The organism is Thermodesulfobacteriota bacterium (assembly GCA_026415035.1).
Taxonomy (GTDB): Bacteria; Desulfobacterota; BSN033; order BSN033; family UBA1163; genus RBG-16-49-23.
The window spans coordinates 114,176-156,234 of sequence record JAOAHX010000005.1; the positions used below are offsets into that span (position 1 = coordinate 114,176).

Consider the following 42,059-nt stretch of genomic DNA (forward strand, 5'->3'; position numbering starts at 1 on the left):
ATTCTGATCCAGGTCCGGTTCTCCCAGGCCGTCGAGATCGCCGAAGTTCGACAGGCCATGGAGGCCATGGGATCGAAGGATGCCATGGTCCAGAAGTTCGGAGGGGAGAACGAATTTTTGATCCGGGTGGAGAAGTCGGAGGAGGAGCTTGAACCCCTCTCCAAGAAGATCCAGGCCTCCCTCCAGGAGCGGTTCGAAGGGAGGGCGCCGGAGATCCGGCGAGTGGAGGTCGTCGGACCCAAAGTTGGGAAGGATTTAAAGAGAAAGGCGATCTGGGCCGTGGCCCTCTCCTTTGCCGCCATCCTCGTTTTCGTGGCCTGGAGGTTCAGGCAGGTCTCCTTTGGATTGGGAGGGATCGCTGCCCTCATCCACGACATCCTCATTACCTACGGTGCGATCTCCCTGGCGGGCCTGGAATACTCCCTTCCCCTGATGGCCGTCATCCTGACGATCATCGGGTTTTCCATCAACGATACCATCGTCATCTTCGACAGGGTTCGGGAGAACATGAAGAAGATGAGGAAGGAGACGCTCGAAACGATCTTCAACGTGAGCATCAACGAGACCCTTGGCCGGACGATCCTCACCTCCGGAACCGTGATGATGGTGGTCCTCATCCTCTTCATCTTCGGCGGACCGGTGATTCACGATTTCGCCCTGACCCTGATCGTGGGCCTCGTCTCCGGGACGTATTCGACCATCTATGTGGCCAGCCCGGTCGTCCTCTTCTGGAACCGTTACTTCGCCAGGAAGAAGAAAGATTGACCCCGGCCTTTTCTTGACAGAACGGCAAGGAATATATTAATAGATGTTTTTGAGGTAACTTTATGAAGACCTTTCATGCCAAAAAAGAGGAAGTCAAACCCCAGTGGTATCTGGTGGATGCCGAGGGGAAGGTCCTGGGAAGATTGGCCGCCCAGGTGGCCAAGATCTTGAGGGGCAAACATAAACCCATCTTTACCCCCCACGTGGATACCGGCGATTTCGTCGTCGTGGTCAACGCCGAGAAGGTGACCCTGACCGGAAAGAAGTTGAAGGGGAAGGTGTACTATCGCCACACCGGCTATCCCGGCGGGATCCGGGAGATGACCGCGGAGAAGATGTTGGCCAAAAAGCCCGCCGAGATGTTCCGGATGGCCGTCAAGGGAATGCTGCCCAAGACGAGCCTCGGGAGGCAGATGATCCAGAAATTGAAAGTCTATGCCGGGCCCACACACCCTCACGAAGCCCAGAAGCCCATCCCCCTAACGCTATGAGATAGGCCGACGGACGAAAACCCCTTTTAAAGAAGGAGAGACGAGTGCCAGAACCCATTTACGCCACCGGAAAGAGAAAGACCGCCATCGCCAGGGTATGGTTGGAGCCAGGCCAGGGAAGGTTCGTCGTCAACGAGCGGACCTTGAAGGAGTATTTCGGAAGGGAGACCTGCGAGATGGTGATCATGCAGCCCTTCGACCTGACCGGAACTCGAAATCAGTTCGATGTGAAGGCCAAGGTTCATGGGGGCGGGATCGTGGGACAGTCCGAGGCGATCCGCCACGGGATCGCCAAGGCCCTCCTCCTTTACAACTCGGAATTTAAAGAGGTCCTGAGAAAGGCCGGCCTCCTCACCAGGGATTCGAGGATTAAGGAGCGGAAGAAATACGGATTGCGAGGCGCCAGGAGGAGACCGCAGTATTCGAAGCGGTAAAGGCGAAACCCGACGGGGCGGAGCAAGGGAGGTGAGAGACCTCCCTTTTTTGTTCACCCCGGCCGGGTTTGAAAGGCCGAGGTGCTTTCCTCATCCAATCGGGAAGGAAGAAGGAGGGTATTGATGAAAACGAGGGTCGGGATCGTCGGGGCGACCGGATATACAGGGCTCGAGCTTCTCCGACTTCTCTTGCGACATCCCGAGGTCGAACTCACCGCGCTCACCTCCCAAAAGTATGCGGGCCTTCCGATCGACCAGGTCTTCCCCTCCCTTTCGGGCCTGATCCAGGTGGAGTGCGAGGCCCTTTCGGTAGAGGCCCTTTCGAAGAAGGCCGATTTCCTCTTCTGCGCCCTCCCCCACAAGACGGCGATGGAGACGGTCCCCTCCCTCTACCGAGCCGGAAAGAGGGTGGTGGACCTGAGCGCCGATTTCAGGTTGAAGGACGCCTCGGTGTATGAACGGTGGTATCAAAAGCACACCGCGCCAGAACTTTTAGGCGAATCGGTCTACGGGCTTCCGGAGCTACACCGTTCGAGAATCCGGACCGCCAAGATCGTCGGAAACCCCGGGTGTTATCCCACGGCCGCCCTCATCGGGTTGATCCCTTTGATTCAGAGGGAGCTGATCTCCCTTGAGGGGATTGTGATCGATTCGAAGTCAGGGGTGAGCGGTGCCGGTCGGGATCTGGTCCTGGAGTCGCTCTTCTGCGAGGTGAACGAAGGCGTCAAGGCCTACAAAATCTTCAATCATCGACATACCCCCGAGATCGAGCAAGAGGCCAGTCTCCTGGCCCGAAAAAGGGTTTCGGTGACCTTCGTGCCCCATCTCATCCCCATGGATCGGGGGATCCTGACGACCCTCTACGTTCAACTGGCCAAGGGGATCAAGGCCGAAGACCTCCTCCGAGCCTTTCGCGAAACCTATGAGGCCGAACCCTTCGTCCGGATCTACCCGAAGGGCAGGGTTCCGAATACGAAGGACGTGAGGGGTTCGAATTTCTGCGATGTCGGCGTGGCGGTGGATGAAACTGGCAGCCGGGGGGTGATCGTCACGGCGATCGACAACCTGGTGAAGGGGGCCTCAGGCCAGGCCATCCAGAACATGAACCTCATGCTGGGCTATCCCGAGACTTTGGGCCTCGAAGGGATCCCCTTGGTTCCTTAGCCCTCCGAAGCCTCAAGGCCCGCATTCCACGCTGTCCTTCCTCTTCATTTACAACCCCTGGAGATTCTGTTAAATTATCCTTTCGTATGGCCGAAAAACCCTACACGCCGATGATCCGGCAGTATCTTCAGATCAAGAGTCAATATCCCGATGCGATCCTCTTCTTTCGCATGGGCGATTTCTACGAGATGTTCTTCGAGGATGCCGAGGTGGCCTCGAGGGAGTTGGAGATCGCCTTGACCTCGAGGGACAAGGGGAAGAAGGAGAGCATCCCCCTCTGCGGCGTTCCCTATTTCACGGCCGAAAGTTATATTTCGAAACTCTTGCAGAAGGGATATAAGGTCGCCCTTTGTGATCAGGTGGAAGACCCGAAATCGGCCAAGGGGATCGTCAAAAGGGAGGTGGTTCGCGTCTTCACCCCGGGCCTTTCCACCGATCCCCTTCAGCTTGGGACCGGGGCGAACAATTATCTCATGGGGTTTTTGGCGGAGGGAGACGTCTTCGGCCTCGCCTTTCTCGACATCTCCACCGGCGAACTGAGGACAAGCCAGATCTCTGGGGTCGAGTCCTTTCTCAACGAGGCCCAGCGAAATGAACCCAAGGAGATCCTCACCCTTGAGAAGTTCAAGCAGCACCCCGCCTTCTCTCGGTTCAAGAGATGTTTCGAAGACGCCCTGATCAATTACCTGGAGGATTCTACACCCGGGTCGCCCCTTCTCCTTCCCGAGACCTTTCGCGAGGCGATCCCGTCCGATTCTCCCCTCTCGGCCCTGGCGACGGCGATGGTCCTCCACTATGCGGAGGAGAACCAGAAGCGGCCCCTCTCCCATATTCGGTCGATCCTCTTCTACCGGATCCAGGATTACATGGTCCTCGACGAGGCGACCCAGCGGAATTTGGAGCTGACCCAGACGCTCTTCGATTCCGGCAAGAAGGGTTCCCTCTTCTGGGTCCTCGACGAGACGAGGACCCCCATGGGGAGCCGAAAGCTGAGGCAGTGGATGAATTACCCCCTGTTGGACCTTTCGACCATCGAGCGCAGGCTCGACAGCGTCGGGGAGTTGAAGGAGAAGAGGATCGAGAGAAGCCGTGTGAGGGAGGCTTTGCAGGGGGTTCTGGACATGGAGAGGCTGACCTCCCGCATCCTCCTCGGCCATGCCCATGCCCGGGACCTGGTCGGATTGAAGGAATCGATCCGGAGACTTCCCGATCTCAAGATCCTCCTGCAGGCCTTCACCTCTCCTCTCTTGAAGGAGGTCGCGGAGCAGATCGAAGGCTTTGAGGACCTGTTTCAACTCCTCGAGGCGGCCATCGTCGATCAGCCCCCGGTGACCGTGAGAGAGGGAGGGATCATCAAACCCCACTTCGATCGAGAGCTGGACGAGCTGAGGGAGATCAGCAGGGAGGGGAAGAGATGGGTCCTCCAGTTGGAGGCCGAGGAGAGGAGGCGCACGGGGATCTCCTCTCTCAAGATCCGTTATAACCAGGTCTTCGGTTATTACATCGAGGTGACCAAGAGCAATCTTCACCTCGTCCCCGACCGTTACGTCCGGAAACAGACCTTGGTCAATGCCGAGCGCTTCATCACGCCGGAACTGAAGGAGTTCGAGACCAAGGTGTTGGGGGCGGAGGAGGCGATCCGGCAGCTTGAATATCGGATCTTCGAGGAGGTCCTGAGGAAGGTCTCCGAGGCGACCCCCCGGCTCCAGAGGACCTCTTCGGCCATCGGGATGCTCGACGGCCTCGCCTCGCTCGCCGAGGTGGCGGACCGTTACGATTACTGCCGGCCCACATTGGACGAAAGCGGGGAGCTCTCCATCGTGGATGGCCGACATCCCGTCCTCGAACGGATGGCGTTGCCGGAACGATTCGTTCCCAACGACACCTTCCTCGATCTCCAGGAGCAACAAATCCTCATCCTCACCGGACCGAACATGGCCGGCAAGTCGACCTATCTCCGGCAGGTGGCGCTCATCGTCCTCATGGCCCAGATGGGCAGCTTCGTCCCCGCGGCCGAGGCCCGGATCGGGCTTGTGGACCGAATCTTCACCCGCATCGGCGCGCTGGACAATCTCGCGAGAGGACAGAGCACCTTCATGGTCGAGATGAAGGAGATGGCCCGAATCCTCCAGGAGGCCACCTCGCGAAGCCTCGTCATCTTGGACGAGGTGGGGAGGGGGACGAGCACCTTCGATGGGCTGAGCATCGCCTGGTCGGTGGTGGAGTATCTTCACGATCATCCCTTTGTCAGGCCAAGGACCCTCTTCGCCACGCACTATCACGAACTCACCGAGCTTGCCCTGACCAAAGAGAGGGTGAAGAACTACAACATGGCCGTGAAAGAGTGGGGAGGCGAGATCATCTTCCTCCGGAAGGTGGTGGAGGGAGGGACGAACCGTAGCTATGGGATTCAGGTGGCCAAATTGGCGGGCCTCCCCATGAAGGTGATCGACCGTGCCAGGGAGATCCTTTCGAACCTCGAGCGGGGAGAATTCGACGCGATGGGCATGCCGAGGCTTGCCCGCTCCAAGGGGACGCCATCGGCCCCGAAGACCCCATTCCAGCCATCCCTCTTCTCTCCGACCGATCCCCTCCGGATGGAGTTGAAGAGGATCGACCCAGACCGGATGACCCCGATCGAAGCCCTGAACGTCTTGAGCGAATTGAAGAAGCGGGCGGAGAAGGAAGCCTGATCTCATGATTGATTTTCCAAAGGCAAGGGCCAAGATGGTCGAGGAGCAGATCGTCGAGAGGGGGATCAAAGACCCTCGCGTCATCGCTGCGATGCGGAAGGTCCCCAGGCACCTCTTCGTCGAGGAGGCCCTCCAGAATCAGGCTTACAATGACCGCCCCCTACCCATCGGAGAGAAACAGACGATCTCCCAGCCCTATATGGTCGCCCTGATGACGGAGGCCCTCGAATTGGAGGGGACGGAAAGGGTGCTCGAGATCGGTACGGGTTCGGGATATCAGACCGCGATCTTGGCCGAACTGGCTCGGGAGGTCTACTCGATCGAACGGATTCGCTCGCTGGCCCTCCGGGCGAGAAAGCGGCTCTACGACCTCGGCTACTACAACGTCGAAATCAAAATCTTCGACGGGACCTATGGATGGCCTGAAAAGGGCCCGTTTGACGCCATCATCGTCACCGCGGGTTCACCGGAGGTTCCGAGGCCCCTCTACGAGCAGCTCTCCACGGGGGGGAGGTTGGTCATCCCCGTGGGCGATGCCGAGGTCCAGGACCTCCTGCGAATCCGAAAGACGCCGGAGGGGATGAAAAAAGAGGATCTGGGCGGGTGCCGGTTCGTCAAGTTGATCGGAAGGTATGGCTGGGAAGAGGGAGAAGCCTTTTAGGCCCATGAGGATTCTGGCCATCGAGACGTCCTGCGACGATACGGGAGCGGCGGTCCTTCTCAACGGAAGGGAGATCCTCTCCAACGTCGTCTCCTCCCAAGTTCCGGTTCACCAGAAGTACGGTGGGGTCGTTCCGGAACTGGCCTCGAGGAGACACCTCGAAGCGATCGTTCCCATCGTAGAAGAGGCCCTCAGGGGAGCGGGGCTGACCCTGGAGGAGATCGATGCCGTGGCGGTTACGCAGGGCCCGGGGTTGGTGGGATCGCTCCTGGTAGGCCTCTCTTTTGCGAAGTCGATTGCCTTTGGCCGAAAGCTCCCCTTGATAGGGGTGAATCACCTTGAAGCCCACCTCTCGGCCATCTTTCTCGAGCCGAGGCGGCCGAGATTTCCTTATGTGGGGCTTGTGGTCTCAGGAGGCCATACGGCCCTCTTCCATGTGGAGGGGTTTGGAAAGTACCATCTCCTTGGCCAGACCAGAGACGATGCGGCAGGCGAGGCCTTCGATAAGGTGGCCAAATGGCTCGGGTTGGGTTACCCGGGGGGGCCGATCATCGACCGGCTGGCCTCCGAGGGCAACCCCAAGGCCATCCGCTTTCCGAGGGCCTCGATCTCGAAGGATTCCTTCGATTTCAGTTTCAGCGGGTTGAAGACCGCGGTCATCCAATACGTAAAAGCCCATTGGAATCCCGAAGAGGCCCTGCCACCCGGGGCAATCCAGGACATCGTCTCGAGCTTTCAGGAGGCGGTGGTCGATATCCTGATCAAGAAGACGTTTCACGCGGCCAGGCATCTCGGCGCAAAGCGGGTCGTCCTCAGCGGAGGGGTGGCCGCCAACCGGCGTCTCAGGCAGCGGATGGCGGAGGTCGCCTCGGATGAGAAGGTCCGCCTCTATCTCCCTTCCCCGGAGTTCTGCACCGACAATGCCGCGATGGTGGGAGTGGTGGGTTATGAGTACTTGAAAAGGGGCATCCAGTCGCCGCTTTCCCTTAATGCCTTCTCGAGTCTGGCCGTCTGACCTTAGGATCTCGACCAGGGCATCGATTCCCACAGGTATCGGAAATCGCTTAAGGGGGAGGAGAAAGAAGGGGCGATGACCTCGATCCGGCGGGAGCTTCGGCAATTCGGCCTTTCACCCAGGAAGGGGATGGGACAACACTTCCTCGTGGATCGGAGGGTCCTCGAAAGGATCCTCCGGACCGCAGAGGTTAGACCCGATGAGGTCGTCCTGGAGGTGGGGCCGGGGCTTGGGGAGTTGACGCTCGGCCTCGCAAGACTGGCAAGAAGGGTCATCTGTGTGGAGCTCGATTCAGGGCTTGCGGAGGTCCTCAAGCAGAAGGTGAAAGGGCTCTCCAATGTTGACATTCTCATAGAGGACATCCTGAAGACCGACTTTGAGGCCCTCTTCCTTCGGTTCCAAAGACCGCTCAAGGTGGTGGCCAACCTTCCCTACCAGATCTCCACTCCTCTCCTCTTTCGCTTCATGGAATCACGCCACCTCTTTTCCGACCTCACCCTGATGTTGCAACGGGAGGTGGTCGAGCGCCTCGTCGCCCCTCCAGGCGGAAAGCCCTACGGCGCCCTCTCCGTCCTCATCCAGTCTGTCTCCGAACCCTCCCTCCGTTTTGTCGTAAGGCCCTCCGCCTTCTTTCCTCCCCCGAAGGTGGAGTCGGCAGTCGTTCGGATCCTCTGGAAGGAGAGAACGATCCTCGACCGGGTGGGCGAGGAGTGGTTTCGAAGGGTCGTCCGGGCCTCCTTCGGATATCGAAGAAAGACCCTGCTCAACGCCTTAAAACGCTCCGATCTTCTCCCCTCGGGTTCGATCGAGCCCCGACTGAAGGCCATCGGCATCGACCCGGGGAGGAGGCCAGAGACGCTCACCCTCGAGGAATTCGCCCTTCTCGCCGAGGGGTTGAGAGGCCCTGAAAAATCGATTGAAAAAGGCCCAGGGAATGATTATCTTAAAGGTGATTTAAACCCAAGGAGATGAAAGACGAATGGATCCCGATAAATGGACGTTAAAAACCCAAGAGGCGCTTCAGAACGCCAAAAAGCTTGCGGAGCAGAGGAACCATCAACAGATCGATGTCGAACACCTCCTCTCCGCCCTCCTGATGCAAAAGGAAGGGATCGTCATCCCCATCGTCCAGAAGTTGGGGGCGAACCCGAATATGATCCTCTCCGACCTGGAGAGGGAGCTCGGACGGCTCCCGAAGGTGACCGGAAGCCGGGTGCAGGTCTATCTCTCGAGCCGCCTCCATGAGATCCTGAATGCGGCGTGGGCCGAGGCAGAACGATTGACGGACGAGTACCTGTCGACCGAGCATCTCCTCATCGCGATTGCCGACGAACGGGGGGGCGTCTCCTCCCAGATCCTCCAGAGGCACGGGGTGAGCAAAGATGCCATTCTCCGGGTGCTGCAGGAGATCCGTGGGTCGCACCGCGTCACCGACCAAACCCCGGAGGAGAAGTATCAGGCCCTGAAACGTTACAGTCGGGATCTGACCGAGGAGGCGAGGAAGGGAAAACTCGATCCCGTCATCGGCCGGGACGATGAGATCCGCCGGGTGATCCAGGTCCTCTCCCGGAGGACGAAGAACAACCCCGTCCTGATCGGAGAGCCGGGCGTTGGGAAGACGGCCATCGTCGAGGGACTGGCCCAGAGGATCGTCAAGGGCGATGTCCCGGAGACGCTGAAGAACAAGAAATTGGTGGCCCTCGACCTGGGGGCCCTGATCGCGGGGGCGAAATTCAGGGGAGAGTTCGAGGAGCGACTCAAGGCGGTGTTGAAAGAGGTGACGGCCTCGGCGGGAAACATCATCCTCTTTATCGATGAGTTGCATACCTTGGTGGGCGCCGGAGCGGCCGAGGGAGCCATGGACGCCTCCAACATGCTCAAACCCGCCCTGGCCAGGGGGGAGCTGAGGTGCGTGGGCGCCACGACCCTCAACGAATACCGGAAATATGTGGAGAAGGATGCGGCCCTCGAGCGAAGGTTCCAACCGATCTACGTGGCCCAGCCCTCGGTGGAGGACACGATCGCCATCCTGAGAGGGTTGAAGGAACGATACGAGGTTCACCATGGGGTGAAGATTAAGGATTCCGCCCTCATCGCCGCGGCCACGCTCTCTCACCGTTACATCTCCGACCGTTTTTTGCCGGACAAGGCGGTCGATCTTATCGACGAGGCGGCCTCCAGGCTCCGGATCGAGATCGACAGCGTGCCCATGGAGATCGACGAGATTCAACGGAGGGTGATGCAACTGGAGATCGAGAGGCAGGCGCTCAAAAAGGAGAAGGATGAGGCCTCGCTGGAGAGATTGAAAAAGCTGGAGGAAGAACTGACCCATCTGAAGGAGGAGGTCCAGAGGAAGAAACAGAGGTGGGAGCTGGAGAAACAGGCCATAACGCGCATCCATCAGATCAAGGAGCAGATGGAGAGGGTCCGGCAGTTGATGAAGGAGGCCGAGCGGGAAGCCGACTATTCGAGACTGGCCGAGTTGCAATATGGCGAGATGATCCATCTGGAGAAAGAGTTGAAGGCCGAAGAGCAGAGGCTTGCGGAACTCCAAAAGAGCGGAAAGATGCTCAAGGAGGAGGTGGATGAGGAGGATGTGGCCGAGGTGGTCTCCAAATGGACCGGCATCCCGGTTTCGAAGATGCTCGAGGGAGAGGTCCAGAAGCTCCTCCGGATGGAGGAACGCCTGAGACAGAGGGTGGTGGGCCAGGAGGATGCGATCGTGGCCGTCTCCAATGCCGTCCGGAGAGCGAGGGCGGGGCTCCAGGACCCAAACCGTCCGATCGGCTCGTTCATCTTCATGGGACCCACGGGGGTCGGAAAGACCGAATTGGCCCGGGCGCTGGCCGAATTTCTCTTCGACGATGAACAGGCCATGGTGCGGATCGACATGTCCGAGTTCATGGAGAAGCATTCGGTAGCGCGACTGATCGGGGCTCCGCCCGGATATGTCGGCTACGAGGAGGGGGGGTATCTGACAGAGGCCGTCAGAAGAAGGCCCTATTCCATCGTCCTGTTGGACGAGATCGAGAAGGCCCATCCCGAGGTTTTCAACATCCTCCTGCAGATCCTCGACGATGGGCGGTTGACCGACGGCCATGGGAGGACGGTCGATTTCAAGAACACGGTGGTGATCATGACCTCCAACATCGGCAGTCAATGGATCGTGGACTTGGGAGAGAAGGATTACGAGGAGATGAAACGCCGGGTGATGGAGGCGGTCCGGTCCCATTTTAAACCGGAGTTTCTCAACCGGATCGACGAATTGGTCATCTTCCGGAGCCTGGGGATGGAGGAGATCAAGGCCATCGTGGAGATCCAGATCAAGAGGCTCGAAAAGCGGTTGGCCGAGAAGAAGATCGGGCTTGAGGTGACAGAAAAGGCAAAGGAATATCTGGCCAAAGAGGGATTCGATCCCTCCTACGGGGCCCGTCCCCTGAAACGGGTGATTCAGAAGGAGATCCAGGACAGATTGGCGCTCAAACTCCTCGAGGGAAGGTTCAAGGAAGGGGACACGGCCGTGGTCGATTTCGATTCGAGGAGGGGGGAGCTGGTCTTCAGGGATCAGGGGGGCTAACTCAATAATTTTCTTGACAATAATCGAAAAAAGGGCTATACATACAAAAAACATGAAACCCTTGGGTACGAAAGGAGATGGTTCGTAGGCACGTAGCTCAGGGGGAGAGCGCTACCTTGACGCGGTAGAAGTCTGGGGTTCAAATCCCCACGTGCCTACCACTCAATTTTGAAGGAAGTGGAGCAAAAGCCTTTAAGAAGAAATTTTTAACACCCCAGCGGAAGAGGCATCATTCGATATTCGTTAAGGATGATGCCTCTTCCTTATTTTCATCGACCGGAGAGAATGGAGGAAAGGATCACCCTCACCTTCCCCAACGGAGAGAAGAGGATCGTCCCGAAGGGTTCGAAGCTGATCGAGTTTGCGGATCGGGAGGCCGTGGCCGCCCAGGTGGACGGTGCGCTGGTCGACCTCTCGAAAGAGATGGAGAAGGATGCCCTGATCACCTTCGTCTCAATCCACTCCAAAAAGGGGCTCGACATCTTACGCCATTCCGCCGCCCATGTCATGGCCCAGGCCGTCAAAGAGCTCTTCCCCTCGGCCAAGCTCACCTTCGGCCCCGCGACGGAGAACGGTTTCTATTATGATTTTGACTACGAGAGACCCTTCACCCCGGAGGATCTAAAATCGATCGAAAAGAGGATGGAAGAGATCGTCCGACAGGATCAGCCGTTCGTCCGGACCGACCTTCCTCGGGACGAAGCGATCGCCCTCTTTCAGGGGAGGGGAGAGCCTTACAAAGTGGAACATCTCCATGAGCTTCCCGATCAGGTCTCCCTCTACCGTCAGGGTTCCTTCGTCGACCTATGCGAAGGCCCCCATCTTCCTTCCACGGGGAAGATCCGGGCCTTCAAGTTGTTGAGCGTCTCCGGGACCTACTGGAGAGGAGATGCGCGCAATCAGGTCCTTCAACGCATCTACGGAACGGCCTTTCCGGACCCTAAGGGGCTGGAGGATTATCTCCAGATGCTTGAGGAGGCCAAGAAGCGTGATCACCGGAAGCTCGGAAGGGAACTTGACCTCTTCAGCATCACCGATGAGGCCGGGCCAGGCCTGGTGCTCTATCATCCCAAGGGAGCTTTGCTTCGGACGATCCTGGAGGACTTTGAGAAGAAGGAGCACCTGAAGCGGGGCTATCAGATCGTCATCGGCCCCCAGCTCCTCAAATTGGACCTCTGGAAAAGATCCGGCCATTACGAAAATTACCGGGAGAAGATGTATTTCACCAAGGTGGAGGATTCGGAATACGGCATCAAGCCGATGAACTGTCTGGCCCACATGCTCATCTACAAATCCCAGATCCGGAGCTACCGGGACCTCCCCCTTCGCTACTTCGAGCTGGGCACCGTTCACCGCCACGAAAAGTCCGGCGAGCTGCACGGGCTTCTACGGGTCAGGGGGTTTACCCAGGACGATGCCCATATCCTCTGCCGGCCCGACCAATTGCAGGGGGAGATCGATGGGATCCTCCAGTTCGTCGATGACGTGATGAGGGTCTTCGGATTCCAATACGAAATGGAGCTGAGCACCCGGCCGGAAAAGTCGATCGGTTCCGACGAGGATTGGGAGAGGGCGACCCAGGCCCTCCTTCAGACGCTCCAAGCCAAGGGGCTCCCCTTCGACGTCAACGAGGGCGAGGGGGCCTTCTATGGTCCCAAGATCGATGTGAAGTTGAGAGATGCCCTCGACCGGAGATGGCAGTGTGCCACGATCCAGGTCGACTTCGCCATGCCAGAGCGATTCGACCTCACCTATATCGGAAGCGATGGTGAGAAACATCGGCCTGTGATGCTCCACCGGGTCATCCTCGGCGCCATGGAGAGGTTCATCGGCGTCCTCATCGAACATTTCGCGGGCGCCTTCCCGGTCTGGCTTTCCCCGGTGCAGGCCATCCTCCTCACGGTCACCGAACGCCACATCCCTTATGGGGAACGGGTCTATCAACAACTCCTTCAGGGAGGAGTCCGGGTGGAGCGGGACTTCCGGAACGAAAAATTAGGGTTCAAAGTCCGGGAGGCCCAGATCCAGAAGATCCCTTACATGCTGGTCATCGGGGATAAAGAGGAGCGGGATGGGACCGTCTCGCCTCGGAAGCGAAGCGGGGAGACGATCGGTTCGATGACCCCCCAGGCCTTCATCCAACTGGTCGAAGCGGACTATCCGAGGCTGTGAGGGCCGGCCGGAGGCGGTCCTGAAATCAAACCTGGCTTAAGGGAGGTGGGAGTTATCATCAAAGATGTGAGGGTGAATCGGGAGATTCGGGCCAAGGAGGTGAGGGTCATCGATCCGGATGGCAAGCAGTTGGGGATTCTGCCTTTGGTCGAGGCCCTGCGGGTGGCTGCCAACGCCGATTTAGACCTGGTGGAGGTCTCTCCCAAATCCGATCCACCGGTCTGTCGCATCATGGATTTCGGAAAGTTCAAATACCAGCAGAGCAAAAAGGCCCAGGAGGCCAAAAAGAAACAGGCGACGGTCCACCTCAAGGAAGTGAAATTGAGACCCAAAACAGAGGAGCATGACCTCGAATTCAAACTCCGTCACATCGAGCGGTTTTTAAAGGAAGGAAACAAGACCAAAGTGACCATGATCTTCAGGGGGAGGGAGATCACCCACGCCGAGCTGGGCAAACAGTTGATGGAACGGATCATCGAGCGAACCAAAGAGTGGGGCAGGGTGGAGCAGCCGGCCAAATTCGAGGGAAGAAATTACGTCATGGTCCTGGCCCCCCAGACGCCAGGACAGAAGACCGGATAGAAGGCTTCGCGAGGAGGAAAGGAGGATTCCGTGCCAAAGTTGAAGACGAACCGGGGTTCGGCCAAACGATTCCGGGTGACCGGAACCGGCAAGGTGAAGACGAAGAGGGCGTTTGCCAGACACATTTTGACGAAGAAGTCGGCCAATCGGAAGCGGTCCCTGAGAAGACCCAAACTGATCGAAAAGGCCGATCTAAAGGGGATCAAACGATTGATGCCCTATCTTTGACCCTCCCTTCCAAAGAGGGGGAAGGGGCGGAAGGGCTGGCGGCCTTTCCATTGGAAAATTGACTGAGAAGGAGTTCGTCTCATGCCGAGAGCAAAGGGTGGACCGAAGACCAGAGCGAGAAGGAAGAAGATCTTGAAGATGGCCAAGGGGTATGTGGGAGGCCGAAGCCGCCTCTATCGGACAGCGGTCGATGCCGTCCACCGGGCCCTCGCCTACGCCTACAAGGACCGAAGGAGAAGGAAGAGGGATTTTCGGCGGCTATGGATTGCGAGGATCAACGCCGCGGCAAGGCTTCACGGCCTCACCTACAGCGGCCTGATGGATGCCTTGAAAAAGGCCCACGTCGAACTGGATCGGAAGATCCTGGCCGATCTGGCGGTGGCTGACCCCGGCGCCTTCTTGAAGATCGTCGAAAAGGCCAAAGCCGTCCGGGAGATGAAGCCTCTTCAAGCCTGAGAGCCCCTTTCTGGGCCTTGTCGTAGTGCACCGGAGCATCCCTCTGAGGTAGACGTCCTTGAGAGAAGAGCTGGAAAAGATCGCCGAAGAATCCCAGGCCCTCCTCGGTTCGGCTCAGACGGCCCGTGAGGTGTCGGAGATCCGTGTGAACCTCTTGGGGAGGAAGGGAAGGTTGACCCAGCTGCTCAAGCGGTTAGGAGAGCTTCCAGCCCCCGAGCGGAAGGAGATCGGGCGGAGGGCCAACGAGGTCAAGGAAGACCTCGAGGCGAAGATCGCCCAACGGCTCGAGAGGATCCTCCAGGAAGAGCGTGCGGCCTCCCTCAAGCGGGAGAAAATCGACGTCACCCTTCCGGGCCGACGGCTCGGCCTCGGAAAGAAGCACCCCCTGACCCAGACCCTCGAAGAGATCGTCCACATCTTTCTCCGTTTGGGGTTCGAGGTGGTCGAGGGACCGGAGGTGGAGCTCGACTACTATAATTTCGAGGCCCTCAATATCCCCAAAGGCCATCCGGCCAGGGAGATGCAGGCGACCTTCTTCATCTCTGAGGATGTCGTCCTCCGGACCCACACCTCCCCGGTTCAGGTGAGGACGATGGAGCTCAAGAGGCCGCCGGTTCGGGTCATCTGCCCCGGGGCCGTCTACCGATGCGACTCCGATCCGACCCATTCTCCGATGTTCCATCAGGTGGAGGGGCTGTTGGTGGACAAAGGGGTGACCTTCTCCGACCTAAAAGGGGTGCTCACGGTCTTCGTCCACCAGATGTTCGGAAAAGGGACTCGATTGAGATTTCGACCCAGCTTCTTTCCCTTTACCGAACCGAGCGCGGAGATCGACATCGAATGCTTTCTTTGCGATGGAAAGGGATGCGCGGTCTGTTCCCACACGGGCTGGCTCGAAATCCTCGGATCGGGCATGGTCGATCCGGCGGTCTTCCGATTTGTGAATTACGACCCAGAGGAGATCACGGGGTTTGCCTTCGGGATGGGCATCGAACGAATCGCCATGCTCAAATACGGCATCAGCGATATCCGCCTCTTCTTCACAAATGACCTGAGGTTCCTCAGACAATTCTGAACGTTCGACCATTAGGAGCAGAGCAAAGGGGTTTCTCCGATTTAGGGTTCAGGGAAGATGAAGGTCTCGCTCAACTGGCTCAGAGACTACGTGGACATTCGGCTCGACCTGAAAGATCTGGTCCATCTGCTGACCATGGCCGGCCTGGAGGTGGAATCGGCAACCCCCGTGGGCCAAGGATTGGAGAAGGTGGTCGTCGCCGAGATCGAGGCGATCCGGAAACATCCCAATGCGGATCGTCTCTCCCTGGTCCGGGTGAGGACTTCGGGCGAGAGGTTCTCCATCGTCTGTGGCGCCACCAATATCCGGGAAGGTCAGAAGGTGCCTCTCGCCCTGGTGGGAGCGAGACTTCCAAACGGCATCGAGATCAGAAGATCGAAGATCCGGGGAGAGGTCTCCGAAGGGATGCTCTGCTCGGAGATCGAACTGGGGCTCGGAGAGGACGCCACCGGTATCATGATCCTCGAGCCGCATCTCACCCCGGGGGTCCGATTGGACGAGGCCCTCGGGTTGTCCGACACGGTCCTCGACCTCAGCATCACGCCAAACCGCCCGGATTGTCTTTGCGTCATCGGGATCGCCCGAGAGATCGCCGCCCTCACCGGAGAACGCCTCCGGTATCCCTCTCTGGCGCTTCCGGACGAGGGGGATGAAATTCACCAGAAGACCTCTGTGACCCTTCTCGATCCGGACCTCTGCCCTCGTTATGTCGCCCGGCTGATCGAAGGTGTCACGGTCGGGCCTTCCCCTCGTTGGATGCAGAGCCGCCTGGAGAAGGTCGGGATCCGATCGATCAACAATGTGGTCGATGTCACCAACTATGTGATGATGGAGATGGGCCAACCTCTTCATGCCTTTGACTTCGACCTTCTCGAGGAGGGAAGGATCGTGGTCCGGAGGGCCCGCCAGGGCGAGACCTTTGTCACCCTCGACGGAGTTAAGCGGAGCCTGGACGAAGAGATGTTGATGATCTGCGATGGGGTCAAGCCGGTGGCCCTCGCAGGGGTCATGGGGGGGCTTAATTCGGAAATCCGCCCCCAGACCAGGACCGTCCTGCTCGAAAGCGCCTATTTTCACCCGGCGAACAACCGGAGGACTTCCAAGAGATTAGGGTTGGAGACCGAGGCCTCCTATCGGTTCGGAAGGGGTGTGGACTATGGAGGATGCCTCAGGGCAGCCGATCGGGCCGCCTCTTTGATCCGGCAGCTTTCCGGGGGCAGGGTGGTCGAGGGGGCCTTGGATGTCTATCCCAGACCGATTCGCCCTCCCTCGATTTCCTTGTCCCATTCCCGCGTCGGTCGGCTCCTCGGGATTGAGATCTCACCCCGGAAGATCGTCGCTTATCTGAGAAACTTGGAGATGGACGTTCAAGAAAACGGGGAAGGACGGTGGGTCGTCACACCTCCGACCTTCCGAAGCGACCTTGAGAGGGAGGTCGATCTGATCGAAGAACTGGCCCGTCTCGACGGGTATGATAAGATCCCTGTCACCCTTCCGACCGGCCCTCCCTCCTCTGAGGAGATGAGCCGGCAGCGGGTTCTTGAAGAGAGGGCCAAAGACCTTCTCGTCCAGCATGGATATCATGAAGTGATCACCTATAGCTTCACCTCGCCTTCGGCGCTCGATGGTCTCCATCTCCCTTCCGAGGACCCCAGACGCCGGATGGTCGCGATCCTGAACCCCCTGACGACCGAGATGTCGGTGCTCAGGACTTCCCTCATCCCAGGTCTGATCGAAACGGCCCGCTACAACCTCTCCCACCAGAACCGGAACCTGAAGCTCTTCGAGCTGAAGAAGATCTATCTGCCCCAGGAGGGCGAGAAGCTTCCCAGAGAGGTGCAGTTTCTCGCAGGGTTGGCCATGGGGATGGATCGAGATCCCCACTGGGCCTCGACCGCCCGGGAGATCGATTTTTACGACCTCAAGGGCTGCATCGAAGATCTCTGCGAGTTTCTTCAGATTCAAGGGGTCACCTTCCAAAAAACGGAGGAGATCCCTTACCTCCATCCGGGCAAGGCCTCCCAGATCCTCCTCAGGGGTGAGGCGATCGGGGTGGTCGGCGAAATCCATCCCGACACGTTGAGGTATTACGAGATTCCTGCGAGGGCCTACCTCTTCGAAATCGACTTTGAAGCCCTGGTCAAAGGGGTGACCGAGAAGAAGAAGGTTCAACCCCTCCCCAGATTTCCATCGGTCTTCAGAGATCTCTCCCTCGTCGTGGAGGAGGATCTCGAGGTGGAGAGAGTCGAACAGGCCATCCGCTCCCTGCAGCCGCCCTTTATCGACGAGATCAGACTTTTCGATCTCTACCGGGGGGCCCCGATTCCACAGGGCAAAAAGAGCCTCACCTATCGACTTCGATACCAAGCCAGCGATCGGACCCTGACGGATGAGGAGGTCAACCGAGTTCACGAACAGGTGATCCAGAGGCTAAGGGAGATCTTTCGAGCCGAATTGAGGAGTTGAAGCTTTTGGGGAAAGGAGGATGAGGCGATGACGAAGATCGACATCGTGGAGGCCATTTACGAGAAGGTCGGCTTTTCGAAGAAAGAGGTGGCCAGGATCGTGGAGACCATCTTCGACATCATCAAAGAGCATCTTCAGCACCATGACAAGTTGAAGATCTCGGGGTTCGGAAACTTCGTCGTCCGAAACAAGCGCTCCAGGCGGGGCCGCAATCCCCAGACCGGCGATGACATCGAGATCACCCCGAGGCGGATTTTGACCTTTAAGCCCAGCCAGGTGCTGAAAGCCAGCCTGAACCGGAGGGACCTCCAGCCTCAAGAACCCCAGGCTTCCCCGGAGGGAGGCGGCTTGGGATCATCCAGCTGAAGGGAGACTTCCATGGTCAACCCCTGACCGTAGTCCTTCACACCTGTTCGATGGGACAGGAGAAGGCCTTCAGCGAAGGGAGGTGAGCCAGCCGTGGTTAGATGGGTAGGGAAAGAAGAGGTAGAATCTCCTGCCTCGCAGGAGAGGCTCTTTTACCGGATCGGAGAAGTCAGCCGAATGACAGGGGTCAAACCCCATGTCCTCCGATACTGGGAGTCCGAATTCAAGGTGATCAAACCTCACAAAGGAGGCTCCCTCCAGCGACTCTATCGAAAGAAGGACGTCGACCTCATCCTCAAGATCAAGAAGCTCCTCTACGAGGAAGGCTACACCATCTCTGGAGCCAAAAGGAAGATCAAGGAGCTCGAGCGAGCCGAGCCCCCCAGGGTCCCATTGAGGTTGGTGGAGAGAAGGCCGAGGGAGAGGACCCAGGAACTGCTTTCGATCATCAGAGAAGAGCTGAAGGAGATCCGGAGGTTGCTGGAATAGAAGAAATTCGTCTGGACTTTTTCGAAAAAATTGAATATACTTTTCTCACGATTCCCAATTCTTGTTCGGGGCGTAGCGCAGCCTGGTAGCGCACTGGCATGGGGTGTCAGGAGTCGGAGGTTCAAATCCTCTCGCCCCGACCATCTTTTTTACCCCTGCTCATAGGATCTCCTCCCTTTGGTCCCCAATTCCCGGTCACCTTCCTCCCTTCATCCGTCGATCTTCAGGGTTGGGAAACCTCCCATCCCATTCGGAGTCGAGTAAAACGAAGAGGATTGTTGGGGGGGGGTTGGGATTGAAAAAGGGCGGCATCCTCCTCGCCCTCAATCCGGAAGTCTTTGTTGATGTCATGATGGGGATATGCTAAAATTTTTTCGATTCCATTTCCTTCGCCCTCATCCATGAAGCAGAGGCCGATTCTCTTGGTCACGAACGACGATGGCATCCATTCGAAAGGCATCCTCATTCTGGCCAAGGCCCTCCGGGAAGTGGGAGAGGTCTTCGTCGTGGCTCCGGACCGGGAGGAGAGCGCCATCGCCCATTCACTCACCCTCCATCGCCCCCTTCGGGTCGAGAAGATCAAGAGAAACTACTATGCCGTCGACGGGACGCCGGCCGATTGCGTCCATTTAGGGGTCAATGTCCTGCTGCCCCGCAGGCCCCAGCTCGTGGTGGCCGGGATCAACAAGGGTGGAAATTTGGGGGACGATGTGACCTACTCCGGGACCGTCTCGGCCGCTTTCGAAGGCACCCTTCTGGGAATCCCCTCCTTTGCGATTTCGTTGGTCGCCCGGAGCCATTTCAAGTTCGAGGGGGCGGCACGATTTGCCGTGAGGCTCGCCCGGTTCATCCTCAAGCACGGCCTCCCCAAGGATGTCCTCCTCAACGTCAACGTCCCCAACCTCAAAGAGGAGGAGATTCAATCCTACCGGATCACCCGTCAGGGGAGATGGGTCCATAACGGGAGCGGCGTCATCGAAAAGACCGATCCGAGAGGGAGAAAGTATTACTGGATCGGAAGTGGACAGTTCATCTTCGATCAGAAGAAGGATACCGATTTCGAGGCGGTCTCCCGATCCTCCATCTCGATCACTCCGCTCCATCTCGACCTGACCCATTATGGCTCCATCCGTCTTATGAAACAATGGAAGATTTGATCCCTCAAAAAGGGGGAAAGGGGGAAGAGATGAGGACGACATTGAGCGTCATCAAAGCCGACGTCGGAAGCATCGGAGGCCACATCCGGCCGAGCGAGAGGCTGATCCAGGCGGTCAAAGATTTCATAAACGAGAAGGGGAGGGGAGTGGTTCTTGACTCCTTCGTCAGTCACACCGGAGACGATATTGCGATCCTCTTCTCCCACACCCACGGCAAGGGAAGCGATAAGGTCCACGGCCTGGCCTGGGATGCCTTCGTCGCGGGGACGAAGGTGGCCAAGGAGCAGGGGCTCTACGGGGCCGGACAGGACCTGCTCAAGGATTCCTTTTCGGGAAACGTGAAGGGGATGGGTCCTGCGGTGGCCGAGATGGAGTTCGAGGAGCGGCCCAACGAACCCTTTCTCCTCTTCGCGGCGGACAAGACCGACCCGGGGGCTTACAACCTCCCCCTCTATCTCGCCTTTGCCGACCCGATGTACAATGCCGGCCTCATCCTCAGCCCCTCGATGAACAAGGGGTTTAAGTTCGTCATCATGGACGTCAATTATACCGAGGGCGATCGGGTGATCGAGCTCCATGCACCGGAGGAGCTTTACGACATCGCTGCCCTGCTGCGGGACAACCAGCGCTTCGTCATCGAAGCCATCTATTCGAGGAACACCGGAGAGATCGCGGCCTCGGTGAGCACGACCCGGCTTCACAATATCGCGGGCAAATATACGGGGAAGGACGATCCGGTGATGCTCGTCAGGGTCCAGGGCGCCTTCCCGGCCACGGGCGAGGTCTTGGCTCCCTTCAATATCGGCCATTATGTCGCCGGGTTCATGAGAGGGAGCCACACCGGACCCCTGATGCCTGTCAGGATGAACTCGACCATCTCCTACTTTGACGGACCGCCAGTGGTCTGCTGCATGGCGTTCTGTGTCCATGAGGGGAAGTTGACCGAGCCTGCCGATGCCTTCGACCATCCCTACTGGGACTGGGTGAGGGGGAACGTCTCCCGGAAGGCCACCGAAATGCGTCAGCAGGGATTTTCGGGCGCGGCCATGCTCCCCTACAACGAACTCGAATATGGGGGGATCGTCGAGAAGATGAAGGTCCTCGACCAGAAATTCACCGTGAGGAGATAGCCTCCCATGATCCAATTCGAACAGACCTTTATGAACTTTCTTCTCCAGCATCAGGAGAGGCACGGCCGAACCTACCATTTTCTGATCCTGATGGACGCCCTCCTCAGCGCAGGGAAGTACATCCAACACTACTACCTCACCGGGGCCCTGAAGGGATATCTGGGCTCGGCCGGTGGCAGAAATGTCCAGGGCGAAGAGGTGATGCGCATGGACGAGATCGCCCAGGAGATCACCCTTCACTATCTCAGGGCCTCGGGCCGGGTCATCCATGCGGTGAGCGAGGAGTCCGAAGGGATCATCGAGATGAACCCCGAAGGTCGATATTTTGTCTACTTCGATCCGATGGACGGTTCCTCCAATGTCCCCCATGGTCTTCCGATCGGATTCCTCTTCGGGATCGCGAAGCGAAATCTGGAAGGTCCAGAAGACGGACATCTCCGGCCGGGGAAGGAGTATATTGCCGCCGGCATGTTCGTCATCCCCACCGGGACCTTCACCCTGGCCCTCAAGGAGGCCGGGGCCTGGCAGTTTCACATCGATGAGACGATGAACTTCGTCCGACCTTCGAGGGTGATCCTTCCAGAGGACCCCAAGACCTGGGAGCTTTCCTTCAATTCGGCCAACCGGAATACCTATGCGCGGGGTGTCCAAAGGTGGATCGCCGAAAACGAGAAGAAATATGCCTTCCGGTATTTGGGCGCCCTGGCCGGGGACATCCATCGGCTCCTCAACAACGGCGGGATGTTCCTTTATCCCGCGATCGTCAACCATCCCGATCCCAAGAAGAATCGGCCGGAGGGAAAGCTCAGGCTGATGTATGAGGGGGCGGTGGTGGCCTTCATCTGTCGGGAGGCAGGCGGGGCGGCCGTGGATGAGACCGGGACGCCCATCTTGGAGATTCAACCCAGAAGACCCCACCAGCGGACCGCGCTCTACGTGGGTTCCAAACCCTTGGTGGAGGATATCGCAAGGGTTCTCACTGGTCATGGAGAAGCGCATCCCGGTCCTCTGTAATAAAATTTTCCCTTTTTCGACGTGCCCCTCGCCCATTTCCTCGAAAGGAGGACATCATGACCCAGAGAACCGTATCCCAATCCGATTTTGACAAGGCCCTTGAAATTGGCCGTCCCCCCAACGTCCGGAGGCTCTTCCCTCACTCCAGGGCCCTGATCGTGAGCGGCAAGGTGGTGGACCGGGCGATGAGGGCCAAAGGGAAGGCCATCGCCATGGCCGCCAATGCCCGAAATCAGCTCATCATCCGGGGCGTCCTTCTTGCGGCCCAGCGGGCCAATGCGCCGGTGATCATCGAAATCGCCAAATCGGAGGGAGGCACCAAGGCCTACTGCGCGGTCAATTACTGGAATATGGCGATCCTGGTCGATCAGGTCTGCAACGAGCTCGGGATCACCATCCCCGTGGCGATCCATGCCGATCATTATGGGATCCGAAACGAAAAAGACCTCGAGATGGCCAAAAGCGAAATCCCCACGCTCTTCGAGGCAGGCATGACCTCGATCGCCATCGATGCCTCTCACCTTCCGGACGATCAGAATTTGCTGGCCAATATCGCCCTCCATCCCTATGTCCCCAAGTGGGCAGGCCTTGAGACCGAGGTGGGCGAGATCAAGGGAGAGAGCGGGCTATCGACCGTGGAGGAGGCGCTCTTTCTCATCCAGGGCTTGAATGCCCATGAGATCTTTCCGGATTGGATCGCCTTGAATAACGGCACGACCCATGGCATCGAAGAGAAGGATTCGGGGATCCAGGTCCAGTTGACCGCGGAGATCCACAAGGCCCTCGAACCATATCAGGTCTCAGGGGCCCAGCACGGAACCTCGGGCAACAGCTCCGAGCGGCTCAGGCAGATCGCCCAGCAGACCCGGACGACAAAGGCCAATGTCGCCACGGCGCTCCAGATGATCTCCTGGGGGGTCCAGGTCAACGACTATGGAAATGCCATCCTGGACAAAGAGGGAAATTTCCTCAAGGTGAAGGACGCCGGCGTGGCCGAGGAACTCTGGCAGGAGATGGTGGCCTATGCCCAGTCGAAAAACTGGAAAAAGGGGGACTACAAGAACCTGAACCTCCCCTTTGAGAACAAGTTGATGGCCCAGCCCAGAGAGATCCGGGATCGGATCGTCAGGCAGGTAGAGGCCTTTGCCTACAAGATGATGACCGAGGTCTTTAACGCGACGGATACGGCCCCTCTTGCCATCGAGGCCATTCTGAAGGCGGGTTCCTATGACCTGGGGCCAAAGGTGGGCCGGATCGAAGATCCCGCGGAATGGACCGAGGAGAAGATCAGGGCGAAGGCCAGCCGGCTGCAGAGCGACAAGGGGGTTGCCGGAAGGTTTGACGATTGAGAAAGAACGGGGGACCAGGGATCCATGGCCAAACGCGTCTATATCGAGACCTATGGATGTCAGATGAACGAGCACGATTCGGCCCGGATCCTCTCCCTTCTGGAACGATTTCAATATGTGGAGACCAAGGAGCCGAAAGAGGCGGATCTCATCTTGATCAACACCTGCAGTGTCCGAAGAAAGCCGGAGCAGAAGCTCTACAGCGCCCTCGGGCGTTTCAGGAGATTGAAAGAGAAGAAGGGGACGGTCCTCGGGGTGGCTGGCTGTGTCGCCCAGCAGGAAGGGGAGAGGCTATTGGAGCGGATTCCCTACCTCGATCTCGTGATCGGAACCCATGCCATCCCCCGGCTCCCCCAGATGTTGGCCCGGCTGGAGGAGGCAGGGGAGAAGGGCTGCCAGACCGCGTTCGATCCTGAAGGACGGTATCTCGATCCGATCCTCCCCCAAAGGTCCTCCCCGGGCGTCAAATCCTTTGTGACCATCATGCAGGGGTGCAATCAGTTCTGCTCCTATTGCATCGTCCCCTTCGTCCGCGGGGAGGAGAGAAGTCGTCCCAGTCAGGAGATCGTCGAAGAGGTTCGGACCTTGGCCAGGAGAGGCGTCAAGGAGATCTGCCTCCTTGGCCAGAACGTCAATGCTTATGGGAAGGGTTCGAAGGATGGGGTCGATTTTCCCGAACTTCTTTCGAGGCTGAACGAGATCGAAGGGATCGAGCGGATCCGCTTCACCACCTCCCATCCCAAGGACCTTTCCGAGGCGCTGATTCAGGCCCATGGACGTCTCAAAAAGCTCTGTGAACATATCCATCTTCCCTTCCAATCCGGTTCCGACCGGATCTTGGAGGCCATGAACCGGGGTTATACCCGGGAATCCTACCTCGAAAAGGTCGCCCGACTGCGGGAGACCTGTCCGAGCATCGCCATCACAGCGGACGTGATCGTCGGTTTCCCAGGAGAGGAAGAGAGGGATTTCGAGGAGACCCTCGAGTTGGTGGAGAGGGTCCGGTTCGATGACCTCTTCTCCTTCAAATATTCTCCGAGAAAGGGGACGAGGGCCTCGGAGATGCCGGATCAGGTGGACGAGGGGGTGAAGCAGGAGAGGCTGATCCGCCTCCAGAGACTCCAGCGGGAGATCACCCTTGAGAAGAACCGGGCCATGGAGGGACGGATCGAGGAAGTCCTGGTGGAGGGGCCCAGCAAGCAGAACCCGAAGGATGTGACCGGCAGGACCCGCACCCACAAGGCGGTCAACTTCGAAGGAGGGCTTCACCTGGTGGGACAGCTGGTTGAGGTCAGGATCGTCCAAGGCTATGCCCATTCCCTTCGAGGCGCCCTCGTCGCCAACCCCACCTAAGAGTACCCCCTTGGGACCCCGCCTTTAGGTATGCTTCATGACGATGCTGGAGATGATGTTGGCCGCCTCGTCTCCGCGGTCGGCCGCGTTGCTGAGATGGCGATAGATCTCCCGCATCTTTAACATATAGACGGTATCGGTGCCCTTGAAGAGATCGGCGAGGGCCCGGTGATAGGCCTTCTCCATCTGATTTTCATAGGCCTTGGCCTTCACCGCATGCTCCGAGGCGATCTTGGGATAGTCTTTCAAAATCTTCACCGCATCGTTCAACTCCCGGGCAGCCTTTCGGAGGATGTTGACCATCTCGACGATGTGGTGGTCTCCCTGAACGCCGTAGATCTCCATCTCGTCCACCGTGGTGTTGGCATAATCGACCACATCGTCGATGGCGCGGGAGAGCTGGTAGATGTCCTCCCGGTCGATGGGGGTGATGAAGGTCTGATCCAGCTCCTGGATCAGGATCCGTCTCAGCTCGTCGGCCTCCCTCTCGATTTGGCGGACGAGGTTGGCCTTCTCCTTCGTCCCATCCTCCACATAACTGGCCAATGCGTCGAGCCCCTCGAGGCTTTTCGAGGCCTGGCGGGCGAGGAGATCGAAGAAGCGATTTTCGCTGCCGGAGAAGGGCCTTTTCCTCTTGAGAAAGTCGAAGACCATGAGTCGCTCCCCTCAAAATTTAGGATGCCCGATGCGGATCAAAGAGAACGTCAGCGCAGCCATCAGGGCCGAGGCCGGAATGGTGATGACCCAAGCCAAGAGGATGTTCTTGGCCACCCCCCAACGGACCGCGGAGAGCCTCTGGCCGGCGCCCACCCCCATGATGCTTGAGGCCACCACGTGGGTGGTCGATACGGGCCCGCCGACAAGGGCGGCCCCGAAGATGACGAGGGCGGAGGAGGTCTGGGCACAGAAGGCATGGACCGATCTCAGTCGATAGATCTTTGAGCCAAGGGTTTTGATAATTCGCCATCCTCCGCTTGCTGTGCCGAGGGCGATGGCCGCGGCGCAGCTGGCCACGACCCAGAAGGGAACCCGGAAGTCAGGGAGGAGGCCGAGGATGAAGAGGGACATGGCGATGATGCCCATCGATTTCTGCGCATCGTTGGCACCGTGGCTCAGGGAGAGGGCCAGGGAGGAGAGGATCTGGGCCCGATTGAAGAGATGAGCGATCCCAGGAGGGGCCTCCCGGGCCAGGTGAAAAGTGATCTTGAGCACCAAGGTCCCAAAGACCAAGCCCAACACCGGCGAGAGGATGAGGACGGAGACCACATAGAGGAGGCCTTTCCAAAGGATCTTGTCAGGACCGTAGGCGATCCACACGGCCCCGATCATCCCGCCCACCAAGGCATGGGAGGAGCTGGAGGGCAATCCCCAGGCCCAAGTGAGGAGGTTCCATGCGATAGCCCCGGTGAGGGCAGCGATGACCAGGGCGATCGAGAGGTCGACCTGTTTCGGATCGAAGGCGGACAGATCGACGAGGCCCTTTCCGATGGTCTGAGCTACGGCAGTTCCCAACAAGAAGGGCCCGACGAAATGGGCCACCGCGGCCAAGCCCAGCGCCCGTTTTGGGGGCATGGCGCCGGTGGCGATGATCGTGGCCACCACGTTGGCTGCGTCGTGAAAGCCATTCGAGTAATCGAAAAAGAGGGCCAACCCCACCATCAGGATGGCCAGGGAGAGGATTCCGTCTTCGATCGTCCTTCCTCCTGGATGAGCTATTGACCTGTGTAGACAGGTTATAATGGGAAACGCCGGTCCTGTCAAATCCGTCTCAGCAGCTCCTCTGGGCTCTCGATGAGGAGGTCCGCCCCGGCCTTAAGCAGGGCCTCCCGGAGCGTCGGCCGATGGTGGCGACCTCGGAGAAAGCCGATCGCCGTCATCTGGGAACTCTTCCCGGCGGCCCGGGCCGCCCTCATATCGTCCACCACGTCTCCGACATAACCGCACCGAGGACGGGAAATTCCTATCTCCTCGATCACCTTCAACAGGGAGTAGGGATGGGGTTTGGTCCGTTGGACCCTTCTTCCCGTCTCCCTGTAGATCCGGCGCTCTTCCTCCTGGCATTCGTCCAGGGTGACGACGGCATCGAAGTAGGAGGCGATCCGGAATCGCTTGAGGGCAAGTTCCGCCTCCCTTCTCGGCCGTCCACTTGCGATCCCGAGCTTCAGGCCTCGCTTTCGGAGGGCGGAGAGGATCCTCCTTCCGATCAAGAGCCTCTCCCTCAGGTAGAGGCCCTCCCCCCTGTAGAAGCGGCGCGGGAGGCCGTAATGGGATGGGAAGCGCTCCCCCAGGTAGAGCTCCTGAAAGATCCGCTTGACCAGGTTCTCCCGGTCAAGATCACCCGAATCGTAGACCCAGCCTTCGAACCTTCCTTTCAGGGCCGATCGAATCCCCTTCGGTCCCCCTCCCGAGGCCTTGACCGCGTCTAAGAAGCTCAAGAGGGATTCCCTCGAGGGCCGAAAGGGGTTGGGTCTCCCGACGCTGGAGAGCCTTTGCCGGAGAAAGAGGACCGCCTGATCGAGGGAAGAGACATTCCGCTTTCGGGAGAGGGAAGGGAGCTTGAATTCGGAGAGAAGGTAGCGGAGGAAACCCGAGGTCAGGTCCCAATCGTTGTTGAAACCCCCAGCGGATTTGAAGAGGGTGATCTCCTCGTTCGAGACCCGAATGGGTTTCAACCCCAAGCATTGCTCAAGGTAGAGGCCGATGGTCTGCTGGATGGCCTTTCGGTAGGACTGGGAGACGTCGACCAGCACTCCGTCCATGTCGAAGATGAGAAGGTCGATCATGCCGCTCCAATCTTCGGGTTCTTTCCCCCTACCGGTTTCGTCAGTCCTTTCTTTCGATCTCTTCCATCACGGCCCTGACGAGGCTATCCACATCGAGCCCCTGCATCCGGTAGAGGTCTTCCGGTTTGCCGGAGGCGCCGTATCGGGAGATTCCCAGCTTGCGGAAGCGGACCGATCGTCTTTGCTCCGCTAAGACATTGGCGATGAGGCTTCCCAGCCCCGTTTGGACATGATGGTCTTCGTAGGTGATCACCCTCCCGGTTTGGGCCGCCCGGAGGATGGCTTCGAGATCGAGGTCGCTCATGCAGGAGAGGTTGAGGATCTGGACTTCGATCCCCTCCGCCTTCAATCGGGCCCAGGCCTCGAGGGCCCGATGGACCATGCTACCGGCGGTCAGGATGGCGGCGTCCTTTCCGTCCCGGATCAGGTCGGCCTTTCCGTAACGGAACTCATAAGGGGTGGCAAAATAAGGATGCCCGTCTTCGGTGAGGATGATCGGCGCCGGGGAGCGTCCCATGGCCACGAGGAAATTCCCCTCCGCCCTGGCCACATATCGGATCACGCGGTCGGTCTGGTTCGGGTCGGCCGGCACGATGATCTTGAATCCGAAGAGGTTTCTCATCACCCCGATATAGTCGATACATTGATGGGTCTTCCCATCCTCGCCCACGTCAAGGCCGTTGTGGGTGCAGATGAGCTTCAGGTTCGTCTCGTTCAGATCGTTGAGACGGTGCTGATTGTAGGTCTCATCGATGCCGAAGACGCCGAAGTCGGCGAAGAAGGAGAGCAGGCCCGTGGTGGAGATGGCCCCGGAGAGGGTGGCCGTGTGGTGTTCCTGGATGCCACTCTGAAAGAAATGGTCGGGAAACTGTTTGCCAAAAAGGTTCGTCTTCGTCGAAGAGGCCAGATCGCAGTCGAAGACGACGATCGGAAGCGAGCCATCGGGCCGGAGGTTGGCCCTGCCCAGATCGAGCAGGGCGTTTCCGAAGGCGGTTCGGTTGTCCAGCCTCTGGTCCTTTCCGTAATCCCTCGGCCTTCCCTCGTTCAAGGGGATGACGGTTTTCGGATATCTCCTCCCCTCATAGAGGAGGCCCCCCCTCTGCCGGAGGTCCCGATACCGATCCAGGTCGTCTTCCAGACCCAATTCCTGAATCGCCCTTCGATACTCTTCGAGGGTCAGGGCCCTCCCGTGGAACTCTTCCTTTCCCTCCATGAAGGAGACGCCCTTGCCCATGACGGTGTGAGCGAGGATGGCCGTGGGGTGATGGAAGAGGGTCGCCTCGCGGCAGGCCTGGTAGATCTCCTGGAATTGATGCCCGTCGATCTCGATCACCCGCCATCCGTCCGACTCGAAATTCTTGGCGATATTCTGGGGCATGATCTCGCCGGTGACGCCGCTGATCTGTCTCTGGTTATAATCGATCAGCACCGTTAGATTGTGAAGGCCATATTTGATGGCGAAGCGCCGGGCCTCTGAAATCTGGCCCTTCTGTTGTTCGCCACATCCCATGGCCACAAAGACATGGAAATCTTTCTTCAAGACCTTGGCCGCCAGGGCAAATCCGCATCCGGCCGAAAGTCCCTGGCCGAGATTGCCCGTGTTCCAGTCGAGACCCGGGATCCCTTTTTCCACGTGTCCCTCGAAGGGGCTGCCCGCCCTCCTGAAGTGGACGATGGCCGTCTCGATCGGGAAGAATCCCGTCCTCCCCAGGGCCGCATAGACGCCCGGAGAGGTGTGGCCATGGCTGATGACGAACCGATCTCTTTCTGGGTCCTCCGGATGTTTGGGATCGATCCTGGCGTTTGTGTAGAGGACGAGATAGAGATCGATGGAGGACATCGACCCGCCGGGATGGCCCGAACCGGCCAAGGTCGTCATTTTCAAGATGTCCCCCCTGGCCAGCCTGGCCAATTCCGAGAGCCTTTGAACCGTGGCAGGGTCCAGCTTTTCGGCCTCGAATCGCTTCCGGAGCATCCTCGTCCCTCCCCTCGGTCGGTTGACCCCTAACTTTATAATAGGGGTTGAATCCTTTGCAAGTCCCATTTAAGATTGGCCTCAAACGGAGGGCGACGAAGGATGGGAGGGATTGAATGGCAGGGGAGGCGCTTTCCCTGCCGCCTGATCATCTTCGACAAGGATGGGACGCTTATCGATTTCACCTCGACCTGGGTTCCCCTCATTCGAAGACGGATCTCTCTTCTCTTGAGGAGATTGAAGAGGGATGGCGCCCTGGAGGCCTCCCTCTTGAAATGTTGGGGGATCGACCCCTCAAGCGGCCGGGTGGACCCCAGAGGCCCTTGTCCGGTCTCGTCCCGCTCAGAGGAGATCGTCATCGCGACGATGGCCCTCTATCAGGCCGGATATCCCTGGGATGAATCGAAGGAGTGGGTTCTTAAGGCCTTCGATGAGGCCGATGCCGAAAGGGATTGGCGCCGGGAGGTCGTGCCGGTTGAGGGGATCGAGAGGTTTCTTTCGGAGCTCAAAGAGAACGGCTTTTTTACGGCCTTAGCCACCAATGACGAGCGGAAAGATACAGAGGCCATCCTTCATCACCTCGGCCTTTGGGGCCTGTTCGATGTGATCCTCTGCTGGGGCGAGGTTTACCCTTCAAAACCCCATCCTGAAACGGTCTTCACCATCTGCAGAAGATTAGGTCTCTCTCCGGACCAAGCGGCGATGGTGGGGGACTCTGTGACGGACATGTTGATGGGAAAGAGGGCAGGGGTGGCCGTGACGGTGGGGATCCTCGAAGGGGGGGTGACCCCTCGTGAGGAGCTTGAGACGGTGGCAGACCTGGTCGTCGAATCGATCCGAGAGTTAAAGACCTTTACCAGTTGAAAGGTTTGCAGGAGGGTTTCGAGGCCGATCGGCGCCTGGAATCGAAAAGAAAAAAAGAGGGCGTTTCTTTGACCCACGCCCTCTTTCAGGAAGGGAGAAGAGAGATTACTCGACTTTGATCTTGATCTCCTTCTTCTTCGCCTCTTCGGATTTCGGGAGGACGATCTTAAGGACCCCGTTTTTGTAAGTGGCGTTGATCTTATCGGCCTGGACCTCCCTCGGAAGCCTTATCGACCTGGAGAAGGCACCAAAACTCCTCTCGATCAGGTGGTAATTCTCCTCTTTCTCCTCCTTCTCCTGCTTCTTCTCGCCTTTGATGGTCAGAATACCCTCGCTCAGGGAGATGTCGATATCCTTCGGGTCGAGGCCGGGGACCTCGGTTTTGACCACAATGTCATTTTTCGTCTCCGAGACGTCGAGGGCAGGATACCATTCCACCGCTTCCTCCCCACGTTTTCTCAAACCGCCTTCAAAGAAGGAATCCCAAAGCCGATCCATCTCCCTTCGCATCCTTTCGAATTCCCTGAAAGGCGAAATCTCTCTGAAAGGCCTCCAAAGCTCAAGCTCCTTCGCCATAACCATCCCTCCTTTTCAGACATGATGAATTTCCTTAGGAAACCACACAAAAGATAATCACCCTTTTCCATTTGTCAAGTCCGATAGGCCGGGCACCTTGAAACTGGGGAATTTTCTGTTATGATTGAATTATTCTATTCGAAAGGAGGAGTGCATGATGGCTTACGGGGCAAAAGACTACAATCATCTCATCGGGATGGAAGGTTTCAGCGAGACCCTCTTGAAGAACCACTTCACCCTTTACCAGGGATATGTGACCAATACGAATAAACTCCTTGAGACCCTCGGGGAGATGGCAAAGGGAGGAAAGATTGGTACCCCGGAATACGCAGAGCTGAAACGCCGGTTGGGATGGGAATTCAACGGCATGAGGCTCCATGAGCTCTATTTCGAAAACCTCGGAGGGAAAGGGGCTCTCAATAAGGAGGGCAAACTGGGGAAGAAGCTCTCGGAGGATTTCGGAAGCTACGAGGCCTGGGAGGCCGATTTCAAAGGCGTCGGCACGATGCGGGGGATCGGATGGGCGGTCCTTTACCAGGATCCGGTGAACGGAAAATTGTTCAATCAATGGATCAACGAGCACGACGTGGGCCATCCGGCGGGTTGCCAACCCCTGTTGATCCTGGATGTTTTTGAGCACGCCTTCATGATCGATTACGGATTGAAGCGGGCCGATTACATCAACGCCTTCTTCAAGAATATCAAGTGGGAGGCGGTGGAGGCCCGATTGAAGTGATCGGTTTTTTAGGAGCTGCCAGGATGACGAAAGGGCGGTCTTAATGATCGCCCTTTCTTTTCCGGTCTTCCACGTTGGAGAGCGGCGATTTCCTTCAGCTCCATGATAGGAGAAAAAGGATGGTTTGGAAGATCCTTCACATAGGGGCGGGCCTCTTGTGGATCCTTTTTGTCCTCCCCCTTCCTACGAGCAGCCAACCGAAGTCGATCCTCTTGGCCACGACGACGAGCCTCCTGGATTGCGGGCTTCTGGACGTCCTCCTTCCAGTTTTCGAAAGCAAGACGGGATACTCTGTCAAGCCGATTGGCGTGGGTTCGGGGCAGGCCATCGTGATGGCAAAGAGGGGCGAGGCCGATGTGCTCCTGGTCCATTCCCCTGAAGCCGAGAGAAGGCTTTTGGACGAGGGGCACGGGATCCGGCGAAGGCCTGTGATGTTCAATACCTTTTTAATCGTCGGTCCCGTCGAAGATCCAGCGGGGGTGCGCAAGGCCTCCAACGTTACGGAGGCCTTCCGACAGATCGCCTCAAGACGATCCCTCTTTTTGTCCAGGGGAGATCGCTCCGGAACCCATGAGAAGGAACGATCCCTCTGGAAGGCCTCAGGCATCGATCCCGAAAGGGAGCGATGGTACCAGGAGACGGGCCTCGGGATGGGACAGACTCTCCATATGGCTTCCGAAAAAGGGGCCTATACCCTGACGGACAGCGGGACCTATTTGGCCCTGAGGCAGAAGGTTCGGTCGGTGCGCCTCGGACCGGAAGACCCTCTGCTTCTGAATGTCTATCATGTGATCGAGGTAAACCCGTCGAGATGGCCGAAGGTGAACGGGGCTGGGGCAAGGGCCTTTTCCGACTTCCTCTTTTCGAAGGAGGCCCAGGAGATCATCCTCAGCTACGGGGTCGGTCGGTATGGGGCCCGTCTCTTCCTCCCTGTGACGAAGATAGACGGAGGGCATTAGATGGACTTGATCCTCGACGGCCTCAAGAAGGCCTTCTGGTTGTTGATCACCGGAGACCCAGAGATCGTGGAGATCGCCCTTCTCTCCCTCAAAGTCTCCGCAACGGCCACTTTGATCAGCCTCCTGATCGGGATCGCCACCGGGACCGCCCTCGCCCTGACCCCGTTTCGGGGGAGGCGGTTTGTGATCAGCCTCATCAACACGGGGATGGGGGTTCCTCCGGTGGTGGTCGGGCTCTGGGTCACGATCTTCTTATGGAGAGGCGGGCCTCTCGGTTTTTTAGGGATCCTCTATTCACCTTCGGCCATGATCCTCGCCCAGGCCATTATCGCCACCCCCATCGTGATGGGTGTGACCGTGGCAGCCATCCAGCACCTCCCCGAAAAGCTGAGGCTCCAGATTTTGGCCCTCGGGGCCACCCGATTTCAGATGGTCTGGATATTGATCCGGGAGGCCAAGCTTCCCTTGCTTGCGGGCGTGATGGCGGGGTTTGGAGGGGTCATCTCAGAGGTGGGGGCCTCCCTCATGGTGGGAGGGAATATCAAGGGATACACCCGGGTTCTGACGACCGCGACGGTGACCGAGACGAGCCGGGGCAATTTCGACGTGGCCATCGCCTTGGGATTGATCCTCTTCCTCCTTGCCTACGGGATCAATCTCATTCTCACAACGATTCAACAGAGGGAAAGGGTGAGATGACCCTTCTGGAAGTCAGGGACCTCAGGGTCGAGAGAGAGGGCGAGCTCCTTTTGAACATCCCTTCCCTTTCAGTTAAAAGGGGCGAAACCCTCGCCCTCATCGGACCCAACGGGGCAGGAAAGACCACTTTGCTTCAGACCCTTTCATTCCTCTCCGGCCCCTTCCATGGGGAGATCCTCTTCGAGGGCCAGAGGGTCGGGAGGGATCTTTCTGTTTTGGCCTACCGGAGAAAGATCGCCCTCGTCTTTCAGGAGCCCTTGCTGTTCAACACCACCGTCTTCCAAAATGTCGCCTCTGGGTTGAAGATCCGTAATGTGAAGAAGCGGGAGATCCAGGAGAGGGTGATGGAAGAACTGGAACGTTTCGGGATTTCCCACCTCAGCCAGAGATCGGCCAAGACGCTATCGGGAGGGGAGGCCCAGCGGACGAATCTCGCCCGGGCCTTCGTCCTTCGACCCGAGCTGTTGCTCCTGGACGAACCCTTCGCCTCCCTCGATCCGCCCACACGAGAATCGCTGCTGATCGATCTGGAGCGGGCGTTATTCCGCACGAAGACCACCACCCTTTTTGCGACCCATGACCGGCAAGAGGCGCTGAGGCTTTCCGATCGGGTAGCGGTGATGCGATCCGGTCGGATCGAACAGATCGGCTCACCCGAAGGGGTGATGAATCATCCGGCAACGGAATTTGTCGCCTCCTTTCTGGGGGTGGAGACGATCCTCTCCGGGAGGGTGATTCGAACCGGGGAGGGGACCTTCGTGGCCTCGATGTCCGATCAGGAGGTCGAGGCGGTGGGAGAGGTCCGGTTAGGAGAACGGGTGGTGCTCTGTATCCGGCCTGAGGACGTCACCCTCGCCATCCCTCCGGTGAAGGGCCAAACCAGTGCGAGAAATCTCTTCATTGGAAGAGTATCGAAGATCGTCCCCTTCGGGCCTTATCAAAAGGTTCACCTCGACTGCGGGTTTCCGCTGGTGGCCTATATCACCCATCCTTCGCAGAAGAACCTCTCTTTGACCGAGGGAAAGGAGGTGGCCGTTTCGTTTAAGGCCTCGGCGGTCAAGATCCTCAAGAAAGGGTGAGGGATGAGGGGGCAGGCGAGAGGACTACCGACGGCGGTGGTAATAGTGGAACCCGAATCCCCAATACCATCTGGGACCATAATACCACCAAGGATCGAAAAGGTAGGGGTAGGGGTCGTAGAGATAGATGGGTTCGGGCCAGAGATGGATCTGTTTGCCCGCGACGAGGGGATAACGGTAATCCATTTCCCCAAGGGGTTTGAGCTTGGCTCCGAGAATCTCTCCGGCCACGGTGATCCGCCTTCCGCTCCGGAGAGGATAAGGGTCCAGCCACTTTTCTGACAAGACCAAAAACCTGCCCTCGGAATAGGCCCCGCCTTTCGGCTCTCCCCTCCAACCGAGGGGCCTCTGGTAGACCTCGATCTGGGTGGCCCCCTCTCTCAGGCTAACGGTTTCGATGATCTCTCCACCCCAGACCACCCACCTCCCTTTATAAGCCTCTGGGTCTTGGCGAACCTGGCTCAGGGTGAGGGCGGGGTTGGCTTTGACCCTCAGGTCCTTGGAGATCACGTGGGCACATCCGGAGAGAAAGAGGAACAAGAAGAGGCAAATGGCACGGGAGAGGGTGGTCATGGTTTACTCAGACGTCCCTTTCCCCTGGGGGGTTGAAACGATCCAGGAAGATCGAAGGAATCGGCTCATTCGATATAGAGGAGGGTGTAACGTTTCACGCCGCCCGGCGTTTTGACCACGACCTCGTCATCCACCTCTTTGCCGATGAGGGCTTTTCCGAGGGGAGAGGCGATCGAGATCTTTCCATTAGGGATGTCGGATTCATCCGGCCCGACGATCTGATAGGTGACCCTCTCGCCGGAGTCGCAATTTTCAAGGGTAACGGTCGACCCGAAACCTACCTTGCCATCCGAGGAATTGGGGACGTCCATGATCTCGGCGTTGGCCAGTTTCTGTTCGATCTCGCGGATCTTCGTCTCCACAAAGGCCTGCCGTTCTTTGGCCGCAGTATATTCGGCATTCTCGCTGAGGTCTCCGTGGGCCCTTGCCTCCTCGATGGCCTTGATGACCTGGGGTCTGACGACCTTCTTCAGATGCTCGAGGTCCTTGACGAGGTTGTTGTATCCATTACGGGTGATGGGCGTTCGCGCCATGAAAAAACTCCTTTAACGAAAATAACTATAGCCAACGGAGATCGAGTTTGTCAACCGACCCGGAAGGGGGGAAGGCCCTCAGCCACGGGCCTTCCCCCCAGGACCGATTGCGTCGGGAGGATTACAGGTTGATGTTGGAATATTTTTTCCAGGGTCGGGCGACCTGCTTGTTTTCGAGGATGTCGAGGGAGGTGCAGATGTACTTCCGAGTATCATGGGGCATGATGACATCGTCCACACAGCCTCTTTCGGCGGCCTGATAGGGATGTTCCAGTTTCTGCCTGTACTCTTCGATCAGTTTCTTGGCGGTCTCCTTCGGGTTCGGAGCGGCCTTGATCTCTTTGGCGAAGATGACGCTGGCCGCCGTATCCGCTCCGACGATGTTGATCCTCGCCGTGGGCCAGGCGAAGCAGAGGTCGGCCCCGATGCTTTTGTCGAGCATGGCATAATGGGCCCCTGCATAGGATTTTCCGATGATGATGGAGATCAGGGGCACGGTCGCCTCTGCCCATGCGAAGAGGGTTTTGGCCCCGTGCCGGAGGATTCCCTTCCACTCCTGGGGAGAGCCGATCCAGAAACCCGGGCAGTCGACGAAGGTGACCAGTGGGATGTTGAAGAGGTCACAGAATCTCACGAACCTGGCCAGCTTGTCTGCCGCATCGTAGTCAAGCCCTCCCATTAAGACCTTGGGTTGATTGGCCACAATCCCGGCCACCTTCCCGTTGAAACGGGCAAATCCCACGATGAGGTTGCGGGCGAAGTACCGGTGGATCTCGAAGAAGGTCCCCTTGTCGACGACCTTTTCGATGAGGGGATACATATCGTAGGGGACCCGAAGCTGGGGGTCGGGGATGAAGTCGTCCAGTTCGGGAATCTCTCGGTTAGGGTCATCTCCGGTCTCGATCCGAGGGGGCTTCTCTCGATTGTTCGAAGGGAAATAGGAGAGAAGCTTCCGGCAGAGCTCGATACATTCCCGATCGTCTTCGCCGACGATGTGGGTCCCGCCCGATTTGACGGCATGGGCCTGCCAACCGGCCAGTTCCTCGAGGGAAATATCCTCTCCGGTCTGGGTCTTGACAAAGGCCGGGCCTGCAATCCCCATGAACCCGGTCTTTTTGCTCTGGATGAGAAAGTCGTTCATGATGGGATGGTAGGCTTGTCCTCCCAGGCAGGGACCGAGGAGCAGGGCGATCTGGGGGATGATTCCGGAGGCGAGGATCTGGGCCCGGAAGGTCCATCCGTAGGCCTCCAGGGTATCGAACCCTTCCTGAAGGCGCGCCCCACCGGAGTCGTTGATGCCCACAAAAGGCCACCCTTTCTCCTTGGCGAAGTCGCAAGCCCAGACGAACTTCTTTCCATGGTATTCCCCGAAGGTCCCGGCCATGGCCGTGAAGTCCTCGGAGGCGACGACGACGTATCTTCCGTTCACTTTCCCGTAGCCCGTCACCACCCCTTCGGCCGGAATGAACCTCTCGGCCATTCCGAAATCGGTCTGTCTATGCTTGATGAAAGGCCCGATCTCGACGAAGGTGCCAGGATCCATGAGCCAATCGATTCTCTCCCGGGCATTCGTCTGGCCCTTCTCACGACGTTTCTCGATCTCCTTGGGTCCGCCCATTTCGAGGATGGCCTTGCGCCTCTTCATATAGTCCTCATACATCGCATCGAACTTTCCCATCCTTTTCTCCTTTCTATGTTAAGATTTTCGTTGATTTATGAATTTTTTCACAATATATTTAGCAGATCAGGCCTCTAATCGCAAGAAATATTTTGCTTTACATTTTCCGCCGTTTCTGATAACCTATAACCTATGAAAATTTCAACCAAAACCAAACTCGCCCTCCTCTTTCTCGGCCTGGCCTGCTTTATCGGCGTCATCACAAGCCTGCTGGTCAATTCCCTGATTACAAACCAGATCATCAAGGAGGCCCAGGAGAGGGTCAAACATGACCTCGATACGGCAAGGTTTGTCTATTCTATGAAAATGAGGGAGATCGACCGGGCGATCCGGTGGGCTTCGATCAGACATGTTTTAAAAAAGGCCCTGAAAGAGAGGAACGTGACACCCATTCGAGAGGAGCTGACCGCGTTGATGGTGGAGGAGGGGCTCGATTTTCTCCTCCTGACCGATCGGGAAGGAAGGGTCCTCTTCCGTGTGCATAACCCCAAGGTCGAAGGGGACAGCCTGATCCATCAGCCCTCCATCCGGGCGGCTTTGGAGAGGAAGGGGATTTCAGGGACGGAGGTCATGACGAGGGAGGAGCTTTTAAGAGAAGGGGAGGCGCTGGCCAACAGGGCGGCTCTGAGGTTGATCCCCACCCCAAAGGCGAAACCCACGGACCAACAGGAGGAGACCTCGGGCCTGATCCTCCGATCGACCCACCCCGTCCTCGATTTCAGCGGAGAGGTCCTGGGGGCCCTCTCCGGGGGTGTGCTCCTGAACCGGAACAACGAGATCGTGGATCTGATCAAGAATATCGTCTTTAAAGACGCCAAATACAAGGGAAAGGATGTCGGCACGGCCACCATCTTCCTAAGGGATGTGAGGATTGCCACGAACGTGCTCGACCGGGAAGGGAAGCGGGCCATCGGGACGTTGGCGATGAAAGAGGTCCAAGAACAGGTCCTCGAGAAGGGAATGCCGTGGATTCAGAGGGCCTTCGTGGTCGACGACTGGTATATCACCGCCTATGAACCCATCCGGGATATCGAGGGAAGGATCGTGGGGATCCTTTACGTCGGCCTTCTGGAGAGCCGATATACCCTGATGAAGGAGAGGCTCATCCTGCTCTTCTTCCTCCTGTCGATGTCGGCGATGCTCGTGGCCCTGACGATCTCCTTTCTCCTCTCTTGGAAGGTTCCTAAGAGCCCTTCCCCCTTGGGAGAGGGTTAATCCTCCCCCTCCGGACCCGATTCTCCTTCCTTTCGAGAGCCTCCCTTGAGGCCTCTCCAGAGGCCTGAGAAGAGAAGGTAGAGGACCACGACCGCGATGCCGATCCCCAAGAGATTGGGCGCCCCGAACTGTTTCAGAAAATTGGCGAGGGATTCTACCGTTTCCATCTTTTAACCGATCAGGTTTCGGTCCAGGGTCCGATACTGGATGGCCTCTGAGAGATGGGCGGGCCGGATCCCATCATTTCCCTCGAGATCGGCGATCGTGCGGGCGACCTTCAAGATCCTCGTATAGGCCCGGGCGCTCAAACCGAATTTATCGATCGCCATCTCGAGCAGTCGATGGCTCGGCTCGTCGATGGCGCAGAATCTTTTGATGTGGCGGTTGGTCATCTGGGCATTGCAGAAGATCTTCATCCCCTTGAATCGATCGAGCTGAACCTTTCTCGCCCGGTCGACCCGTTTCTTGATCTCCTCCGAGGATTCTCCGGGGTCCCGGCTGGCGAGGTCGCGGTACTTGACCGCGGGGACCTCGACGTGAATATCGATGCGGTCCATCAAGGGGCCGGAGATCTTGGCGCGGTACCGCTGGATCTGCGGGACCGTGCAGGTACACTCGTTGTTGGGATCGGTGTAGTAACCGCAGGGACAGGGGTTCATGGCTGCCACGAGCATGAAGCGGGCAGGGTAGGTGATGGAGGTGGCGGCCCGGGAGATCGTGACCCTCTCCTCTTCGAGGGGCTGCCGCATCACCTCGAGGACGTTCTTCTTAAATTCGGGCAGTTCATCGAGAAAAAGGACACCGTTGTTCGGAAGTGGCGAACCTTCCATTCGTTGGCCTTTTCTGAAATTTCTTGCGAAATCGATGGGATATGTAATTTATAACTGATTTCTTTATTCGGGTGCAAAAGGATGACTTCAAAAAGCGATCTCAATATCTTTCTTCTCTCAGACTCGTTGGCCTCGGTGATAATTTCTTGGAACACCTCCAGAAGTTTGAGGATATCGGTATGCTTCTGGGGAATAGCCTCCTGCATCCTGATATCTTTCTGTATGGTTTCTGCTTCTTTCTTTTTTGACTGGATCTGCTTTTCAAGTTTTTCGATTTTCAATTTATGAGTTCGTATTTCTTCCTTCGTATGTAAAAATTCATACAGCTCCATCAGCCTTTCTTTCCTCTGGTTTAGAATGGCAAGTTCGGATTCAATGTGGAGCAGCCTGTCATGGCAGTGTCTGAGGAAGAGATTCGAGTTTGAAAGCATTTTGAAAATATTTTCCGGGGTGGTGATAATTTTTTCGGCCATTTCCATGATTTTGTTTTCCACATCTGCCACATCAAATGTTGGAAGGGGGCATGGGTTGACTTTTCTTAATTTAGCAAACTTCCGGTTCCCGCAAAGGTATTTTAAATACCGTCTTACAGTCTTTCTCCTTTTAACAGTGGTTTGAAGAACGATGGGAGATCCGCAGATAGCACATTTAAGTAGTCCCATCGATGGGAATCTTTCTCTGCTATTTTGATAGGCCTTAAACCTTTCAGACCGGAGTTGGAGGGTTTTTTGGGCCTGAAATTCAGAAATAAGTGGCTCATGGAGACCCTTTGCAATAACTTTGCCGCCTTCTTTCATTTCGAGGATGTAGCCGGCGTAAAACATTGCGCGGTCAAGGATCATGGCAATAGTATTGTCCGGGACTCCCATCTTTTTTGCTATTGAGAGAACGGTATCCCCGGTCAGATACAGCTTGAAAATTTCCTGAACCTCACTTGCGCTGAAGATGGTATATTTGTGTCCCCTCTTGCCTGTTCTTTCGATTCTGGTAGGGTTGGGAACGAGCATTCCGTCCTCTCTCCAGAGGTATCCAGATGGTTCGATAGGTCCCCAGAAGTATCCCCGAAGCTTTTTTTCCCTAACGGCTCTTTTGACCCTCTCTTTAATCTTTTTTCTCTCCCATCCGGCCATCAGGGACTCAAGGGAGCTGAAAAACCAATCGGAGCTGTTGGAGAGGTCGGAGATTCTTCCCGAGATGGTGGCGAGTTTGATGTGATTTTCGATTAATATCTTCTGAAGCCGGCCAAGATCTACAAGGTTATCCGGCCTTGCAAGCCTGTCTAGGTCGGTGACGACTATGACATCGATCTTTTTAAGATTTGCCAGCTGGAGGAGTTCGCTGAAGGCGGGTCTTTCTTCGAAAAGGGCTCCGCTGTAACCTTCATCGACGAGATCCTTCACCACCTGCCATCCATTTCTTGTACAAAATTCCATGCACAATTTTAGCTGGGCGGGAAGGGAGTACTTTTCTGTTTGTTTTTCGGCACTAACTCTTCGGTATATGACTGCTCTCATAAACTGATTGCCCCGCTTTTGGTTTCCATTTGGCGAGGATATCGAGGACCGTTTTGACCTCGGGATGCTCCGGCAGGATGGGTGAAAGAATCGACTCGATATATTCAATCTGCTCGATCTTTCTCGCCTTGATCCTGTTGTAGACTTCGAAAAGGTCCAGGCTCATCTGGTCAAAACTTTCCTGTTTCATCAGGATGCTCCTTTCTATCAAAAATTCCTTTAAAAGTCAAAATAAATGTCAAAATATCATAATCCCATGATCTGGTAGCTACCCAACTTCACATTGGGGTATTACTGTGTGACAGGATTTGGGCTAAAAAGAAAATTATATGGCCTGGGTGGTCCTTAAAACCTATCGGGTAGGGCCTAGATTCGGGCTTAACAACTGGAGGTTCTTTGGATAATTAAACTTAAATAGGATGATGGCCTTTCGGATCGCAGTGGAGGCCAGAAGGAGAGAAAACTCTTAGCCACAGCGTTTGCGGCGGATGGGGTAGATTTTTCTCCCCTGAATCGTGTGCAGAAACGGCGAAGAGTCCAACACGCTTTGTTGATAATTCGCTTCGCAAATTGTCCAGTTTTTACAAAGGGTTCGAAGGATTTAAATCCATGCCGCTAATCTATTTTAGTGGCAAATCTTTTACAATTTCCAAATTTTCATTTTCAATTCATTAATGCTTTTCATGTCAGTTCCACAATCCCCTTTTCTGCTCTCTCGCCTCCCTCTCAAGCCTCCTGAATTCCTCAAGGTATTTATATGGGTGCTTTTTGTAGGCAAATCCATATCCCTGCCTGATGATCTCTGCATTCACAAATGTTCCATCCATAAGATAGACATAAGCTAACAAACGTCCATATTTATCCCTTTTTCTCTGATCGAATTCAAGCCGAACCTCCTTCCCTTCTACCATCTTTTTGGTGAAATGGTAGGCTTCTTTTCCAAAGCGTTCAACAGCTTTTTGGGGATGCTTGGTTTCGGGTGTATCCACGCCGATCAATCGGACCGTTTCGCCTGTAGAAATCAGAATAGTATCTCCATCGATTACCCGGACGACCTTCAGGGAATTAGCCTGGGCAGAAGTGTTAAGAAATGAAAGAATCCCCAAAAAAGAGAGAAGAAAAAGAATTTTGGAAGTAAGCTTGTTGGAGAGTCGAAAGCGTTCCCAGTCCACCAGAGTCTTGAGCTTGTGCAGGGGGGGCTCCCCCTGTCCAGTTGATCAAAACGAATTTACCAACCCAACAGTCTGGTTTGCATCATGGTTTATCCCTCAGTGTTGTTTTTCGTGACCATAACACACCGGCTGTCAGATTGGTATAGGCTGATAGTCAAAATCGTTAATTTTTAGAGGAACCCATAATTGAAAAAGGCGATTATAAAAGATTTGCCACTGGTTTTGTGATCAATTTG

The 42,059-nt window shown here is 57.1% G+C and carries 39 protein-coding genes, 2 tRNA genes and 2 pseudogenes (1 of these 43 cut by a window edge); 30 read left to right on the forward strand and 13 right to left on the reverse strand.

Annotation, left to right across the window (positions count from 1 at the left end; translation table 11 throughout):
• The 24 genes and pseudogenes from secF to miaB form a co-directional block, all read left to right on the forward strand.
• Positions 1 to 765, forward strand: the 3' portion of a protein-coding gene (secF, locus tag N3G78_05015; GenBank protein ID MCX8117280.1) for a protein translocase subunit SecF. Its footprint begins 147 nt before the window's first position; the window shows 765 of its 912 coding nt (coding positions 148–912); the start codon falls outside the window, past its left edge; the stop codon is at positions 763 to 765.
• A 62-nt stretch (positions 766 to 827) separates the two neighbouring features.
• Positions 828 to 1,256, forward strand: coding sequence for a 50S ribosomal protein L13 (rplM, locus tag N3G78_05020; GenBank protein MCX8117281.1), 429 nt, complete (start codon positions 828 to 830; stop codon positions 1,254 to 1,256).
• Between the two features lie 44 nt (positions 1,257 to 1,300).
• Positions 1,301 to 1,690 (forward strand): 30S ribosomal protein S9, encoded by a 390-nt coding sequence (rpsI, locus tag N3G78_05025; protein ID MCX8117282.1) that lies wholly within the window; start codon positions 1,301 to 1,303, stop codon positions 1,688 to 1,690.
• A 123-nt stretch (positions 1,691 to 1,813) separates the two neighbouring features.
• A complete protein-coding gene (gene argC, locus N3G78_05030) occupies positions 1,814 to 2,854 on the forward strand; it encodes an N-acetyl-gamma-glutamyl-phosphate reductase (GenBank protein ID MCX8117283.1) in 1,041 nt (346 codons plus the stop codon).
• Positions 2,855 to 2,940: 86 nt separating this feature from the next.
• Positions 2,941 to 5,547: a DNA mismatch repair protein MutS gene (mutS, locus tag N3G78_05035; GenBank protein MCX8117284.1), complete on the forward strand. Its 2,607-nt coding sequence runs from the start codon at positions 2,941 to 2,943 to the stop codon at positions 5,545 to 5,547.
• Positions 5,548 to 5,554: 7 nt separating this feature from the next.
• Positions 5,555 to 6,208, forward strand: coding sequence for a protein-L-isoaspartate(D-aspartate) O-methyltransferase (locus N3G78_05040; protein MCX8117285.1), 654 nt, complete (start codon positions 5,555 to 5,557; stop codon positions 6,206 to 6,208).
• A 4-nt stretch (positions 6,209 to 6,212) separates the two neighbouring features.
• Positions 6,213 to 7,223, forward strand: a complete 1,011-nt coding sequence (gene tsaD, locus N3G78_05045) for a tRNA (adenosine(37)-N6)-threonylcarbamoyltransferase complex transferase subunit TsaD (GenBank protein ID MCX8117286.1) — start codon at positions 6,213 to 6,215, stop codon at positions 7,221 to 7,223.
• A 75-nt stretch (positions 7,224 to 7,298) separates the two neighbouring features.
• On the forward strand, positions 7,299 to 8,195 hold the full coding sequence (gene rsmA, locus N3G78_05050) for a 16S rRNA (adenine(1518)-N(6)/adenine(1519)-N(6))-dimethyltransferase RsmA (protein MCX8117287.1): 897 nt from the start codon (positions 7,299 to 7,301) through the stop codon (positions 8,193 to 8,195).
• A 7-nt stretch (positions 8,196 to 8,202) separates the two neighbouring features.
• The gene (clpB, locus tag N3G78_05055) at positions 8,203 to 10,800 is read left to right on the forward strand and encodes an ATP-dependent chaperone ClpB (GenBank protein ID MCX8117288.1); all 2,598 of its coding nucleotides are present in this window, start codon (positions 8,203 to 8,205) and stop codon (positions 10,798 to 10,800) included.
• An 86-nt stretch (positions 10,801 to 10,886) separates the two neighbouring features.
• Positions 10,887 to 10,961 (forward strand) — tRNA-Val (locus N3G78_05060).
• Between the two features lie 124 nt (positions 10,962 to 11,085).
• Complete coding sequence (gene thrS / locus N3G78_05065) at positions 11,086 to 12,972, forward strand: threonine--tRNA ligase (GenBank protein MCX8117289.1); 1,887 nt, start codon at positions 11,086 to 11,088, stop codon at positions 12,970 to 12,972.
• 54 nt (positions 12,973 to 13,026) lie between these two features.
• Positions 13,027 to 13,554: a translation initiation factor IF-3 gene (gene infC, locus N3G78_05070; GenBank protein ID MCX8117290.1), complete on the forward strand. Its 528-nt coding sequence runs from the start codon at positions 13,027 to 13,029 to the stop codon at positions 13,552 to 13,554.
• A gap of 30 nt (positions 13,555 to 13,584) precedes the next feature.
• On the forward strand, positions 13,585 to 13,782 hold the full coding sequence (gene rpmI, locus N3G78_05075) for a 50S ribosomal protein L35 (protein ID MCX8117291.1): 198 nt from the start codon (positions 13,585 to 13,587) through the stop codon (positions 13,780 to 13,782).
• Positions 13,783 to 13,863: 81 nt separating this feature from the next.
• Complete coding sequence (gene rplT, locus N3G78_05080; protein ID MCX8117292.1) at positions 13,864 to 14,238, forward strand: 50S ribosomal protein L20; 375 nt, start codon at positions 13,864 to 13,866, stop codon at positions 14,236 to 14,238.
• A 58-nt stretch (positions 14,239 to 14,296) separates the two neighbouring features.
• Positions 14,297 to 15,313 carry a phenylalanine--tRNA ligase subunit alpha gene (pheS, locus tag N3G78_05085; GenBank protein MCX8117293.1) on the forward strand — a complete coding sequence of 339 codons (1,017 nt, stop codon included), beginning with the start codon at positions 14,297 to 14,299 and terminating at the stop codon, positions 15,311 to 15,313.
• Positions 15,314 to 15,370: 57 nt separating this feature from the next.
• Positions 15,371 to 17,779: a phenylalanine--tRNA ligase subunit beta gene (gene pheT, locus N3G78_05090; GenBank protein ID MCX8117294.1), complete on the forward strand. Its 2,409-nt coding sequence runs from the start codon at positions 15,371 to 15,373 to the stop codon at positions 17,777 to 17,779.
• A 27-nt stretch (positions 17,780 to 17,806) separates the two neighbouring features.
• A pseudogene (locus N3G78_05095) lies at positions 17,807 to 18,076 on the forward strand (integration host factor subunit alpha).
• A gap of 162 nt (positions 18,077 to 18,238) precedes the next feature.
• Positions 18,239 to 18,634, forward strand: a complete 396-nt coding sequence (locus N3G78_05100) for a MerR family transcriptional regulator (protein ID MCX8117295.1) — start codon at positions 18,239 to 18,241, stop codon at positions 18,632 to 18,634.
• 66 nt (positions 18,635 to 18,700) lie between these two features.
• Positions 18,701 to 18,777 (forward strand) — tRNA-Pro (locus tag N3G78_05105).
• A 258-nt stretch (positions 18,778 to 19,035) separates the two neighbouring features.
• Positions 19,036 to 19,791 carry a 5'/3'-nucleotidase SurE gene (gene surE, locus N3G78_05110; protein MCX8117296.1) on the forward strand — a complete coding sequence of 252 codons (756 nt, stop codon included), beginning with the start codon at positions 19,036 to 19,038 and terminating at the stop codon, positions 19,789 to 19,791.
• Between the two features lie 29 nt (positions 19,792 to 19,820).
• Positions 19,821 to 20,921, forward strand: coding sequence for a fructose-1,6-bisphosphate aldolase/phosphatase (gene fbp / locus N3G78_05115; protein ID MCX8117297.1), 1,101 nt, complete (start codon positions 19,821 to 19,823; stop codon positions 20,919 to 20,921).
• A gap of 6 nt (positions 20,922 to 20,927) precedes the next feature.
• A complete protein-coding gene (locus N3G78_05120) occupies positions 20,928 to 21,935 on the forward strand; it encodes a fructose-1,6-bisphosphatase (protein MCX8117298.1) in 1,008 nt (335 codons plus the stop codon).
• Between the two features lie 56 nt (positions 21,936 to 21,991).
• Positions 21,992 to 23,284, forward strand: coding sequence for a class II fructose-bisphosphate aldolase (locus N3G78_05125; GenBank protein MCX8117299.1), 1,293 nt, complete (start codon positions 21,992 to 21,994; stop codon positions 23,282 to 23,284).
• 24 nt (positions 23,285 to 23,308) lie between these two features.
• Positions 23,309 to 24,637 (forward strand): tRNA (N6-isopentenyl adenosine(37)-C2)-methylthiotransferase MiaB, encoded by a 1,329-nt coding sequence (gene miaB / locus N3G78_05130; protein ID MCX8117300.1) that lies wholly within the window; start codon positions 23,309 to 23,311, stop codon positions 24,635 to 24,637.
• Between the two features lie 24 nt (positions 24,638 to 24,661).
• On the opposite strand, the gene N3G78_05135 is transcribed toward miaB, so the two are convergent.
• The 4 genes from N3G78_05135 to N3G78_05150 form a co-directional block, all read right to left on the reverse strand.
• Positions 24,662 to 25,291, reverse strand: coding sequence for a DUF47 family protein (locus N3G78_05135; GenBank protein MCX8117301.1), 630 nt, complete (start codon positions 25,289 to 25,291; stop codon positions 24,662 to 24,664).
• Positions 25,292 to 25,303: 12 nt separating this feature from the next.
• Positions 25,304 to 26,296, reverse strand: coding sequence for an inorganic phosphate transporter (locus tag N3G78_05140; GenBank protein ID MCX8117302.1), 993 nt, complete (start codon positions 26,294 to 26,296; stop codon positions 25,304 to 25,306).
• Positions 26,297 to 26,394: 98 nt separating this feature from the next.
• Positions 26,395 to 27,420 carry an HAD family hydrolase gene (locus N3G78_05145; GenBank protein ID MCX8117303.1) on the reverse strand — a complete coding sequence of 342 codons (1,026 nt, stop codon included), beginning with the start codon at positions 27,418 to 27,420 and terminating at the stop codon, positions 26,395 to 26,397.
• 40 nt (positions 27,421 to 27,460) lie between these two features.
• On the reverse strand, positions 27,461 to 29,395 hold the full coding sequence (locus N3G78_05150; GenBank protein ID MCX8117304.1) for a transketolase: 1,935 nt from the start codon (positions 29,393 to 29,395) through the stop codon (positions 27,461 to 27,463).
• A gap of 102 nt (positions 29,396 to 29,497) precedes the next feature.
• Here N3G78_05150 and N3G78_05155 point away from each other — a divergent pair, with 102 nt between their 5' ends.
• The gene (locus N3G78_05155; protein ID MCX8117305.1) at positions 29,498 to 30,259 is read left to right on the forward strand and encodes an HAD family hydrolase; all 762 of its coding nucleotides are present in this window, start codon (positions 29,498 to 29,500) and stop codon (positions 30,257 to 30,259) included.
• A 105-nt stretch (positions 30,260 to 30,364) separates the two neighbouring features.
• Here N3G78_05155 and N3G78_05160 read toward each other — a convergent pair whose 3' ends face one another.
• The gene (locus N3G78_05160) at positions 30,365 to 30,841 is read right to left on the reverse strand and encodes an Hsp20/alpha crystallin family protein (protein MCX8117306.1); all 477 of its coding nucleotides are present in this window, start codon (positions 30,839 to 30,841) and stop codon (positions 30,365 to 30,367) included.
• A 151-nt stretch (positions 30,842 to 30,992) separates the two neighbouring features.
• On the opposite strand from N3G78_05160, the gene N3G78_05165 reads away from it, so the two are divergent.
• The 4 genes from N3G78_05165 (at position 30,993) to N3G78_05180 (ending at position 34,308) form a co-directional block, all read left to right on the forward strand.
• Positions 30,993 to 31,571 (forward strand): Fe-Mn family superoxide dismutase, encoded by a 579-nt coding sequence (locus N3G78_05165; GenBank protein MCX8117307.1) that lies wholly within the window; start codon positions 30,993 to 30,995, stop codon positions 31,569 to 31,571.
• A gap of 119 nt (positions 31,572 to 31,690) precedes the next feature.
• Positions 31,691 to 32,530 carry a substrate-binding domain-containing protein gene (locus N3G78_05170; protein ID MCX8117308.1) on the forward strand — a complete coding sequence of 280 codons (840 nt, stop codon included), beginning with the start codon at positions 31,691 to 31,693 and terminating at the stop codon, positions 32,528 to 32,530.
• Positions 32,531 to 33,229 carry an ABC transporter permease gene (locus N3G78_05175; protein MCX8117309.1) on the forward strand — a complete coding sequence of 233 codons (699 nt, stop codon included), beginning with the start codon at positions 32,531 to 32,533 and terminating at the stop codon, positions 33,227 to 33,229.
• Complete coding sequence (locus N3G78_05180) at positions 33,226 to 34,308, forward strand: ABC transporter ATP-binding protein (GenBank protein MCX8117310.1); 1,083 nt, start codon at positions 33,226 to 33,228, stop codon at positions 34,306 to 34,308. The genes N3G78_05175 and N3G78_05180 overlap by 4 nt, the downstream gene beginning before the upstream one ends.
• 24 nt (positions 34,309 to 34,332) lie before the next feature.
• Here the strand turns inward: N3G78_05180 and N3G78_05185 are convergent, their stop codons facing one another.
• The 3 genes from N3G78_05185 to N3G78_05195 all read right to left on the reverse strand — a co-directional run bounded on the left by N3G78_05185 (position 34,333) and on the right by N3G78_05195 (position 37,092).
• Positions 34,333 to 34,881, reverse strand: a complete 549-nt coding sequence (locus N3G78_05185; protein ID MCX8117311.1) for a Slp family lipoprotein — start codon at positions 34,879 to 34,881, stop codon at positions 34,333 to 34,335.
• Positions 34,882 to 34,946: 65 nt separating this feature from the next.
• A complete protein-coding gene (greA, locus tag N3G78_05190) occupies positions 34,947 to 35,414 on the reverse strand; it encodes a transcription elongation factor GreA (protein ID MCX8117312.1) in 468 nt (155 codons plus the stop codon).
• Between the two features lie 121 nt (positions 35,415 to 35,535).
• On the reverse strand, positions 35,536 to 37,092 hold the full coding sequence (locus N3G78_05195) for an acyl-CoA carboxylase subunit beta (GenBank protein ID MCX8117313.1): 1,557 nt from the start codon (positions 37,090 to 37,092) through the stop codon (positions 35,536 to 35,538).
• A 132-nt stretch (positions 37,093 to 37,224) separates the two neighbouring features.
• Here N3G78_05195 and N3G78_05200 point away from each other — a divergent pair, with 132 nt between their 5' ends.
• Positions 37,225 to 38,307, forward strand: a complete 1,083-nt coding sequence (locus N3G78_05200; GenBank protein ID MCX8117314.1) for a cache domain-containing protein — start codon at positions 37,225 to 37,227, stop codon at positions 38,305 to 38,307.
• Here N3G78_05200 and N3G78_05205 read toward each other — a convergent pair.
• The 5 genes and pseudogenes from N3G78_05205 to N3G78_05225 all read right to left on the reverse strand — a co-directional run bounded on the left by N3G78_05205 (position 38,304) and on the right by N3G78_05225 (position 41,823).
• Positions 38,304 to 38,474: a hypothetical protein gene (locus N3G78_05205; protein MCX8117315.1), complete on the reverse strand. Its 171-nt coding sequence runs from the start codon at positions 38,472 to 38,474 to the stop codon at positions 38,304 to 38,306. The genes N3G78_05200 and N3G78_05205 overlap by 4 nt on opposite strands.
• A 3-nt stretch (positions 38,475 to 38,477) precedes the next feature.
• Positions 38,478 to 39,116: pseudogene (locus N3G78_05210) on the reverse strand (ATP-binding protein).
• On the reverse strand, positions 39,056 to 40,651 hold the full coding sequence (locus tag N3G78_05215) for a recombinase family protein (protein ID MCX8117316.1): 1,596 nt from the start codon (positions 40,649 to 40,651) through the stop codon (positions 39,056 to 39,058). The pseudogene N3G78_05210 and the gene N3G78_05215 overlap by 61 nt, the downstream one beginning before the upstream one ends.
• The gene (locus N3G78_05220; protein ID MCX8117317.1) at positions 40,623 to 40,841 is read right to left on the reverse strand and encodes a hypothetical protein; all 219 of its coding nucleotides are present in this window, start codon (positions 40,839 to 40,841) and stop codon (positions 40,623 to 40,625) included. The genes N3G78_05215 and N3G78_05220 overlap by 29 nt, the downstream gene beginning before the upstream one ends.
• Before the next feature lie 496 nt (positions 40,842 to 41,337).
• Positions 41,338 to 41,823 (reverse strand): thermonuclease family protein, encoded by a 486-nt coding sequence (locus tag N3G78_05225; protein ID MCX8117318.1) that lies wholly within the window; start codon positions 41,821 to 41,823, stop codon positions 41,338 to 41,340.
• Positions 41,824 to 42,059 lie beyond the last annotated feature (236 nt).

Bases quoted from the DNA above. Each gene is read 5' to 3' on its own strand.
- rsmA (MCX8117287.1), top strand. From the start codon at position 7,299: ATGACCTCGATCCGGCGGGAGCTTCGGCAATTCGGCCTTTCACCCAGG.
- N3G78_05220 (MCX8117317.1), bottom strand. From the start codon at position 40,841: ATGAAACAGGAAAGTTTTGACCAGATGAGCCTGGACCTTTTCGAAGTC.
- N3G78_05205 (MCX8117315.1), bottom strand. From the start codon at position 38,474: ATGGAAACGGTAGAATCCCTCGCCAATTTTCTGAAACAGTTCGGGGCG.
- mutS (MCX8117284.1), top strand. From the start codon at position 2,941: ATGGCCGAAAAACCCTACACGCCGATGATCCGGCAGTATCTTCAGATC.
- N3G78_05140 (MCX8117302.1), bottom strand. From the start codon at position 26,296: ATGGTGGGGTTGGCCCTCTTTTTCGATTACTCGAATGGCTTTCACGAC.
- tsaD (MCX8117286.1), top strand. From the start codon at position 6,213: ATGAGGATTCTGGCCATCGAGACGTCCTGCGACGATACGGGAGCGGCG.
- greA (MCX8117312.1), bottom strand. From the start codon at position 35,414: ATGGCGCGAACGCCCATCACCCGTAATGGATACAACAACCTCGTCAAG.
- N3G78_05170 (MCX8117308.1), top strand. From the start codon at position 31,691: ATGGTTTGGAAGATCCTTCACATAGGGGCGGGCCTCTTGTGGATCCTT.
- N3G78_05200 (MCX8117314.1), top strand. From the start codon at position 37,225: ATGAAAATTTCAACCAAAACCAAACTCGCCCTCCTCTTTCTCGGCCTG.
- N3G78_05125 (MCX8117299.1), top strand. From the start codon at position 21,992: ATGACCCAGAGAACCGTATCCCAATCCGATTTTGACAAGGCCCTTGAA.
- N3G78_05175 (MCX8117309.1), top strand. From the start codon at position 32,531: ATGGACTTGATCCTCGACGGCCTCAAGAAGGCCTTCTGGTTGTTGATC.
- N3G78_05150 (MCX8117304.1), bottom strand. From the start codon at position 29,395: ATGCTCCGGAAGCGATTCGAGGCCGAAAAGCTGGACCCTGCCACGGTT.
- N3G78_05195 (MCX8117313.1), bottom strand. From the start codon at position 37,092: ATGGGAAAGTTCGATGCGATGTATGAGGACTATATGAAGAGGCGCAAG.
- N3G78_05160 (MCX8117306.1), bottom strand. From the start codon at position 30,841: ATGGTTATGGCGAAGGAGCTTGAGCTTTGGAGGCCTTTCAGAGAGATT.
- N3G78_05145 (MCX8117303.1), bottom strand. From the start codon at position 27,420: ATGATCGACCTTCTCATCTTCGACATGGACGGAGTGCTGGTCGACGTC.
- rplM (MCX8117281.1), top strand. From the start codon at position 828: ATGAAGACCTTTCATGCCAAAAAAGAGGAAGTCAAACCCCAGTGGTAT.
- rplT (MCX8117292.1), top strand. From the start codon at position 13,864: ATGCCGAGAGCAAAGGGTGGACCGAAGACCAGAGCGAGAAGGAAGAAG.
- N3G78_05215 (MCX8117316.1), bottom strand. From the start codon at position 40,651: ATGAGAGCAGTCATATACCGAAGAGTTAGTGCCGAAAAACAAACAGAA.
- N3G78_05135 (MCX8117301.1), bottom strand. From the start codon at position 25,291: ATGGTCTTCGACTTTCTCAAGAGGAAAAGGCCCTTCTCCGGCAGCGAA.
- pheT (MCX8117294.1), top strand. From the start codon at position 15,371: ATGAAGGTCTCGCTCAACTGGCTCAGAGACTACGTGGACATTCGGCTC.
- N3G78_05120 (MCX8117298.1), top strand. From the start codon at position 20,928: ATGATCCAATTCGAACAGACCTTTATGAACTTTCTTCTCCAGCATCAG.
- thrS (MCX8117289.1), top strand. From the start codon at position 11,086: ATGGAGGAAAGGATCACCCTCACCTTCCCCAACGGAGAGAAGAGGATC.
- N3G78_05180 (MCX8117310.1), top strand. From the start codon at position 33,226: ATGACCCTTCTGGAAGTCAGGGACCTCAGGGTCGAGAGAGAGGGCGAG.
- N3G78_05185 (MCX8117311.1), bottom strand. From the start codon at position 34,881: ATGACCACCCTCTCCCGTGCCATTTGCCTCTTCTTGTTCCTCTTTCTC.
- N3G78_05155 (MCX8117305.1), top strand. From the start codon at position 29,498: ATGGGAGGGATTGAATGGCAGGGGAGGCGCTTTCCCTGCCGCCTGATC.
- N3G78_05165 (MCX8117307.1), top strand. From the start codon at position 30,993: ATGGCTTACGGGGCAAAAGACTACAATCATCTCATCGGGATGGAAGGT.
- miaB (MCX8117300.1), top strand. From the start codon at position 23,309: ATGGCCAAACGCGTCTATATCGAGACCTATGGATGTCAGATGAACGAG.
- clpB (MCX8117288.1), top strand. From the start codon at position 8,203: ATGGATCCCGATAAATGGACGTTAAAAACCCAAGAGGCGCTTCAGAAC.
- surE (MCX8117296.1), top strand. From the start codon at position 19,036: ATGAAGCAGAGGCCGATTCTCTTGGTCACGAACGACGATGGCATCCAT.
- argC (MCX8117283.1), top strand. From the start codon at position 1,814: ATGAAAACGAGGGTCGGGATCGTCGGGGCGACCGGATATACAGGGCTC.
- fbp (MCX8117297.1), top strand. From the start codon at position 19,821: ATGAGGACGACATTGAGCGTCATCAAAGCCGACGTCGGAAGCATCGGA.